The organism is Pseudidiomarina gelatinasegens, from assembly GCF_004025325.1.
Taxonomy (GTDB): Bacteria; Pseudomonadota; Gammaproteobacteria; order Enterobacterales; family Alteromonadaceae; genus Pseudidiomarina; species Pseudidiomarina gelatinasegens.
Genome location: NZ_RSFE01000002.1, coordinates 345774 through 401451, shown reverse-complemented (window position 1 = coordinate 401451; position 55678 = coordinate 345774). Strand labels below are relative to the sequence as shown.

The following is a 55678-nucleotide window of genomic DNA, read 5'->3' as shown; positions in this document are numbered from 1 at the left end:
ACGGTTAGGCCGTAAATCGTATTGCATAACAAAAGCAGGCGTTGAGATCTCCATAAACGTGATATAGGTGATAGCAATAATCAACCAAATGCTTTGAACTTTTTGCCAAGCTCTTGCACCCCAACGATTTAAAAATAATGGCGCGAATAGCAATAGAGGTAATGTTAGATAACCCATTTGAACGATGTCTGCTCTGAGGCCCATCAACATCAGGTAACTGAGGTTTCCTGCCTCAGTTACGCGATCAAACTGCCATATAAATAATAGTAAGCGACTAATACTTAGTATAATTAAGCCCAGCGAAAAGCCCGCTATAAGCGTCCGGTATTGGAATAGCGACGGCTTCAGTTCTCTTAGTAAAGGTGTATTGCTCATTAGTAGCCCAACTCAGTTCTGATAATGAACGCAATACTAAAAAACAAACCTTAAGCTGAACTTAATATTGACTGCTTACTATGCAGTTTTTCATTCCTAATGAGGTGACTATGAAACCGGGGAAAACTGGCGTAGCCCGAATAATCGACGCAACGCAGTATTCCATGAAAGGGCTTAGAGCGGCGTGGCGTTTTGAAGCGGCCTTTCGACAAGAGGTACTTTTATTGTTGGTGTTGCTGCCAGTTTTAGTGATAGCAGAGCTTGAGCTTTCAGAGCGGTTGCTACTGCTTATGTCATTGCTTGGTTTACTTATTACAGAGCTACTGAACTCCGCCATTGAAGCGGTTGTCGACCGCATTGGCCCCGACTTTCACGAGCTCAGCGGTCGAGCAAAAGACATCGCCTCCGCTGCAGTATTCATTGCTATCAGTCTGTTCATCGTCGTTTGGGTAGCTGTGTTATGGCCGCTTTAGAGTCCATGACGGTTTGGAGGCGTTGGACACGTGTTTTGGTGGTTTTTGTGGCTTTATTACTGGTCGTAGAATTTTTAGAGCTTAAGTTTTTGGTCGCCAATACTTTATACCAGCTCGAAGGGGGACAGTGGTCTTTACGGCACCATTTTATCACTGAAACGATTCTTCATGACGGTATACGGAAGCTTAATCTCGCATTTGTAGTGTTTGTCCTATTCCTAACCGTGGCTCAGTTCTTACCAACCAAAAGGGACAGCAAGCGGCGCCGGTATGTATTGTTACTCTTATCGGTTTTGTTGTCTTTTGGTTTAGTGAATTACCTTAAGGCTATGCTTGGTATGGACTGTCCTTGGGATTTGCAATTATACGGAGGAGCCAAACCATATATCAGCTTATGGTCGTTCAACGACACTCATTTTGGGTCGGGTCGGTGCTTCCCTTCGGGACATTCAAGTATTGGCTTTGCCTGGATTGCTCTGTACTTTTTCTGGCGTAAAAGCATACCTTTTCTTGCGAGAGCTTCGCTGACTCTGTCACTTTCTTCCGGCTTTGTACTTGGAGGTGTTCAACAGCTCCGGGGCGCACACTTCTTTATTGATGACATAACAACAGCATTCATCTGTTGGAGCGTTTCTTTATTTATCTTTCATATAGGTGAGCAATATGCAGCGACTGACGCTTAATTTTCCAGCTCTATTAATACTCGTTGCGGCTTGGCTTGCTCTTGGATACTCGGGTCCTCTTATGAGTGCGTTGAGTGAATACGGGGTTCATGGGTTCACGCAAGTCAAACTGGTGGTGTTCATTGCTTTTTTCTATACTGTTGCGCTCGCCATCAGCCGATGCGTTAATGCTTTCAAGCCATTCGCAATATTGTTGTTTGTTCTTGCTGCTCCTGCACTTTTTTACATGTCGGAATATGGCATTATCATTGATGCAGATATGATAATTAATGCAATTGAGACCGATACGGCTGAGGCTCGCGACCAACTCTCTGGGAGTTTTTTTGAAACCTTCATAACACTTGGTGTTATCCCTTCGTTATTGCTGGCGTATATAAAACTCCCCCCTTCCAGTACGGCAACAAAAATAAAACAAGGCATTGCAGCGGCGACTTGCTTTTCAGTATTAGCGGTCGGTATCGCTTACACCAGTTATGACGACTTCGCTTCTTTATTTCGCAACCATCGAGATGTGAAGTACAGAGTCGCTCCTTTCAACGTCATATCAGCAACCGTCTCGGCTTTGAAACGAAAATTAGAGACCCCAACTCAATTTATAAGATTAGGGCAAGATGCCTTTCAGGTAAGTACGTCTGAAAAACCGAGAGTCATGGTAATCGTTTTGGGTGAGACAGCGCGTGCGGACCATTTTTCAATCAATAACTATGCTCGGCTGACAACGCCTTCACTGAATGCGCTCATGACATCAGAGCCAATATTCAGCTATAAAAGCGCTACATCGTGTGGAACGGCAACTGCTATTTCAGTGCCGTGCATGTTCAGTTTTTTAACAGCTGATAATTACTCGGATGTTGCTAGAAACTCGAGTAATGTATTAGATGTTTTAGAAACTGCCGGTATTAATGCAACATGGATAGAAAATAACTCTGGCTGCAAAGATGTCTGTAATCGAATTAAAACCGTCAAAATGAGCGAGTCCCGATGTGGGGAGTTGGAATGCTATGATGTAGATATGCTCGAACAACTCAAATCTTGGTTAAGCAATTTGCATCAGGACTCAATTATTGTGCTTCATCAAATGGGAAGTCATGGGCCTGCCTATTACGAACGGTCGCCTAACGAAATGAAACGGTTTTTACCCGAATGCAAAAGTCAAGAGCTGTCGAATTGTTCTGTGGATGAAATTACTAATGCTTATGACAACAGTTTGCTCGTCACCGACCAACTTGTAAGTCAGGTCATAAAGTTATTGAAAAGCCATACTGAACTGGACAGCAGTATGATGTATGTATCTGACCATGGTGAATCACTAGGGGATAACGGTATCTATCTGCATGGCTTGCCTAACTGGATAGCTCCAGAAGAACAACGTCACATACCCTGGATAGTATGGCCATCCGACACATTTAATGTAAGTAAACACGAAACGGGCGCTACTATCAGTCATGATAATTTTTCGCATACGATCCTGGGCTACTTTAATGTTGAAGCCTCTGTTTACAACGAACACCTTGACTTAACTAAACCTGATGGACGGTAAGCACATGCGTTTGCTACTCCTAGAAGATGATAAGTATTTGGCTGAAGGAATAATCAAGGGTCTAGGCCGAATGGGATACCTGGTTGAGCTAGCGGCAAACTTGTCTCAAGCTGAGACCGCCCTTAGGACAGATCAATTTGACCTTGCAATATTTGATCTCGGACTGCCCGATGGAAATGCCGTACCACTGATTAAAAAGTTAAGGAAAGCAGGCCAAGAAATCCCGATTCTCGTACTTACAGCGTGGGATGATATTGATACTAAAGTACTGGCATTAAACGAAGGCGCCAACGACTATGTGGTTAAGCCTTTTGAATTACGCGAATTAGAAGCGCGTATTCGAGTGCAGGTTCGCAAAGCAAACCAACACTTAAACGATATTATAACCTGTGGGCAACTGAATATTGACCTATCATCGCAGGAATGCCGTTTTCGTGACAAAACAATTAATTTGACTCGGCTTGAGTGGCTGTTGCTGAAACAGTTAGCGCTGCATAAAGGAAAAATAGTGAGTAAAGAGCAATTAGCGAGTGCGTGCTATGGCTGGGGAGGCGAACATGAGAGTAATTCGCTAGAAGTACACATTCACCATTTACGCAAGAAAATCGATGGTAATCTTATCTCAACGATAAGAGGCCTAGGTTATCGCTTACAAGATGAGTCATCATGAGCCTGTGGTCACTTCGTCGCTCATTGGTTGTTGGCATCAACTTAGCCGTGGTGACTGTACTTGCCGTCACGGCTTGGGCGAGTTACAGAGATATTCTGCATGAGCTGGATGAGGTTTTTGATGCGCAACTTGCTCAGACCGCAAAGTCGCTCGCAACGTTTTATGCGCCCGCTAAAAATAAACTGTCTGTCACTCAAATAATTCCGATATCGCAATATGATGATACCGGAGAGGATAGCTACGCTGAAGAAAAAGGTCCCAGCGGCCATAAATACGAGTCTAAGATTGGCTATCAAATTTACAATGTCGACGGTAATTTGCTGGCTTCAACAAACCAGGCTCAATCATTGAACCTTAAGGGTTTAGAAGCGGGTTACCATACATTAAAGAGTGACAAAAACACGTGGTTTATCTTTAGCTACTTCGAGGAATCCAAAGGCATATGGGTTCATACTTTTCAGCGTCAGGATGTTCGAGGTGAGCTGAGTGGCTACTTGGCCTCAGAGCAACTCTATCCACTATTATTAATGTGGGTTCCAATTAGCCTAATAATACTCCTCATCGTTTATATTGTCCTAAAACCCGTAAACCGTTTTGCTGCAGACCTAAGAGCTAGGGAGTTAAATAATTTGTCGCCAGTTGAGTCCGAACTGCCTAATGAGTTGGTTCCGATCCGGCAAGCACTCAATCGGTTGTTGCATCAAATTAAAATGTACTCGGAACGCGAAAAGCGGTTTGTCGCTGATGCTTCTCACGAACTGCGCACACCGTTAAGCGCAATCCAAGTACACGCCGAAAATGTCATTTCAGCTGATTCACTTGACGATGCCAAGCACTCTGGCAGGTCCATTTTTAACTCCGTGAAGCGAATGTCACGCCTTGTTAATCAACTGTTGTTGTTGAACCGGCTTGATAGCCTAAACTTTACCTCAAAGTTTGAGGAAGTTGAAATCAGTAAGTTGGTCTCCTTAGCGCTAAATCACTTACCAATCAATAAAGTGGAAAATCACCAATGGCACATTGATGTTTCCTCTATTCGAATAATTTGTGACGAAACTCTTATCGTTAGTGTTTTAACCAACCTGTTGTCCAATGCAATGAAATTTTCGCCGAAAGGTTCGAAAATACAGGTAGTCGCGCTCGAGACTGCTAACAGAGTCATTATCAAGGTTGCTGATGAAGGCAAGGGTGTCCCTAAAGAAACACTTGAGCGGTTGGGGGAGCGCTTCTATCGACTTCAAGAGCATAGTGCTGTATCAGGCGCTGGTTTAGGCCTGTCGATTACACAAAAGATAGTGCAACTGCACCATGGGAAAATTTCATTCAACAACTCATATCCCACGGGGCTTGAAGTGCACATAGAGTTACCTAAGTGAAACCTTGGGAAGTGATCGTATTTTACTGTTGGTGCCTCTAACAATTAATATCATGAGGTGCTAGCGTCCGCAATTGGCACAAACCAGCCATTACCTGACATCCGACCAAACAGCATACTCATTGCCGCTGGGGCAGGTGAAATGGAAGCGTCGGCCGCCGGGGAAGTCAAAAATGGCTTTGATAATTTTGCCGCCAGTTTCTTCAACGCGTGTTTGGCTCGCCTCTAGGGCTTTGCTATAGAGGACTATTAAAGCACTACCGGTAGTTGTTGAGGCAACTAAGTCTGATCGGTAAAACCCACCGTCTAATCCAGCGTTTTCTATAGCAGCGTAATCCGGTCCGTAATCCACAAAGGTCCACCCGAAGGAGTCGGTAAAAAACGCCTTTGTGGCTTCAATATCGCGAGCAGGTAATTCAATGTAATTGATTTTTTCGTGTGTCATCAATCAGACTCCTTTAGTGGAACCGTTACCGTATTTATTAGGTTACCCTGGCTATCGGTTACTTTAACCAACTGGCTGGATTCCGAGATAAAAATGCCGATTGGCGTGCTCGATTCGGTAATGATAATTCGGTCTGCGGGCACTTCTTCTTCCTCGCCCATGCGATAAACTTCAACCGCGCAGGGGAAATTCAGCTCACACCAATCAAGATTGACGGGTATTAATTCTTGGTCCAGCCGCGCCCAATTGGGTCGGTTTAAACTGTATTCAGTTCGCGGCCAAACCACAGTTACGTCGTATTCTTCGGGAGTGGGAGACCAAAAAGCACCTTCGTTGTCAGTTAGTACAACTGGGGTGTCGAAGTCATGATTTTCAATAAGCCAAGTATAACTTTCAGGCTCGTGTCGCTTGTGACTGCGTTCGGTAAAGTCGGTTTGATTAACGGTTAACGGGTCAAGTTGTAGGGCTTCTTTTAGGTAATGCGCGAGCCATCCGTCTTCGTTGATATGACTATACCCGACATGAATCACCATCTTGGCATCGGGTTCATTATCGAATACTTTTTCACGAAGGTTCTTCACGGCACTGCGTTCACGAGCTTCAGTTCCGGTACCAATGTCAGACCCGTAATCATATGAAACGAGCTGGAATCCAAGTTGACGTGCGTAGAGCACTAAATTGGCAAAAAGAGGTTCGTTAGTAAAGTAACCTGACGTTTCATGGACATAGCTTTTGGAAAGCTTGTCTTCAGCGTCTTGTGCGAGCCCTTCTAAAGCTAAATATCTAAAACCTTTATCCCATAAACGCTTTAACAATCGATAGGTTAGAACGCGGTGCTGAGTTACATGGTGTGCCTCGTTGATCATCACCACTTGATAACTATCCGCCGCTTGAGAAATCGCTTTAACAGCGTCGCGCATTTCCAACTCTTTTACGGCGGTGTTTAGTTCTTCCGAGTTGCGTTGACGCTGATCAAAGGCGTACAAAGCTTGCTGGTGATTACCCATAAATGAAAAGGCAAAACCACGTTCTTGTAGCAGTACATCCAGCACTGCTTGATTATCTTTGTACTCAACAGACAGCTCTTCTAGCGCTTCTATGCGAGCACTCAAAGTTTTTCCATTCGTGGCTTCATAAAACCGACTAAACGCCTTATTTATCTCCTTTAAATAGTCCTCTTTAGATAACTCTTCGGCCGCTAGCGGCGCTGCAAGCATCAGTACAAGCGTGAAATAAAAAGGTTTCATAATTAATCTTCCTTGAAGTTTTCATGGTTAGCGTGAACTGAGCATAGCAGCTGTTGATAACTAATTGCTAACATTCTTGTTGTGAGGGCTATTGTGAGAAGAGGTAAGTCGCTCCGCGAGTGAGTTTGGAAACCATTTATTTTTTGATACGCGCTTGGTGACTAAAGAACGATAGGCGTCAGGTGCTGGTGGAGCCGTATATTGGTGGCGTTTTTGGTTGCAATATCTGCAAGCAGCAACGATATTCTCTTGACGATTATCGCCGCCATCGCATCGTGCGGTGAGATGTTCGGCGGTACACTGCAACCACTTAGCTTGCTTGGGTGTTAGGTTATAGCGTTGAATAAACTGTTGCTTATTTGTCTGATGCCATATTGGGAAATTGCAATAAAAGCATCTGTTTGATTGAATTTCTGCGGATTGTTTACGGTTTTTCTGAATCGTTTTCGAGCACATATGCGGCCCTCCATTGTAAGTTTGGAAAGTCCGCATTAGTCATGAACTAGAGGCGGTGGACGCAGCACTCAGCTAACATCATCACGAGATGCCGCACGGCGTACATCCCAGCTCTTAAAATAGTTCTTTAAATTTAATTTTCAAGGCAATACACAAAAAAGAGAGCAATAAATATAAATCAGGGCTGGCGTCTGTATTTGGAGAACCAAAACAGCACCAGTGCGGCCAAGGCGCCTAGCGTGTCGGCTAGCATGTCTTTTTGAGCGTCCCATTCATCGCCTTGTGAGCCAAGAAATTCAATGCCGGCTTCGCCGCCTTCAATCACAGCAAACTGCCATTCGATAATTTCGTAGGCGGCGGCAATCGCCATGATAAAAAACAGCCCAAACAGCATGGCAGTAAAAGGGCGCGCCCAGTTTTTTCGCACGAGTAATTCTGCGGCGGCGTAGGCATAAAACCCTACGCTAAAGTGCGCAATTCGGTCGTAATGATTCCGTTCGAAATCAAATAGCTCGGTGATCCATTCAAAAGGAACACGTGCAAAGGTGTAATGTGCGCCAATGGTGTGCATGATGAGTAAAACGCTCATCAGCACATAGCTGGTATTACTGAATTGGAAGTTACGATAGGTGGCAACAAGGCCGATAAAGATGGCCAAAATAGGCGTCATTTCAGCCCACCATACGCGCATGTCGTACGGGTTGATAAACGACCACACCATGGTGGCAACAATGATTACAGCAAGTATGTGTGGAATGCGTTGTTGCCAAGCCATGGTGAAATTCCTTTTTTGTTATTATTAAAGGTGAATCTTCACCAATAAATTTAGGTTACGTTCGTCAATTCCGCTAATGCCGAATTTGTTGTTCCAGTGTGCGTATTCAACACCTACGTATAAGCGGTTGTCGTAGCCGACCATTGGGCCAATGTTGTACTTCAGCTGCGAGGTGAAGTTCATTTCTGCAGCGTGACCTTCGCTGGCCGATGACCAGTCTAAGAAACCATCGTAATAAAAGTTTTCAGCAAAAGGAATGCCCCAAACTGCGGTCAGCTGGTAGTTACTTTCGTAGAATTCGTTGCTACGACGATAAGCATTAAGCTGAATGTAATCGAATCCGGTTACATTTAGGTCAGTTCCGACACCAACAAGGTAGTTATCGAAGCCTTGACCAACTTCCCAAGTGGTGGCCACATAGGCGGCTTTAATCAAGCTGTCTTCGGCAAAGTCGTACACTTTAAAACGTGGCGAAATTTCTGCGTAGGTTTCGGTGAAACCATCGTCTGAATCAAGACGGTCAACAAACAAGAACGAATCGCCCCAGCTGTAACCCGCGGCATGTTCAAAGGTGAACACTTGACGGTCGGTGTCACCAACTTCGTAGTTGCTGCCATTTAAGTAGGTTGCGCTAATGTCTTGCCAAAAGATTTCTGCGTTAGCGGTTGCAGAAAATAAAAAGCTGCCAGCAATAGCAGCATTAAGTAATGTCTTGTTCATTGTCATCTCGTAAAGTTCGTTATTGGTTATTCGTGTTTCGTACGCTTCGCTGTTCGTCCGCTACGCTATTCGAACAGCGCAAAGCGCGAACGAACAACGAATAGTGAGCGAAGCGAACGGACGAAAAACGATTACTTCAATGGCCAGCCGCCGAGGGTTTTGTACCGATTCACCATGTAACAAAACAGCTCGGCCGTGCGTTCGGTGTCGTAAATTGCCGAGTGCGCTTGGTTGTTGTCAAACTCAATGCCTGCGGCTTGGCAGGCTTTTATCAACACCGTTTGGCCTAAAAACACCGCGGCGAGTGCTGCGGTGTCGAAGGTAACAAACGGGTGAAAGGGGTTGCGCTTCAGGTTAGCCCGTTCGGCGGCAGCCATAACAAAACCGTGATCAAAGGTGGCGTTGTGGCCCACTAAAATACAGCGTTGGCAGCCGGCGTCTTTTTGCGCCTTACGAATGGGTTTGAACATTTCCTTTAGGGCAGTACCTTCATCAATGGCACCACGTAACGGCGAATGCGGGTCGATGCCATTAAAGTCAATTGCGGCTTGCTCTATGTTGGCGCCTTCAAATGGCTCAACATGGTAGTGCAGAGTTTCATCTGGCACTAAATCGCCGTCTTCGTTAAAACGTAGTGTTACCGCGGCAATTTCAAGCAGGGCGTCAGTTTTTGAGTTGAAACCTGCGGTTTCAACATCAATGACCACCGGCATGTAGCCGCGGAAGCGTTTTTTCATGAGCTCTTGTGCTGTTTCGCTGCTCATAAATCTCCAGGGTTTTTGGCGCTGCGCTCAATCAGCTCAATGGCGTAGCCGTCTGGGTCACGTACAAAAGCGATAACGGTTTTACCGCCTTTTACCGGGCCGGGTTCGCGGTATACGTCAGCACCGGCTTTTTTCAGCACATCACAGGTGGCGTAAATGTCTTCAACGCCAATGGCGATATGACCAAAGGCACCGCCGTGTTCGTATTCGCTCACGTCCCAGTTGTAGGTGAGTTCAAGCACCGTATGGTCCGCTTCGTCGCCATAGCCGACAAACGCCAGTGAGTATTTATATTCTTCGTTATCCGCGGTGCGTAGCAGTTTCATACCTAAGTTTTTGGTATAAAAATCAATTGAACGCTGCATGTCGCCGACGCGCAGCATGGTGTGTAGTAAACGCATTAGACGCTCCTAATCATCGGATGTTTTTTCTTTAAATTCACACAGGTCTTCAATAATACAGCTGCCGCACCGAGGTTTGCGTGCAATGCAGGTGTAGCGGCCGTGTAAAATGAACCAGTGGTGTGCATCAACTTTAAACTCCGCTGGAATGACTTTTTCTAAGCGGTCTTCCACGGCACGTACGGTTTTGCCGGGGGCAAACTTGGTGCGATTGCTGACCCGGAAAATATGGGTATCAACCGCAATGGTTGGCCAACCGAACGCGGTGTTCAGCACCACGTTCGCTGTTTTACGACCTACGCCGGGCAGGGCTTCTAATGCGGGCCTGTCTTCAGGCACTTCACCATTGTAGTCGCGCACCAGTATTTCGCAGGTTTTGATGACGTTTTCGGCTTTCGCATTGAACAGGCCGATGGTTTTAATGTGTTCTTTTACCCCATCAACGCCTAAATCAAGCATGGCTTGTGGGGTAGGTGCTGCTGGGAACAGTTTGCGCGTTGCTTTATTGACGCCGACATCGGTGGCCTGTGCCGATAGCAACACAGCAATTAACAACTCGAAGGTTGAGTTGTATTCCAACTCGGTGGTTGGGTTCGGGTTGTTGGCCCGCAGGCGTTCTAAAATTTCAATGCGTTTTTGTTTGTTCATGGTCTCGTTTTAATTTATTGCGACGTGACGCGCGCACGGGTCACGTGTTTCTCAGGCTTCTCGGCGTGGGCAGCGCGGTAATTGTCGACCCAGTTTTTGCCGGCAATGATAAAGCCCATGACAATAAAGGCACCCGGCGGCAATATGGCCAGCAACAGCGGGTAGTCTACGCGAAACAGTTCAATGCGTAAGCTGGCAGCCCAGTCGCCCAGTAGTAGGTTGGCGCCGTCAAATAAAGTACCGTTACCGAGCACTTCGCGGATGCCGCCTAGCAGCACCAGTACCAAGGTAAAACCAATACCCATCATCAAACCATCAAATGCCGAGTGATGCCACGGATTTTTCGAGGCATAGGCCTCGGCGCGGCCGATAATGGCGCAGTTGGTCACAATCAGCGGAATAAAGATACCCAGCGATTGATACAAGCCGTACACGTAGGCGTTCATCAGCAATTGAATCACGGTAACGAAGGTGGCGATAACCATCACGAACACCGGAATACGGATTTCTTTCGGGACAAAATCACGCACTAAACTTACCGTAATGTTCGAACCAACCAACACCAATAAGGTGGCCAGGCCAAGGCCTAAGGCGTTGGTGACGGTGGCGGTAACGGCCAGCAGCGGGCATAGGCCCAGCAGTTGCACCAGCGCGGGATTGTTATTCCACAGCCCTTGCCATGTGAGCTCTTTATAGGTGTTCACAGGGTTACTCATAATTGCTGCCTCCCGTCTGGTCTGCGTGGCAGTTTTCAGGCGCGTTAAACCATTGCTGCTGATTCTTATCAAACACCAGCGCGGCACGTTTTACTGCTTGCACCACCGCGCGTGGGGTAATGGTGGCGCCGGTAAATTGATCAAACATGCCGCCATCGCGTTTAACCGCCCATCGTTGATCGTCTTCGCCGTTCACACGTTGGCCGTTAAAGCGGGTTATCCAGTCGTTTTTACGAATTTCAATTTTGTCACCAAGCCCAGGGGTTTCTTGGTGCTTCAGTGTGCGTACCCCAGCAATGGACGCATCAGCATTCAGGGCAACCAATAAATGAATGGCGCCGCTGTAGCCGTTCGGTGCGGTTACTTCAACGGCAGCAGCGGTTGGTTGATTGTTCACATAGGCGCGGTATACGCGGCGCGGTTGTGAGCCTAACTCGCTATTGCTTATCAAAGTGCAGCTTTGATACAGGTCATTGTCGTGCAATTCAGGTGGAATAACCTGATTCAGCACGCGCAGCAGCTCTTGTTCCTGTTGGCGGGCAATGGGCTCTTTGGTGAGCATAGAGGTCATGACCACCAGCAAGGTCGCGACGATAGCAAAGGCCGCGAGAATAAGGCCATTGCGCTGCATACTTTTGAACATCATGAGCGACCTCCGTGGCCATAGGCAACCGGTTGGGTGTATTTATCAATTACCGGCACGGTCATGTTGGCCAGCAATACCGCGAAGGCCACCGCATCGGGGTAACCACCCCAGGTGCGTATCACAAACACGAGGAAACCAATGAACAAACCAAATACCCAGCGGCCTTTATTTGAGGTGGCTGCGGTAACGGGGTCGGTGGCGATGAAAAATGCCCCGAGCATGGTTGCGCCACTTAGTGCGTGCAGCATTGGGGTAATGGCTTGATCGGGGTTAAACATCCAGTACACGGCGGCTGGCACCAGCAGGCCAACTAACATGCCGCCAGGAATGTGCCAGCTGATAATTTTCTGTTTGATCAAGACTAAACCGCCCAATAAAAAAGCGATGTTGATCCAGGCCCAGCCAATACCGGCTAACCCACCGAAAATAGGCTTGTTGAGCGCCTCGGTTAGGGTGAGTTGGTGATTTAAGTCATTGCGTAAGCTATCCAGCGGGGTTGCCATGGTCACGCCATCAACGCCCATGCGCAGCTGCTCAAGGTTGTAACCGCTATTGGTAAAGCCGCTAAAAATAAGCTGTGCGGTATCGCTGATGGTTACCTGCAATTGGGCCAGTTCATTTGGTACCGGCCAACTCGTCATTTGCACCGGAAACGACACCAGCAGCAACACGTAGCCGGCCATGGCAGGGTTAAACAGGTTTTGCCCAACGCCGCCGTACACGTGTTTCACCACAATAATGGAAAATGCGGTACCAATAACAATAATCCACCACGGGGCCAGCGCGGGAATACTAATTGCCAGCAATACGGCGGTAACAATGGCTGTGTGGTCTTGCCACGCATGGCCAATTGGGCGACCACGCAGGCGCATGGCGAGGCCTTCGGCTACCCATGCGGTAAGTAGCGCAAGCGCCAGTTGTATGTATACGCCCACGCCGAAAAAGTAGGTTTGTAGCAACACGCCCGGTATCAGGGCTACGTACACCCAGCGCATGACTTGCTGCGTGGTACGGCGTTGATGAGCGTGGGGCGAGGCCGCTATTTTAAAGGTCATGCGTCGTCACCTTCGGTTTTTTTGTCGGCCGCTGCCGCGGCTTGTGCTGCTTTACGCGCTTTGGCTCGGGCAATGGCTGCTTGCACGGCGTCTTGCGGATTGTCACCACCTTTTTCAACGGCTTCGGCTTGCGCTTTTTTGCGGGCTTCAGCAGCTTTACGGTGGCGTTCTAAGCGTTCTTCTTTTTCACGTTCCAAGCGCTCTTGGCGCGCCTCAAAACGTTCCCGAGCCACTTCTGCTTTGGCTTTTTCGCGGGCAATATTACGAATCTCTGCTTTGGCTTTGCGGTAGTAGTGCACCAATGGGATCTCGCTTGGGCACACATAGGCACAGGCTCCGCATTCAATGCAGTCAAACAGGTTTTGCTTTTCTAAGCCATCGTAGTCTTTGGCTTTGGCGAGCCATACCATTTGTTGGGGCAGCAGTTGTGCAGGGCATACATCCGCGCACGCGCCGCAACGAATGCAGGCCATTTCGTCTTGCGCTGGGGCCAGTTCTTGGCTGCTGGGTACTAAAATACAGTTGGTGATTTTCACCACCGGCACACTGAGATCGGCCAGCGTGAAGCCCATCATGGGGCCACCCATAATAACCCGTTGCTCGGGTTCAGGTTTGAAGCCGCATTGTTCTAATAAGTAGTCGACCGGCGTGCCAAGGCGAACCCAATAGTTACCGGGTTGCTCAACGTTCTCGCCGGTTACGGTTACCACGCGCTCAATGAGTGGTTTGCCTTGCACCACGGCTTGCGCCACAGCGTAGGCGGTTCCCACGTTTTGCATGACCAAGCCCACATCAATGGGCAAGCCGCGACTTGGCACTTGGCGACCGGTGAGCAACTGAATCAGCTGCTTTTCGCCCCCAGAAGGGTATTTAACCGGTACCACGCGCAGCGCAAGTTTTGGATGCTCGTGTAGCAAGGCCTCAAACGCGCTAATGGCTTCAGGTTTATTGGCTTCAATCGCTATCAGTGCTTTTTCGCAAGCGGCCAAATGCAGCAGAATTTCGGTGCCGTCAATGATGGTTTGTGCATGTTCACGCATTAGGCGGTCGTCAGCACTAATGTAGGGTTCGCATTCCACGCCATTGATGATCAGGTAATCCAGTGGCCGCTGCAGCGCAAGTTTCTGCGCGGTAGGGAAGCCAGCGCCACCCAAACCAGCGATACCGGCTTGTTTAATGCGCTCCAATAGTTCAGCACGGCTTACCGCAGTGTAATCGGCGATGGGCGCTAAGGTTGTGGCGCTATCGTCACCGTCGGCCGTAATGGTAATGATGGTGTCGGCCAGCCCTGATGGGTGAGCAATAATGCCGGCGCCAATGGCCGTGACTGTGCCTGAGGTAGGGGCGTGTACCGGCAGGCCGTTGTTCACGCCAACCTGAGTAAGCGCTTGGCCTGCTTTTACTTTATCGCCCACTTGCACCAGCAAATCGCCGGGGGCACCAGAGTGCTGTTTAACCGGTACATGATAATGTGGTGCCAAAGGCAACTGACGAATTGCCGATTGGTTGGACAGTTCTTTGCGCTCCGGCGGGTGGATACCGCCAGGGAACGTCCAAATGTGGCCTGCTTCTATCGCTTTGGTTGCTGCTGACATTAGTTTGACGACTCCACCACACGAACTGGAATTTGTTGTAAATCCCACTGCCAATTTTCAGGGCGCACAGGCACTGGCACCATGTCGATGCAGTCAACAGGGCATGGCTCTACGCACAGATCACAACCGGTACATTCATGCGCAATAACGGTATGCATCTGTTTTGCAGCACCGAGAATGGCATCCACTGGGCAGGCTTGAATGCATTTAGTGCAGCCAATGCATTCGTCTTCACGAATCACCGCGACTTTTTTAACGTCTTCTTGGCCATGTGCTGCGTCAAGTGGTTTGGCTTCAACGCCCATCAGCTCAGACAAGTTCTTAATGGTGGTTTCACCGCCGGGCGGGCACTTATTAATGTCATCGCCGTTCGCAATAGCCTCAGCGTATGGCCGACAGCCGGGATAGCCACATTGGCCACATTGCGTTTGCGGCAGCAGGGCGTCTATTTGATCAACGATGGGGTCGCTTTCCACGCGAAAACGTACCGCGGCAAAGCCGAGTATTAAGCCAAATATCAGGGCAAGTACGCCCAATACACTCAGTGCGGTAATTAACGTCATGCTGTTGTCACCAGCCCGCTAAAGCCCATAAAGGCTAATGACATGAGGCCTGCAGTGATCATTGCCACTGCTGCGCCTTTAAAGGGAATGGGTACATCGGCGGCGGCGAGACGCTCACGTAAGGCTGAGAATAAAATCAATACCAGCGAGAAGCCGATGGCAGCGCCGAACCCGTACACAATAGATTCAACGAAATTATGTTGTTCATTAATGTTCAGCAGGGCAACACCGAGAACCGCGCAATTGGTGGTAATTAAGGGCAAGAAAATACCGAGCAAGCGATACAGCGTTGGGCTGGTTTTATGCACCACCATTTCGGTGAATTGCACCACCACGGCGATTACCAGAATAAAGCTCAGCGTTTGCAGCGCCATCAGATCAAGCGGCGCCAAGATATATTGATTAACCAGGTAGCTGGATACGGATGCCAGCGTGAGCACAAAAGTTGTCGCCGCAGACATGCCAATAGCCGTCTCGAGCTTATTCGAAACGCCCATAAACGGGCACAGCCCGAGAAACTTAACCAATACAAAATTGTTGACTAATACCGTTGCCACCAACAGCAGCAAGTAGTCACCCATGGGAATATCCGTCCAATTGCGTTTGATGGGTACTATTATCGAATGTTTAGCGCTTTGAAACAACCGATGAACTGTAGTGTTATTCAAGTTTGTCACTGAATATTCATAAATCTGTCATGTCGCTGTTACGCCTGTTGGCTAAATTTCAACCAAGCCAGCACCGGCAAGCCACGTGAGGCACCGAGTTATGACAGCTTTTATGGCCAAATGGTTGTTTAAAGTAAGTCAATTTGATCAGCGAACATTTAGCTGGCTGAATCGGCGTCTGCAACGGTTATGTAGGCATCAGGTGGTGCGGTGGGTGTCGCGTTCGGGCGATGGCTACAGTTATGCAGTTATTGCATTATTGATTGCAAGCCTGCACGGCGCTGAGAGCATACCGCTAATAACCACCTTAGTGGTTGGTTTCGCGCTGGAAATACCTTTATTTACATTGCTAAAGCGGTTGCTTAAACGGCAACGGCCGTATCAAAAAAACCCGCATTTTAATTCGATTATTCTCGCGCACGATCAATTTAGCTTCCCGTCTGGACACACCACGGCTGCGTTCTTGTTTGCCGGAATTATGAGCGCGTTTTTCCCGAGCTGGGCGTTGCTGTTGTTCGGTTGGGCAAGCGCTGTTGGTGTTTCGCGGGTGTTACTGGGCGTTCATTATCCTGGCGATATTTTCGCGGGTGCCACACTGGGTTTGGGTATTAGTTGGTATGCGTTAGCGGTAACTGGCTAACGGCTGCTGTTTATAAAGAAGGTAGTAATGGAGGAAGTATGCGTATTCTAATTGGCGTACAAGGCACCGGGAATGGTCATTTAAGCCGCTGTTCAGCGTTAGCTGAGGCACTTTCAATGTACCCAGATGTTCACACACAGTTTTTGATTTCTGGCCGTGATCGCAATCAATTGTTTGATATGGATGCGTTCGGTGACTGGCAATGGCGCCAAGGCCTCTCGTTTGTGGTGGAACAAGGCCGCGTGAATGTGCCGGAAACCTTGCGTAGAAATCAGTGGGGGCAGTTTTGGCATGATGTTAAGGCGCTCGACCTGAGTGAATATGACTTAGTGGTAAGCGACTACGAGCCCATTACTGCATGGGCGGGGCGTTTACAGCGCAAGCAGGTGATTGGGTTAGGGCGTCAGTATGCGTTTTACAAACCCACCCCAAGCCTGCCTATTTCGCTGGCGCAACGGCAAATGTTGCGTTGGTTTGCGCCAACTGACAGACCGGTGGGCATGCATTGGTTTGATGATGCGTCGCATATTTTGCCGCCGATTATTCATCAACGAGGTCGCACGCAAACCATGCAGCCAGGGCATTATGTGGTGTACTTGCCGTTCGAGCCGCTGGCAGCGATTCACGAGCTGTTAAAGCCATTTGATGGCGTTACCTTTCATGTGTTTCATCCTCAAGCTGAGCGGCAGCAGGTTGGGCATATTCATTATCATGCGCCATCGCGAATTGGTTTTGCCGAAGCCGTAGCACGCGCAGAAGGTATTATCAGTAATGCTGGGTTTGAAACGTCCAGCGAAGCGCTGGCTGCTGGTAAGAAAATATTGGTTAAGCCGTTAACTGGGCAATTTGAACAAACCGCTAATGCGCAATGCCTGCAACGTTCACGTTTAGCTCAAGTTATGTGGAAGTTAGATCAAGGAGCGGTTGCGGAATTTCTTGAGCACGGCATGGCAAACACCTGTCATTGGCCTAATGTGGCGCAAGCAGTGGCTGAATGGTTGCATAATGGCGCGCAGGAACCTGTGCACGAGCTTAGTGCAAGATTGTGGCAGCGTTCTGAGTTTGAAGACTATATGGAATGCTTAAGAAGTTACTAGGAGCGTTTCTATAGAATGGCTCCCCAGGTTGGATTCGAACCAACGACACATGGATTAACAGTCCACCGCTCTAACCAACTGAGCTACTGGGGAATTCTATGAGGTATAACCGTATATATAAAGGGAACGTTGTTGGATGTCTTGGCTCCCCAGGTTGGATTCGAACCAACGACACATGGATTAACAGTCCACCGCTCTAACCAACTGAGCTACTGGGGAACACATCCGACAACGGGTGCGAATGTTAAAGGCGGTTGCGGCCTCTGTCAATACTAAAAAATGCTGTTTGCTTGTTTTGTGCTCAAACCGTTGAAAAAAATTAAAGTCAAGTATTTGGAATGAATGCAAGTATTGCATTTGATATATAGCTAGTTTGTCCTTGGTTATCCACATGCCCCCCAATCGCACGTGTTTCAATGGCTAGACAATCTTATCCACTAAATCTGTGGATAACCTTGTGGGAAACTGTGTGAGTTATCATTAATGGTGGGCTATTCGGGCTGATTTAGAGATTGCTTAAAAATTGGCTCTAATTTTAAATAGTCAATAAAAACAGTTGGTTATATAGTTAGTTTACAGGGCGTGTAAAGTTTTTCAGGCGCGCATGTCGTTCGTCGCATTTTGCATCGGTAATTGTGCATTTCTTACCTGATTTGTTCACAAAAGCGACGTTCAGAAAGGTCAAGTAACTTCGTGTAAATACGAACATTAATTTTTTGTGACGAACACATTTTAAACGGCTGTTTTAATACTCTTGTCACAGCCGTGTCACAAAACGAATTACGCCCAAAAAACTATGCTTGGGCGAATTCTTTGATACGACGTACAGCTTCTTTCAGGGTGTCGAGGCTGCATGCAAAAGAGAAGCGGCAGTGGCCTGGTGCGCCGAACGCTGAACCTGGAACTAACGCTACTTTTGCTTCGTTCAGAATCATTTCGCACAACTCAACGTCTGAGCTGGCGCCTTTCATAGCCATTAAGGCATCAATATTGGCAAAGGTGTAGAAAGTACCGTCGCCCGCAATGCATTGCATGCCTGGAATTGCGTTCAAGGCTTCAACGAGGTAGTCGTGGCGTTGTTTAAATGCTTTGACCATCTCGGTAATGCAGCTCTGATCGCCTTCAAGTGCAGCAAGGGCAGCCCATTGGCTGATGCTGGCTGGGTTGGAGGTGCTTTGTGATTGAATCTTCTTCATGGCAGCAATCAGCGGTTTAGGACCCGCCGCGTAGCCGATACGCCAACCTGTCATTGCGTATGCCTTAGAAACACCGGAAAGAATAACGATGCGATCTTTCAAGTCAGGCGCAACCATAGCGATGTTGTGGAAGCTTTCTTCGCTCCACAATATATGCTCGTACATGTCGTCAGTTGCGATCAGAATTTGCGGGTGTTGACGTAACACATCGGCCAAACCTTCCAATTCAGCTTTGGTGTAAGCCGTGCCGGTCGGGTTGGACGGGCTATTTAAAAACATTAACCGTGTTTTGGGCGTGATGGCGGCTTGCAATTGCGCTGGCGTTATTTTGTAGCGCTGCTCAATACCGGCTTCAATAAAGATTGGCTCAGCGCCAACCAGTTTGGCCATATCAGGGTAAGACACCCAATAAGGCGCAGGAATCAATACTTCATCACCCGGATTGAGCCAAGCGCTCAATAGGTTAAAGATGCTGTGCTTGCCACCCGCTGAAATTAGAATTTCGCTGGGCTCATAGCTTAAGCCGTTATCACGTTTGAATTTATCAACCACAGCTTGTTTCAGTTGTGGAATGCCGTCAACCGCGGTGTAGCGGGTATGACCAGCATCAATTGCAGCCTTAGCTGCTGCTTTGACAAATTCTGGTGTATCAAAATCAGGTTCACCCACACCTAAACCAATCACGTTGTGGCCAGCGGCTTTCATTTCAGCGGCTTTTTGAGAAACAGCCAAGGTTGGTGATGGTTGTATAGCATTAACGCGGTCGGATAATTGGTATTTCACGGTGCGATCCTAAACATAGAAGGGGTGAAAAAGTTGCAGCTACTATAACGTTTTCGCGTAATTTTGTCTATTCGATAGCGCCTTATAACATAGCGAAAAAGCTTAAAATTCGTTACACTACGGCTTCTTTTTTCAACACCGGTTACGTAACACATGAGCCAAGCTGTAGCGGCAAAATCTCTACTTCACGATCCAATCCAACCCACACTCTGGCGGATGACCTGGCCAGTGATCATTGGCGTGTTGACGTTAATCAGCTTTAACGTGGTTGATACGTTTTTCGTTGGCATGCTCGGCACAGACCCGCTGGCGGCGGTGAGCTTTACCTTTCCGGTTACCTTTACCGTTGTCAGTTTGGCGATTGGCCTAGGCATTGGCACGTCGGCAGTGATAGCCCGTAAGCGTGGCTCCGGTCGCGAGGAACATGCCCGTTTTGATGGCACCACCGCATTAACGGTGTCGGCATTATTGGTGATGGTGCTGGCGTTAATTGGCTACCTGCTCATGGACCCAATTTTCAGCTTACTACGTGCCCAAGAACGCCTGTTGCCCTACATTCATGACTACATGACCATTTGGTTTATTGGCTCAGTGCTATTGGTGACGCCAATGGTGGGCAACGCCGTGTTGCGGGCGTCAGGGGATACCCGTACCCCGTCACTCATTATGGCTTCGGGCGGTTTGCTGAATGCTATTTTTGACCCTATTTTTATCTTTGGCTTGGGCCCAATTCCGGCCATGGGCGTGCAGGGTGCTGCACTGGCAAGCTTAGTGTCATGGATTATCGGAACGTTTCTGGTGCTCTGGTACCTCAAATATAAGAAGCTACTGGCTTTTCGTGCACCGGCTGATGCCAGTTGGTTGCGCTCGGCGCGTCAGATTCTAAGTATTGGCGTACCCGCTGCGGGTGCGAACATGCTGACGCCACTGGCAATGGCTGTGATTACCGCAATTATCGCCGCTTACGGTGCGCCTGCAGTGGCAGCGTTTGGTGTGGGCTCACGATTGGAGTCGCTGGCAAGCGTGATTATTCTGGCGTTATCAATGTCGTTGCCGCCATTGATTAGTCAAAACTTTGGTGCGCAATCATTTGACCGTGTGGGGGCCGCATATCGTGTTGCCATTCGCAGCGTGCTCATCGTACAACTGATTATTTATGGGTTATTGATTGCAACTGCACCTTGGGTTGCGGCAGCCTTTACCGATGACCCTGAAGTGGCGCGCTTAATTCGACTGTTTATTTATATTATGCCGCTGGGTTACGGCTTGCAGGGCGTTATTATTTTAACCAACTCAAGTTTGAACGCATTGCACCGGCCGATGAACGCTTTTGCGCTTAGCGTCGTACGTTTATTTGTGATGTTTGTACCGCTTAGCTGGTTAGGTGCGGTGCTGTACGATATTCCTGGATTATTTATTGGCGGTGTTATCGCTAACGTATTTACGGCAATTATTGCCTGGTTCTGGTTCCAACGGGGCCTAAAAAGCGAAATATCTCGCGAACGCGATGGAGGTCATCATGAGTCGCGCATTTGAGCTCAAGTCTGACTATCAACCGGCTGGTGATCAACCCCAAGCGATTGAGAAGTTGGTTGACAATTTAGAAGCGGGATTAGCGCACCAAACGCTGCTTGGCGTAACGGGTTCAGGTAAAACCTTTACCATGGCCAATGTGATTGAAAAAGTGCAACGGCCAACCTTAATACTGGCGCACAATAAAACCTTGGCGGCGCAATTGTATGGCGAAATGAAAGAATTCTTCCCCAATAACGCGGTGGAGTACTTCGTTTCCTATTACGACTATTATCAACCGGAAGCTTATGTTCCCACCACCGATACGTTCATTGAAAAAGACGCGTCCATAAACGAACATATTGAACAGATGCGTTTGTCGGCAACCAAAGCATTAATGGAACGCCGTGATGTTGTGTTGGTTGCTTCGGTGTCCTGTATTTATGGTTTGGGTGACCCTGAATCCTATATGAAAATGATGCTGCATTTGCGCCGTGGCGACATCATTGATCAACGCGACGTTTTGCGCCGTCTGGCGCAGTTGCAGTACAAACGCAATGACGCAGCATTTGAGCGTGGCACCTACCGTGTTCGTGGTGAAGTGATTGATATTTTCCCGGCAGAATCTGAGCAACTGGCCATTCGGGTGGAGCTGTTTGATGATGAAATTGATCGCATCAGTTTCTTTGAGCCGCTGACAGGGCAGGTGACTGAAGCCGATGTGGCGCGTGCAACTGTGTATCCAAAAACGCACTATGTTACGCCGCGCGAAACCATTTTAGGCGCCATTGAAGAAATTAAAGAAGAGCTGAAAGATCGTAAACACCAGTTGTTGGATATGAACAAGTTAGTTGAAGAGCAGCGCCTGAGTCAGCGAGTTCAATACGACATCGAAATGATGCTGGAGCTTGGCTATTGTTCGGGCATTGAGAACTACTCACGGTATCTGTCTGGACGTTCGCCGGGCGAGCCGCCGCCAACGTTGCTGGACTACTTACCGGACGATGCCTTGCTGATCATTGATGAGTCGCACGTTACTGTGTCGCAAATTGGTGCGATGTATAAAGGCGACCGTTCGCGTAAAGAAAACTTGGTGAATTACGGCTTCCGATTGCCGTCAGCGCTGGATAACCGGCCATTAAAATTTGATGAATTTGAAGCGATTGCGCCACAAACCATTTATGTGTCTGCAACGCCGGGTAAATATGAGATTGAAAAGTGTGACGGCGACGTGGTGGAGCAGGTGGTGCGGCCAACAGGGCTGATTGACCCGACCATTGAAATTCGTCCGGTGGCAACGCAGGTTGATGACTTGATGTCTGAGGTGCGTATGCGCGTGGAGTTAAACGAGCGCGTATTGGCCACCACACTAACTAAGAAAATGGCCGAAGATTTGTCGGATTATTTAGACGAGCATGGCATCCGTGTGCGTTATCTGCACTCTGATATCGACACCGTTGAGCGGATGGAAATTATCCGCGACCTGCGTCTGGGTAAGTTTGATGTTTTGGTGGGTATCAACTTGCTGCGTGAAGGCTTGGACATGCCAGAGGTTTCCTTGGTGGCAATTCTTGATGCTGACAAAGAAGGCTTCTTGCGTTCTGATCGATCGCTGATACAAACAATTGGCCGCGCAGCACGTAACCTTAACGGGCGGGCTATATTGTATGCTGATCGCATTACCGGTTCGATGCAGCGCGCGATTGATGAAACCGATCGTCGTCGTGCGAAGCAAGTAAGCTACAACGAGGAGCATGGCATCACGCCGAAAGGTCTGATTAAGCGTGTGACTGACGTGATGGATCTTGGTGGCGGTGGTATTCGCGCTCCACGTAAAGAGAAACAGCGCACCGCTGAGCCAGAGCCAGTTTACGATGCGGCGATGTTTGATCCGAAAGTGGTGATGCAGAAAATTGTGCAGACCGAAAAAGAAATGTATCAGGCAGCAAAAGATTTAGAGTTCGAAAAGGCTGCGGCGTTGCGCGATGATTTAACCAAGCTGCGGGAGCAACTTAAAAGACTTTAAAAGCCGTTATTCGTTATTCGTTATTCGTTATTCGTTATTCGTCCGCTGAGCTGTTAGTCCGCGCAAGCGCTATTCGAAGAGAGAGCGCAGCGAACGGACGAAGCACGAACAGCGAAGCGCACGAATAACGCTATTACAGCTATCGGTATTTACTGTTAGATATATAATTTGTAATTGCTATTATCTATCCATAGAAAATTAATGGGGGATATCGCAATGGCGAAGACAGTTTCTTTTGGTGTAATGCACGTAAGCGTTGCGTTTACACTGGTGTGGTTAATGACAGGTGACATTGTGCTCGGTGGAGCGGTGGCATTGATTGAGCCAGTGGTGAATACTTTTGCATACTATTTTCATGAGAAATACTGGGCTGCGAGGAAACAGCGGCAGCAAGGTCGACAAACCGAAACTGTCCACGTAGCATAACCGCACGAAATTATCCTCGCTGGGCTATTTTGCCCCAGCTTAAGGCAGAGACACGCAGTGCGGTTAGAACCAGGTGATGAACGCTATGTAACGCTCGACGGTGTGTTGAAAACGCCGTGGAGTTTGCTGTTTATGTTGTTGTTTTTCATGCGTGGCTACGCGGCTTGGATAATCTCGCTCACCTTTATTGAAGACCCCAATCGTTTATTGAAATTCTTCTACACCAGCACCGAGCAATTTGGTTTGGCGTTGCTTGTAGGCGCTCCTGCAATGCTCATTTTTGTGCTGCTAACGCAAATCAAAGCCGAAATGGCTGAATGGGTGCGGCAAGCATTCCGCATCATGCCGTTATTATTGTGGTTCAGTTGGATAGTCGACGGTGCCTTGTTGCTGAGTTTGGTCAGCAATTTATGGCCAGCGTTTTCAATGGTTAAAGCGTTGTTATTGTTTGGTTGGCTGATGGCCGGATGGATGCTGCTGTTCTCAAGGCATCTAAAGCGATTCAACGCTTTGGTCGTTGTTCGTTAGTCGTTAGTCGTTATTCGTGAAATACGTTTGGGGATTTTTTGCTTGCCGTTTTTTGCTTTCCGAATAACGAGTAACCAATAACGATTAACGCTCTTCTTTTGCAAAAGGAATTGGTGGATGGTACTGGGCTCGAACCAGTGACCCCCGCCTTGTAAGGGCGGTGCTCTCCCAGCTGAGCTAACCATCCATCAGGGAGACACAGAGAAAAATGAAGTAGTGGTGGATGGTACTGGGCTCGAACCAGTGACCCCCGCCTTGTAAGGGCGGTGCTCTCCCAGCTGAGCTAACCATCCTTTTCTCTGCGTTGCGGGGCGTATTATAGGGAGCTTGACGATACTGTCAACAGGAAATATCACTCGATTTGTTCGACTGCTTGGTTTTTCACCATTTCGCCGTAAAAATCAACATCCTGCTTAGTAAAAAGACAATATTCTGTCATTTCGCCTAATGCGCCTACCGCTGCTTCTTGGTAGAATGCTTGGGTAATCTAAGTGCAAAATAACCCGAATAATGCGGAGAATGCAAGAATTATGACAGTAGTCACTCGATTTGCCCCTAGCCCAACCGGCTATCTTCATGTTGGCGGTGCGCGCACGGCCTTATATTCTTGGTTGGTTGCTAAGGCAGCTGGCGGGAAATTTGTGTTACGTATTGAAGATACTGACCGTGAACGCTCAACCCAACCAGCAATAGATGCCATTTTAGAAGGCATGGAATGGTTAGGGTTAACGTGGGACGAGGGCCCGTATTATCAAACCAAACGCTTTGATCGTTACGAGCACTTTATTAACAAGCTGCTAGACGAAGATAAAGCGTATAAATGCTATTGCTCGACGGAACGTCTTGAGCAAATGCGTGAAGCGCAAATGGAAAAAGGCGAGAAGCCACGTTATGACGGGCATTGCCGTGATAACCCGAATGTTTCAGGCGATAAGTACGTGGTGCGTTTCCGTAACCCACAAGAAGGCAGCGTGAAATTTGACGACCACATTCGTGGCCATATTGAATTCGCCAACACCGAGTTGGATGATCTGATTATTGCCCGAAGTGACGGTACGCCAACCTATAATTTCTGTGTTGTTATTGATGACTGGGAAATGGATATCACGCACGTGGTACGTGGTGAAGACCATATCAACAATACCCCGCGCCAAATTAATATTTTAAAAGCGCTTGGCGCGCCAGTGCCTGAGTACGCGCATGTATCGATGATTTTGGGCGACGATGGCAAGAAGCTGTCGAAGCGCCATGGTGCTGTGAGCGTTATGCAATATCGCGATGACGGCTACTTGCCAGAAGCGGTGCTGAACTATTTGGTACGTTTAGGTTGGTCGCATGGCGATCAAGAAATCTTCAGTGTTGAAGAAATGACCAAGCTATTTAGTTTGGATGACGTGAACAAGGCAGCGTCAGCATTTAACACCGAAAAGTTAAATTGGCTGAACCAGCATTACATGAAAAGTCTGCCGGTTGAGCACGTGATTCCTTATCTGCAGTGGCATTTCACCGATCAAGCCATTGACGTGAGCAAAGGGCCAGCGCTGGATAAACTGATTCCGTTGATGGCTGACCGTGTTAAAACCTTGAAAGACATGGCCACGCAAAGCCGGTTTTTCTATGAAGAGTATGAAAACTTTGACGAAGCGGCTGCGAAAAAGCATTTACGCCCAGTTGCCCGTGAAGCGCTTGAAGCGGTGCAAGATAGATTAGCATCGCTAACCGAGTGGAACGCACAAACCATTCAGGCCGCTATTCAGCAAACCGCTGATGACTTGGAAGTTGGCATGGGTAAAGTAGGTATGCCGCTGCGCGTTGCGGTTTCTGGCTCAGGTAATTCACCGTCGTTAGACGTGACGCTGGAGTTAATTCCGCAAGAACAAGTGGTAGGACGTATTGCACGCGCAATTTCGTTTATACTTGAGCGCGAACAAGCGCAGTAACTATCTGTTACGTAAAGGCGCCCTATGGCGCCTTTTTTATGCATCGACTAGTTGCCGTGAAACTCTTACAAGAACGAGAGCGTTAAATGCCAAAAATTCGTCAGTTAATTGCTAATAATTCAGCTTGGGCAAAACGTATGCTCGAGCAAGACCCTGATTTCTTTAATAACCTGGTGGCGCAACAAACGCCGGAGTACTTGTGGATTGGCTGCTCAGACAGCCGTGTGCCGGCAAACCAAGTGGTAGGTATGGCGCCGGGTGAACTTTTTGTGCACCGTAATGTTGCCAACCAAGTGATTCAAACCGATTTTAATTGTTTGTCAGTGGTTCAATACGCTGTTGAAACGCTCAAGGTGAAACACATTTTAGTGGTGGGGCATTATGGGTGTGGTGGTGTGCGCGCTGCGACTGAAAGTTGTTGTCATGGTTTAGTTGATCATTGGTTATTCCCAATTAAAGATATTTATCGCGAGCATCACAAAGAACTTGAAGCGATAACTGATGAGAAAGACCGTATTGATCGCCTGTGCGAATTGAACGTGATAGAGCAGGTGGGTAACCTCGCCAAAACAACCATTGTTCAGCAAGCGTGGGACCGTGGCCAAGACTTAGCAATTCACGGTTGGGTGTACAGCATTGAAGACGGTTTAGTGCGTGATATGGAAGTAACTGTGCGCGATAGGGCGTCGTTAGAACGCATTTATCACTTCGACGATTAAAACCCAGAAGTGGTGAGAGTTTAGGCAGAATTGATCGTGATTTGTTCGAACTGTCTTATTTTTCGGCAAACGATTCATTTTACCAAAAAAAAGGTTGACGGTGGTGCGCGAATTACCCTAGAATTCGCCCCGCTGTCAGGGTACTGATGCAGCACACGAATATTTAGTGTTGGTGTGGGGCTATAGCTCAGCTGGGAGAGCGCTTGCATGGCATGCAAGAGGTCAGCGGTTCGATCCCGCTTAGCTCCACCAAAGCTGCAGCTCAGTAGTGAAAATCTGATAGTGTTTTAATTCTGGTGCGTCCCCTTCGTCTAGAGGCCTAGGACACCGCCCTTTCACGGCGGTAACAGGGGTTCGAATCCCCTAGGGGACGCCACTCTTTAAAACCGTTATTCGTTGGTCGTTATTCGTTACTCGCAAGAGCCAAACGAAGAACAATAACGAATAGCTAATAACGAGTAACCAGAATGTTTGTCCGGGGTCCCCTTCGTCTAGAGGCCTAGGACACCGCCCTTTCACGGCGGTAACAGGGGTTCGAATCCCCTAGGGGACGCCACTTCTTTAAAGCAAAAGCGTTATTCGTTATTCGAACGTTCGCTTCGCTCACTCTTCGTCCGTGCTTCGCACTGTTCGATGTAGACTGCAATTTAGATTGATGAGTCCTTGTCCCCTTCGTCTAGAGGCCTAGGACACCGCCCTTTCACGGCGGTAACAGGGGTTCGAATCCCCTAGGGGACGCCACTTCTTTAAGGCCGTTATTCGTTATTCGAACGTTCACTTCGTTCACTCTTCGGCCGTGCTTCGCACTCTTCGATAAAACACAAACCAATAATGAATAACCAAAAACGTTTTTCCGAACAGCGCAGCGTACGAACAGCGAAGCGCACGAAACACGATTAACGCCTTTCGATCAATTCCAGTAAGTGTTCTTCCATGATATCTGCGATAAGCGGTTGTGCTTCGCGATTCGGATGAATACCGTCACCTTGCATCAAATTCTCATTTTCAATAATGCTTTCCATAAAGAACGGAATAAGCGGCACTTTTTGCTGTTCGGCGACCTGTGGGAAAATGTTTGCGAACATTTCACTGTAGCGCTGGCCGTAGTTCGGCGGAATTCTCACCTGACTTAACGCAACTTTAGCGTCCTGCTGTTGCAATTGCATGATAATCTGTACCAAATTGTCTGAGATAGCTGCTGGGGTAAAACCGCGTAGACCATCGTTGCCGCCAAGTTCAACAAATACTGCATCAGGTTGATGGCGTTCGATAACCCCAGCTAAACGATTTAATGCACCTTGGGTAGTGTCGCCACTAATGCTGGCGTTAATGAGCGTAATGTCAGGATATTTTTCGGCCCAACGATCTTGCAGCACGCCTACCCATGACTCGCTTTGCGCCATGCCGTAACCGGCACTGAGGCTGTCTCCTAAAACAACAAGTGAGACATTTGCCGAAACTGGACGTATAACAACCAACAGTGCGACGATAACCAACAATTTAGCTAGGAAGTTTTTCATAAATGCTTATTCAAACCACTCAATTAGAGAAAAAAGTTACAACTCAAGACGGTATTCTACACATTTTACAGCCGATTGACCTCTCCATAAAAGAGGGCGAGACGGTGGCTATTGTCGGTGCATCCGGCTCTGGTAAGTCGACTCTACTCGCGTTGCTTGCGGGATTAGACCTTGCAAGTGGCGGAGATGTTTCTATAGATAACGTAAAGTTGAGCGATTTGGATGAGGAGCAACGCGCAAAAGTGCGCGCCGACAAAATTGGCTTTATTTTTCAGTCGTTTTTATTGATCCCCAGTTTGACTGCGTTAGAAAACGTGATGCTACCGGCTGAGCTGGCAGGGCATAAAAATGCTGAGCAGCAGGCACGTGATCTACTGACCAAAGTAGGTCTTGCCGAGCGTTTGACCCATTATCCAAACCAATTGTCTGGCGGTGAGCAACAACGCGTTGCCATTGCCCGGGCGTTTATTGGTACACCTAAAATTTTATTTGCTGATGAACCAACCGGTAACCTGGACGCTACCACAGGCCATAAAGTTGAAGACTTATTGTTTCAGATGAACGAAGAGTCGGGCACTACACTGGTGATGGTTACCCATGATGCGGAGTTGGCGAATCGATGCCAGCGCGTGTTGCGCATGGATGCAGGCCGACTGGCTGAGGTGACGCGCGATGTGGCATAAGATTTCATGGCGCTTATTGCGCCACGAGCTTAAGCGTGGCGAATTAACTATTATGGCAGCAGCAATTGTGCTGTCGGTTACTGCCGTGCTGTCGTTGTCGTTATTTACCGAGCGCTTGCAAACTGGCTTGTTGGCGCGTAGCGCCGAATTCTTAGCGGCCGACCGGGTGTTGAGTTCACGGAGAACCATCGATCACGAATGGGTCGAGCAAGCGCAGGAATATGACCTACAAACCGCGAATCGTGTGGTATTCAACAGCATGGCGTTCGCAAACGATGAACTGGCCTTGGTGGATATCAAAGCGGTTAGCGATGGCTACCCACTGCGCGGTGAGCTGCGTACAGCTCTGGAGCCTTTTGGCGAAGAAACTACCGCTGAGGGGTTACCTGGTGCTGGCGAGGCCTGGGTTGCTGCAGCTTTGTTTCAAGAACTTAATTTACAAGTTGGCGACCAGATTGAAATTGGTGAAACCCGCTTCAATGTAACCCGCGTACTGACTTATGAACCGGATGTCGGTTTCTCAGTATTTACTGACAGCCCAAATGTGTTGATTAACTATAACGAGCTTGAACAAACAGGCTTGATTCAGCCTGGCTCGCGCGTGCGTTACAACATCTTATATGCGGGTGAAGTGGCACAGTTGGAAAGCTACTACGAGTGGCTATTACCACAACTAAACGATGACACCCACAACTGGCGCAGCATTGAAGATGGAGACAGCCCGTTGGCACGCAGTTTAAAGCGTGCTGAGCGGTTCATGTTGCTAGCGAGCCTACTTGGTGTGGTACTTGCTGCAACAGCGGTGGCGGTGGCCGCACAACGCTACTGTCAGCGCAACTATGACGTGGTGGCCATTTTCAAAACCCTGGGTGCCGACAAAGCACAGATTCAGCGTATTTTTATTCTGCATTTGTTGTTACTGACAGTTATTAGCATCGCGGTTGGCTTGGCGTTGGGCTGGGTACTGCAGGCCCAAGTTATTGAGTTCGTCGCGGCGCAACTTGGTGCTGAATTGCCGGCAGCAGGCATAAAGCCCTACATTTTAGCCTCAGCAACAGGCTTAGTCAGTGCGGTAATGTTTACGTTGTATCCATTGTTGCGCTTGATTTCGATTCCGCCGTTACGGGTTCTGAACCGGCAATTGACCGGTACCGACAAACTGCGCTGGCTGCATTGGGTGGCCTCAGCGGGCACTATCTATGCATTACTACTGATTTATAGCCAGCAATGGTTGCTGTCGACCGCATTGTTCGCGGGTGGCTCGGTGGCCGCGGTACTGTTGTTATTGGTTGGGCGAGTATTTATTCGTGCAAGCCGACAAGCAGGTATGCAGGCGGGTAGTGCATGGCGCTTGGCTATGGCTGGTTTGCAGCGCCGCGCCCAAGAGAATAGTGTGCAAATGCTGAGCTTTTCAACGGCAATTATGTTGTTGCTGCTGGTGTTGGCGCTGCGTAATGAGCTTCTTGATGATTGGCAGCGCCAATTACCCGATGATGCGCCGAACTACTTTATTGTGAATGTGGCACCGGATGATGTGGGTGAGCTGCGTGATCGCTTTGCTGAGCGCGACATTGTGTCAAATGACATGTATCCGGTGGTGCCGGGCCGGATGACGGCCGTTAATGGTGTGCCGGTACGTGATGAAGTGACGAAAGAGGCTGGCGGTGACGAAGCCAATACCCAAACCAATAATGCGGAACAGCGCGAAGGTTTTGGTCGCGAGCTGTCGTTGACGTGGCGCGATGATTTACCACCTAACAATACGATTGTGGCCGGCGACTGGTGGGGCGAAGCGCCACAACCGCAGGTTTCAGTTGAAGCTGAAGTTGCTGAACGGATGAATTTGAGCGTGGGTGACCAGCTTGAATTTAACATTGGCGGTAACACCTTTGAGGTGCCAATAACCAGTATTCGCGAAGTGAACTGGGGTACCTTGCAGCCGAACTTCTTTATGATTTTCAATACGGCGACCTTGGAAGATTTTCCAGCAACATTTATCTCTAGTTTTAATTTGCCGCGCGAGCGTCAAAGCGAGCTGTATGAGTTGTTCAAACCATTCCCACAAGTGTCACTGATTGATCTTGATGCCATAATGGACCAACTGCGCGAAGTGATTGAGCAAGTCAGTATTGCGATTGCGTTTGTGCTGGTGTTGGTGCTGATTGCTGGAATATTGGTGTTGCTTGCCCAAGTTCAAGCTTCCATGGAGGAGCGTCAAAAAGAACTGGTGATTTTGCGAACCTTAGGTGCGCCGGCGAAGTTATTGAGCCGTAGTGTTACCTACGAGTTTGTTATTTTGGGCGCAATTAGCGGGCTTATCGCTACCCTTGCAATGGAGTTGTCGCTGTGGATACTGCAAACCCAAGTGTTTGAAATGGGCGCAACCTTGCATTGGCGGTTCTGGTTAGTGGGCCCGGTAGCGGGTGCGCTTGTAGTGGGCACACTTGGCCGCTTGGCGTGTAACCGATTGGTACGCAGAAACACGGCGCAGTTGATTCGTAAGCTCGCGTAATGCGAGCTTACGCTTTGAAAGCCGCTTGAATGTGCTCAGCAAATAGTGCTGGCCAATGTTGATCATAGCTTTTGCGAAACACCGCAAAATGACCAATACGGCTGGCATTAATATCCGCTGGTGCTATCACATGACGTTGCTGTGGCGCGTTGGCGTAGAAATCATGCATGGCGTTGATATTATGCGCGGTAAGCATTTCATCGTCGGTAAAGCTTAGTGACGTGATGGGTGTGGTGATGTTGGCGTAGCGTTGATAGTGCTGCTCCGCGCCAACCAAATAATCTGGGTGTAAACACCAACTGCGCCATTGTTGCATGGCGGCTGCCGGTACATCACCAACAATCCCAAGTTTGCGGCCCGGGAAATATCCGGCTAATGGAATCAGCCATGGCGTAATAGCACGCCACAAAACCCACGACTTATACTTCAATTGCGGCTTGGTGTCTTTCCAATAGCCCGTTCCCGTAGCGACAGTGATCATGTGCTTTACGTGCTGATTGTTTGGCACCATTCCAAAAAGTTGCCCGCCAATGCTATGGGCGAACCACAGTAAAGGTAACTCAGGATGCTGGCTTACTGCGTAATCAATGACTGCGGCCGCATCATAGGTTGCCCAGTCGGTTACTGTGGTGGAAACCTGAGGGAGTGGCTTATTAATTGATGCACCAATGCCGTAATAGTCGAAGCTAATGACATGGTAGCCTTGTTGACATAACCATTCGCAAAAAGACTGGTAAAAAGCCTGTGGCACAGCCATGGCAGGTGCCAGAATTATTACCCCTTGGGCGTGCTGGGCACGCCACTCATAGGCAACTACGTGGCGTGCTGGAGCCGCCTGAAGCGTAATGCGATGTGGGTTGGTCATATTTTGGTCATATTATGGCAAGGCTTTGATATAAGGTTTTACCGTTACTTGATGGTAGACGCCAGCGGCAATATAAGGGTCGGCATCGGCCCATGCTTGCGCGGCCGCTAAACTATCAAACTCCGCCACGACCATGGAGCCGGTAAAACCCGCTTCACCGGGATCAGAACTAGCGATAGCTGGGCATGGGCCAGCCACCAGCAGGCGGCCATCGGCTTGCAGTTGCTTGAGGCGCTCTAAATGGGCAGGACGGGTTGCGCGGCGCGCAGCTAAACTGTTTGGTGCATCTTCGGCCCAAATGACAAACCACATTATTCAATTTCCTCTGCATCTTTTTCACGATCGGTGTGATGTTTAAACATGTAAGCGCCAGAAAACACGCTAAATACCAGGGTGGCACCCAAAATTCCGAACACTTTAAAATTAACCCATGCGTCAAGGCTCATGGCTTCGGCGATGTAAACATTAATTACGGCAAGGCTGAGGGCGAAAATTACCCATGCATAGGTAAGGCGATGCCACGCAAAAACAGGTAAGTTAATTTCGCTACCAAGCATACTCTGTAATGGACTTTTCTTTTTCCACCACAAACCAACTAGTAAAAATAGCGCGATAGCGACATAAATTACGGTTACTTTGATCTTAACGAACCACTCATCGTGTAAAAAGAGTGTGATGCTGCCAAATATCAGCACGGCCCACATGACAATCCAATGGCGCGGGGTAACGGGTTCGCGCATGAATTTCATGCCAATAATCTGCATTACAGTGGCGATCATCAATACCCCAGTGGCAATAAAGATGTCACCGAGCAGATAAAAAATGAAGAATAAAATTAACGGCAAATATTCGAGCACTAACAGCATGATGAATTCCGGTTTACGATAGTTGAAGCAGTGTGCCAGAAAAGTTTGTGACGTACTAGATTCAATGACTACACTGTAACATGATCAATTATAGAAATTACTCAGCGAGAGGCCAGCATGAAATTATTAATTACGGGCGGAACAGGACTTATTGGGTCGGCGCTGATCCCTCATCTTGTGAATGATTATCAGGTGACGGTAATTAGCCGCAATCCGCAACGGGCGCTAGAGCGCCTTGGTAATAGCGTTCATGTGGTCAAAAGCTTGGATGAAATATCTGAATTAAGTGACTTTTATGGCGTGATTAACCTGCAAGGTGAGGGTATTGCGGATAAGCGCTGGAGTTCGCGTCAAAAGTTACGTATTGAGCAAAGTCGTTGGAACATTACCCGCAAGCTTACCGAACGTATGCAAAATGCGGCGCAGCCACCGCAGGTGTTTATCAGTGGCTCGGCAATTGGCTATTACGGAGCACAGGGTGAGACGCCAGTCACCGAAGCGACTAAGGTAGAAGCGGACGATTTTGCGCATCATTTATGTGCTGAGTGGGAGCGCTTAGCGCTTGCGGCACAGTCTGAAAAAACGCGTGTGTGTGTGTTACGCACCGGCGTGGTTTTAGCGCCTGAAGGGGGTGCATTGAAAAAGATGCTACCGCCTTACCTGTTAGGGTTAGGTGGCCCGCTAGGGCACGGTAAGCAAGGCTTTAGCTGGGTTCATTTAGACGACATGGTCGGCATTATTCTGTTTTTACTGCAGCACGAACAAGCGCAGGGCATATTTAATGCCACCGCACCGCAACCTGTAGCGCAAGAAGAGTTCAGTAAAACGTTAGCGCGCGTGCTGCGCAAGTCGCATTTTATGCGGGTACCCGCGTGGGCATTGAAGTTAATGCTGGGTGAGATGTCACAGATGCTACTAACCGGCCAGTTGGTGTTGCCTGAGCGTTTGCAACAGGCCGGTTATCAGTTTAAGTACCCACAGCTTGAGACGGCACTTAAGGATTGTTTGTTGCCTTCTTCATAGTGCGCACAAAACTTTCCAGGTGCGCAGTGAGTTCGGCTTCATTGTGTTGGTACTGCTCAATAATACGCACAATGGCCGAGCCACAAATTGCCCCTGCGGCACCTGATTCAATTGCAGCGCGCACGTGTTCTGGCGTGGCAATACCGAAACCGAGCAGCGGTGGCGCACTATGGTGTGCCTTCAGCAGCTTGATGATCTCGGTGGCAGGTGCTTGCATTTGTGTGTCAGCACCGGTTACTCCCGCACGACTCAACAAATACACATAGCCTTGGCTATTCGCTGCAACCCGCTCGAGGGTTGTTTCCGAAGCGTCAGGCGGTGCGATATAAATTGGCGCAATGCCATGCTTTTTGGCAGCTTCACCAAAAGGAATGCCTTCGCGAACCGGAACATCGGCAATTAGCACCGAGTCGACGCCAGCCTTTGCACAGCGTTGGTAAAAATCATCCGAGCCCTTGCTGACGACTAGATTTGCATAAACCAATAAACCTATCGGCAGGTCAGGGTGTCGGGCGCGGATGGTTTCGATAATGTCGAACGCATCACTGATACGGGTACCCGCAGCCAATGCGCGAATGTTTGCTTGTTGAATGGTGGGGCCATCCGCAACCGGATCAGAAAATGGTAAACCCAGTTCAAGTGCATCGGCGCCGCCCGCAATTAACGCTTCAATAACTTTTAAGCTCAACTCGGGCGTTGGATCGCCCAGCGTCACGAAGGGCACGAATGCGCCTTGGTTGGCTTGCTGCAAGTTGTTGAAAAGGTTTTCGTAACGGCTCATGCTTGCTCTCCCTGTGCAAAGATACGGCGCACGTGATCAATGTCTTTATCGCCACGCCCAGATAGATTTAACAACAACACTTCTGGCGCATCTGACTCCGCTGCTCGGCGCAACGCATAAGCCAATGCGTGGGCAGACTCAAGCGCGGGAATAATGCCTTCATGTTGAGCCAGCAGTTTAAATGCTTCAAGTGCCTCGGTGTCCGTGACTGATTCGTAACGTGCACGGCCGATTTCACGTAAATGAGCATGTTGCGGGCCCACACCGGGGTAATCCAGCCCCGCTGAAACCGAATAGCTTTCTTCAATTTGACCTTCGTCGGTTTGCATTAAGAACGAACGGCAACCGTGTAATATACCTGGTTTACCGGCGGCTAAGGTGGCGCCATGTTCATGGGTGTGAACGCCTTTACCAGCTGGTTCAACGCCGACCAATTCTACGCCGGTTTCGTCAATAAACTCGGCAAACATACCAATGGCATTGGAGCCCCCACCGACACACGCAATAACTTCGTCGGGTAAGCGACCAATGCGTTCAAGAATTTGTGCCTTGGCTTCGGCTCCGATCATCCGGTGAAACTCACGAACAATGGTTGGGAATGGATGCGGACCCGCTGCGGTACCCAACAAGTAATGGGTGGTGCTGTAGCTCGCGGTCCAGTCGCGCATAGCCTCGTTAACGGCATCTTTCAACGTGCCGCTACCTGAATCAACGGGTACCACTTTGGCGCCCATTAATTCCATACGAAATACATTCGGCTGTTGGCGGGCAACGTCCTTGGCGCCCATATAGATAATGCACTCAAGGCCAAGCAATGCGCAGGCCAATGCAGTTGCGGTGCCATGCTGTCCCGCGCCCGTTTCGGCAATAATGCGATTTTTGCCCATGCGCTTAGCGAGTAGCGCTTGGCCGAGTACTTGGTTGGTTTTGTGTGCACCGCCATGCAGAAGATCTTCGCGTTTAAGGTATATTTTCGTTCCATTCGGCGACGTTAGCGGCAAGTTGCGGCAAAGTGACAACGGCGTTGGACGGCCCAAGTAGTTCTTTAATAAATCAAAAAACTCAGCCTGAAAGGCGGGGTCATTTTGTGCATCAATAAATGCTTGCTCAAGTTGATCAAGCGCGGGGAGCAATATTTCTGGCACAAATTGCCCGCCAAAATCACCAAAGTAAGCTGAAAGTTTTTGTGGTTGGGTACTCATGATACTGCCTCCTGACCTTGGTGCGTGCGGTCATTGGTTTTTCCGTAAGTGCGAATGGATTCAAAAAGTGCAATGATTTTACCGGCGTCTTTACGGCCCTTGGCATACTCCACACCAGAGTTTACATCAAGGCGCGTTACCCCAGTTGCCAGCGCGGCTGGCAAATTCTCTAAGCTTAAGCCGCCGGCCAAAATACACTGGCTACGCTGTGCGGCACTTAGCCCTTCGAGCAATGCCCAATCAAACGGCTGACCACTGCCACCGAAGCGGTTATCCAGTAGGAAGGCGTCGACTTCCAATTGCGGTAGTACCAGCGGCTCATCAACGCCAACTGCCTTCCACACCTTGGTATGTGCGGGCAGGGCTTTGCGTAACTCGCTGATATAGTCAATGTCTTCTTGTCCGTGTAATTGCACCACGGCCAAGTTCAGTTGCTGTGCGGTTTGTGCCACCTGGGTTAGCGGCTGGTCCGCAAATACGCCAACAAAGGCAAGATTAGGCTCAGCGGCGACGATTTGCTGGGCTTGTTCACTGGTGACAAAGCGTGGTGAATGGCCAACAAATATTAGCCCACCGTATGCAGCCCCAGCTGCGCGAACGGCCATGGCATCCGCCGGTTCAGTTAAACCACAAACTTTGTGTTCACCATAGATGAGTTCACGGCAGGCTTGGTCCACGTTTGCTTGTTTCGATAACGCGCTGCCAATTAAAAATCCGTCAACAAAGGGCGCCGTAGCGGCTACTTGGCTATGTGTTTCATAACCAGACTCTGCCACCACCAACACATCGCTTGGAATGCGCTGACTCATTTCAATACTACGTTGTGGGTCGATAGTTAGATCGTGCAAGTTGCGGTTATTAATCCCAATTATTTTTGCCTTCAGGCGCAGCGCTCTATCCAGTTCTTGCTCCGTGGCAACTTCCGTGAGCACGTCTAGTTTCAGTTCTTCGGCTAGGGTAGCAAGTTGCTGATAGGTGTCGTCGGTTAAAATCGACAGCATCAGCAAAATGGCGTCGGCGCCAAAATGACGGGCGAGTACCACTTGCTCGGGCATGACAATGAAGTCTTTGCATAAAACCGGCTGGCTAACCGCAGCACTTACCGCGGCAAGATAGCGAAAGTCACCCTGAAAGTAGTCCGGCTCGGTTAGCACTGAAATCGCATCGGCATAGCGGCTATAGGTTTGCGCCAGGCTGACTGGATTAAAGTCTGGACGAATTAATCCTTTCGAAGGTGATGCTTTTTTGCATTCTAAAATAAAGCTCGCACGTGGCTGTGCTAAGGCTTTGTGTAGGCTGCGACGGCTGGGTGTGAGGTTGGCTTGAATCTGCTTAAGATCCAATTCAGCCAATTGCTCAGCGATACGTTCACGGCGCGCGGCAACAATAGTTTCAAGTACGGATGCGGAATCAGCCACGGTTAAACTCCTGCAATTTATGTAAATGCTCAAGCGCAGTGCCAGCCGCTAAGTGCTCGAGCACAGCGCTGGTTGCTTGGCGTAGGTCACTGAATTGATCGGTAACATACAACATGGCAGCCACTGTCACGGCTATGGCGTTGTGCTGCGCGGCGGTGGCTTTGCCTGCCAGCACCTGTTGCAACAATTGTGCGTTAAAGTCAGCGTCACCTCCGGCAAGTTCGGCCACACTGGCTTCAGTGACACCAAAATCTGCTGGGGTTAGGGTGTACTCGTGCAGCTCACCATCGCGCAATTCAACCACATGGGTTGGGCCATGCAAGGCAATTTCGTCAAGCCCGGAACCGTGCACTACCATGGCCCGTTGGCAACCTAATAGGCGCAGGGTCTCGGCCATGGGGCGGCACCAGCTTGGGTCATATACGCCTAAAACTTGAGCATCAGGGCGGGCTGGGTTCACCAGCGGGCCAAGTAAATTAAAGAGGGTGCGCGTTTTTAACGTTTGGCGGCTTGGCATCGCATACCGAATGCCGGGGTGGTAGTGCGGTGCGAATAAGAAGCAAAAGTTATAATCGTCCAGTTGCTGTTCAGCAATTGCGGGGTCTTGTGTAACAGACAGCCCGAGACTTTCGAGTACGTCGGCCGAACCTGAGCGCGATGACACACTGCGGTTGCCATGTTTGGCAACGGTGAGGCCCATACTTGCCGCAACCAATGCTGCGGTGGTGGAGATGTTCATGGTGTTGCTGCCATCGCCACCGGTGCCACAGCTGTCAATTACCGGCCGTTGCGGGCGTTGAAACGGCTTTGCCGCGCGGCGCAAGGCTTGCGCTGCGCCTGCCATTTCGGGAGGCTGTTCGCCGCGTAGCTTCATGGCAATCAGTGCGGCCGTTATCTGAATATCATTGAGTTCGCCTTTTACTAAGTGATCAAAAAGCTTCTCGGCTTGCTCTAGCGTGAGTGCTTCGCCATTCAGTAAGGCATTAAGTGTTTGCATCATTAACTCCCGTACTGCTTAAACAGGTAGGCCACGGTTTGTGCTAACAGCTGGCTGCCATGGCTGGTTAAAATGGATTCAGGGTGAAACTGAAAGCCTATCGCTTGGTACGCACTGAACTCTGCAGCCATGGGGATAGCACCTGTTGACGCGAGCACTTTGATGGTATCGGGCAAGCGGTAGCCGCACAGCGAATGATAGCGCGCGACCGTAAGTGGGTTGCTGAGCTCTTCAAACATTGGGTGCGGGCGTGTTTCAATCAATGCTTTTTTGCCATGTACAGTTTCGTGACACCGGTCAATATCGCCACCAGCTGCATGAATCAACGCTTGGAAACCAAGACAAATACCTAGCATAGGATACTCGCCTTGCGCTAATTGGATCAGTTCTAATAGGTTACCGGACTGTGCCGGGTGGCCAGGGCCTGGGGATAGACAAAGCAGTTGGCGGCCTGGGTACTCGCGCATGCTGTCGATTAACGTTTGCGCAGCAATGTCATTGCGATAAATAACCAGCGGGTAACCCAGTTGGCGTAACTCATCCACCAAGTTGTAGCTGAACGAGTCAAAATTATCGAGCAGTACGATGCGATCAGGCGTGTTTTTTGCAACGCTAAGTGAGGCAGATGTCATATTAGTTTACCTCCGCAGGCTGATTGGCTGCGCGTATTGCTTCAATGACTGCCCGCGCTTTGTTTTCTGTTTCGGCCACTTCTGCGGCAGGGTCTGAGTCATGCACCACGCCGGCACCGGCTTGAATGGTAGCAATACCGTCACGTACAAAGGCAGAGCGAATGACAATGCAGGTGTCCATATCGCCGGCACTATTCAAGTAACCAACGGCACCGCCATAACTGCCACGGCGTTGTTGTTCGACGTTACGAATAAGCGTTGCGGCACTAATTTTCGGGGCTCCAACCAGAGTGCCCATGTTCATGCAGGCGCGATAGGCGTGTAATGCATCAAGGTCGTCAGCTAATTGGGCAACCACACGTGAAACCAAGTGCATCACGTGCGAATACCGGTCAACCTGCAACAAGTCAGCGACGTAACGGGTGCCCGGTTCGGCAATACGGGCTAAGTCGTTACGGGCTAAATCTACCAGCATCATGTGTTCGGCCAGTTCCTTTTGATCAAGCCGTAATTCCAACTCAAGTCGGCTATCCAGGTCTGGATGAATGCGGCCTTGGCTATCTTTGCCACGCGGCCGGGTACCGGCAATTGGGTACAGCTCAACTTGGTTGGTTGCCGCGGTATACTTTAAGGCGGATTCCGGTGAGGCACCGAACAATTCAAATTTATCGGTACGCAGGAAAAACATGTAGGGTGACGGATTGGCCTTTTTGAGTTCGGCGTAGGCCTGCAAGCTATCGCGGCAGCTTAACTGAAAGCGGCGCGATGGAACCACTTGGAATATATCGCCCGCACTGATGTGTTCTTTCAAATCCAATACCTGACGGGCAAAATCCGCGGCGCTCGGGCTTACTTTGAGTTCGTTGGAACAGGTTTGGCTGGCTACCGGTTTTTGCACTGGTGGCAACTGACACAGCGCTGCAATATGCCCAACCTGCAGGGCTATTTGCGCATAATAGTCTTCGCTTTGTGGACCGCTGATCAAGCTCGCTAACAATTCTGTGGTGCGCTGTTGATGGTCGATAACCAGTAAGGTTTCAGCTAGATAAAATTGATAGTCAGGGCAGTTATTCTCGCCCTCAGCAACATCCGGCAGCTGTTCAAAGCTGGCCACATAATCATAGGCAAACACACCCCCGAGGAAAATCGCCATGGGGTGTGGCTGGCCATGTTGCGTTTTTTGTTGCAGTTGGGTTTGCACTATGCGCAACGGCTCGATGTTACTGGCTGCGCGCAAGCGCGTATCTTCATCGCAGCCAGAAGGTGGGGGCGCAAATTCACAAACTAATTGCTGAGCTTGCTGGGTCAATTCGCACAGCGGACTCAGTTGCTCTGCTAACCATGGCAGCAGCGCCTCACCATTTGGTGTTAGCGCTTGAATGGTCACAGTTTGCTGCTGACAGGTAAATTGCACGGCCGCATTCACCATGACCAAGCTTTTTAAGTTTTGGCGCGACTGAATTTCAGCCGAATCAAGCAATAAACTATGCTGATTAGGGCCGCACAGGCGTTGATACAACGCCAAGGTGTCTGCCTGATAGGGCAGTTTCATGCGCAAGCTGGTTAGATAACCGGGTTTCTCAATAATATCCACGCGTTTCTACTCTCACTGTTGAGTGTTATTTCGATATCATTTGTCTATCAAGTTGTATAACTTTTAAAGACCGCTTGGTATCGATAAGCGCGCATAAAAAAACCCGCTTATCGAAGCGGGTTTTATCAAACGTGTCACACACGCACAGATGCATCGCCCGCTAGCTTGGGAAATGCCACCACCAGTTTTTTACTAGTTGAGTCTGTTGCGTAACTGTTTGCACGTGTGTTTCCTTTAAAGGATGTGAACTTGTATAAACGATGCGAAGAACTTATCGCGATTTAAGCATAATGTCAACGCACATTGTGCTTCATAATGCGGGCTTTTTGGCGCTGCCAGTCACGGTCTTTAATGGTGTCGCGTTTGTCATGCGCTTTTTTACCTTTTGCCAGGTAAATTTCAAGCTTAACTAAATGCTTTTTCCAATACATGGCGGTGGCGACAATGGAGTAGCCTTCGCGCTCACTGGCCCCGATAAGCTTGTCGAGCTCACGCTTTTTCAAAAGCAGTTTGCGGGTACGCTCAGGGTCGCACACAACATGACTTGAAGCGGATAAAAGGGGTTGAATTTGAGCGCCCAACAAATAGGCCTCACCGTCCTTAATGATCACGTAGGTATCGCTAATATTAACCTTGCCGGCCCGAATGCTTTTAACTTCCCAGCCTTGCAGGGCTACACCCGCCTCAAATTTGTCTTCGAGGAAATATTCGTGGCGCGCTTTTTTGTTTAGCGCGATGGTATTTGAATTCTGATTTTTTTTAGTTTTGCTCATGCGGCGTATTATACCGATGACGCGGCAAAATAAAATTTGTTTATGCGCAATTTGTTGCGTTATCCAAACAGGGCATATGGCGTGTTTGAGAGGGTGAATCGGGTTAGGAAATGCGCTATCATGCCGATCATTTTTACGAAACCCGTACGAAACGAGGAAGTCGATGCCAACGATAGAACGCAGTGCTTTGGTGCCATATAGTGACGCGCAGATGTATGCATTGGTGAACGATATCGATTCTTATCCTGAATTTGTACCTGGTTGCCGCACTGCGAGCGTGCTGGAAAGCGACGAAACCAGCAAAGTGGCGCGCTTGGATATCAGTAAAGCAGGTATCAGTAAGTCGTTCACCACGCGCAATACCCTTGAACCCTTTCAGCGCATTGGTATGGAACTGGTTGACGGGCCGTTTCAATATTTACGGGGCGGTTGGAGTTTTCATGCGCTGGATGAGAATGCCTGCAAAATTGTGCTGAAGCTTGAGTTCGAATTCGCGAACCGTTTATTGGGTATGGCGTTTGGAAAAATATTCAATGAATTACAAAGTCGCATGGTTGACGCTTTTGTGCAGCGCGCACAACACGTGTATGGGGCTAAGTAAACTATGGCGCCGCAACAAATTCAAATTGAAGTCGCTTACGCAACGCCCGAAAAGCAACAGATTATTCCTTTGCGCGTGCCGGTTGGTACTGTGGTTGAAGAGGCGATTGAACGCTCGCAAATTAAGCATTACTTTCCGGAAATTAATCTAGCTGAACAAAAAGTTGGTATTTGGAGTAAAGCTGTTAAATTGGATCATGAATTGCGAGAAGGCGACCGGATAGAAATTTATCGGCCGCTCATTGCTGACCCTAAAGCCGTGCGTCGTCGTCGCGCAGACCAAGCTAAGGATGAAGGCCGTGCAGACCCTGTAACGGGTGGCCGTCGTCGAACTCGCGGTAATGATTCGGCTGAGAAAGCCGAGGAGAACAACTAAGTCGTGGCTGTTACGCTCTATATTATGCGCCATGGTGATGCTGAACCGGCGCAAGCACTCAAAGCTGATGCAATTCGACCCTTAAGTGCAATGGGCGAGAGCGAGGTGCTGGCCAGTGCTGAATGGCTCAATGGCTATTTACGCAAGCAGGGCGCAACGGGGTTGGACTGGTTAACCGTCAGCCCATTTATTCGTGCCCAGCAAACGGCCACTATTGTTGAGTCCGCCGTGCAGGTTGGCGCACGCGACATTACCGACGATGCAATTCCTGAAAGTGACCCGCAACAGTTTTGTGACTGGATGTTCGCTATGTTGCAAACGCATTACAACAACGCGCAAAACATTATGTTGGTGTCACACATGCCGTTTGTTAGTTATCTAGTAGCAACCTTAGATCAAGATACGCCACCGTTGTTATTCCCTACTGCGGGTATGGCGGAGATGCGTTTGGATGTGGAAATGCGTCGCGCGCATTTTGTTCGCATGATTGCGCTTGAGTAACCATCACCAACAACTAACGATTTTCACTTCAGTAAAACTAATAACGTAGCGTTACCACCGTATGCCGCTGGTGCCTGATGAAAGGCCCTGACAGCCGGATGTTGAACCAGCCAATGCGGCAAATTTTCTTTTAATATTCCCTTACCATGCCCACTCATGACAGCACAGCACTCAACCTGCTGCCGCACACATGCGCGTAGCAATGCGCCCAATTCACGTTTGGCGACAGCTTGCGTCATGCCATGCAAATCAAGTAGCAGTTCGGGTGGGTAATCGCCACGACGAAGCTGTTTTAAGATGTGTGACGATTCACCATCAGCACAAAACCGTACCGGACCTTCGGGAAAATACGCCCGAAAATTGTCGGAGAAAAAGAATTCGGCCTGTTGCTGCCGCGTTCTTTGTTCGGTATTTTGCTGCGATCGTATGCGGCGTTGCTGCCGCGGCGCTTGGTAGGTTTCGCTGCGAATACGGCGATCGACCTTCACTTGCTCGCGAAATAGCGCAAAATCATCGTCTAAATCATTGCTCATGAGGTGTATTTTTGTGCCTATGGTTGTGCATCAATTGATGCGAAAACACTGCTATTAGGGTATCTTATGGGGCAGTACAGAACAACTTCGGAGAATACCTTGACGCAATTTTTAGCCACAACAGTTCATGACGCATTGCGTTGGGCAGTGAGTGCCATGCAACGCGCTGATATCTATTTTGGTCATGGTACCGATAACGCGTATAGCGAAGCGCAGTTATTATTGGGGCATGTGACCGAGCTTGATTTTGGTCAGTTGGAGCAATTTCAGCACGCGCATTTGCAAGCGCAGGAATGGGACGATTTTGTTGTCTTAGTCACAGCGCGCATTGATGAGCGCAAGCCTGCAGCTTATCTCATCGGTCAGGCCTGGTTTGCAGGTTTACCGTTTATGGTCGATGAGCGCGTGCTGGTCCCGCGGTCACCGATAGCTGAGCTGATTGATAATGGTTTTGCGCCTTGGGTTACTGAAGAGCCCGCACGGATTCTTGATTTGTGTACCGGCAGTGCTTGTATCGCGATTGCTTGTGCTTATGCGTTTCCAGACGCCGAAGTGGATGCTCTCGACTTGTCAGTGGATGCGTTGGCAGTGGCAGAAGAAAACATTGCCATGCACGGGCTTGAAGAGCGCGTGGTGCCGATTCAGTCGAACTTGTACGACAGTGTGCCGAAGCAACGTTACGACCTGATTGTCACGAACCCGCCGTATGTTGATGCCGAAGATATGGCCGACTTACCCGATGAATTTCGTCATGAGCCGGAACTAGGCTTAGCCGCTGGCAATGATGGTTTGGATTTGGTACGCACCATTTTACGCGAAGCTCCTGATCATTTGACGGAAACCGGCGTATTAGTGTGTGAAGTTGGCAACTCTTGGGTGGCACTGGCGGAACAATACCCAGACGTACCGTTTGAGTGGGTCGAATTTGAACATGGTGGTGACGGCGTATTTGTGTTGTCATACGCTGACTTAGTTAACTATCACGAACAATTCTGAGAACATAATCTATGGCGGCGAATACTTGGGGTGAACTATTCCGTGTAACAACCTTTGGCGAAAGTCATGGCGCTGCGCTGGGCGCAGTGATTGATGGTTGCCCGCCAGGGGTTGAGTTATCAGAAGCTGATATTCAGCCGTTTTTAGACCGTCGTAAACCGGGGCAGAACCGTTTTACCACCGCGCGCCGCGAAGCGGATGCTGTGCGCATACTCTCCGGTGTGTTTGAAGGTAAAACCACAGGCGCGCCCATTGGCTTGTTGATCGAAAATACCGATCAACGCAGCAAAGATTACAGCGAAATTAAAGACAAGTTCCGACCGGGCCACGCTGATTATACCTATGCGCATAAATACGGGCATCGTGACTACCGTGGCGGTGGGCGTTCATCGGCTCGCGAAACTGCGATGCGTGTGGCGGCTGGTGCCATTGCACAAAAATATTTGGCTGAACAATTTAGCATGGTGTTTCATGCTGGTGTGGTACAAATTGGGCCTCACGCAACCAGCCCTGAACACAACGATTTTGATTGGCTGCGGGTGGCGGATGATCCGTTATTCTGCCCTGATGCGCAGATGTCATTGGCTGCACAAGATTACTTGAAGCAATTGCTTAAAGAAGGCGATTCAGTGGGCGCCAGAGTGCGCCTGGAAGTTACCGGCGTACCGGTTGGCTTGGGCGAACCTGTGTTTGATCGGTTGGACGCTGATTTGGCCAAAGCCTTGATGAGCATTAATGCCGTGAAAGCGGTGAGTATTGGTGATGGTTTTGCGGTTGCGGCGCAGCGTGGTAGCGAGCATCGCGATGCCTTGACCCCGGATGGCTTTACCAGCAATCATGCGGGCGGCGTATTGGGTGGCATTAGCAGCGGTCAACCCTTGATTGCTGAAGTTGCTTTTAAGCCGACCTCAAGCATTACCATTGCTGGCGACACCATAGATAAGTACGGGCAGCCCTGCTCAATTGTAACCCGCGGGCGGCATGATCCCTGTGTTGGTATTCGTGGCGTGCCGGTTGTTGAGGCAATGGCTGCGTTGGTGGTGATGGATCATCTATTACGTCATCGCGCGCAAAATGGTCAGGTGAAGCATAACTTTCCAGTTCTATGACGCACCAGTATCAACAGCTTATTGAGCTATTTCATCAGTGTTTTTATCACGACTATAAAACCCGCTTAGTGGCGGGTACGGATGAACCTTATTATCAGCCGGCACAGACGCAGCCGGCACAGACGCAGCCTGCACAGACGCAGCCCGCACACACACCTGAGGATGATCATCAAATTGTGTTTGCGCATGGGTTCTTTGCCTCGGCCCTGCATGAAATAGCACACTGGTGCATTGCTGGTGAACAACGGCGGCAACAATTTGACTATGGCTACTGGTATGAACCGGACGGGCGTAGCGCCGCACAACAAGCAGAGTTTGAGCATGTCGAGCGCAAGCCGCAGGCACTTGAGTGGCTGTTTTCACTGTGTGCAGGGGTGCCATTTCAGGTCAGTGTGGATAATCTGGGCGGCATTGAAGTCAGTAGAAATGAATTTACAAAAGCTGTTCAAGAGCAATTGCATCACTATATAATTAATGGCCTGCCAACCCGAGCCGAGGCTTTTGCTCGGGCGCTTGCTGACTATTATCAGCAGCCATGGCCTGCATCAACAATAACTACATGGGACAACATATGAAAAGTCGCTATTACATCATGCTGTTAGTTGCATTAGGTTTAAGTAGCTGTGCCACCATTGACGGTATTGGCAAAGACCTCGAATCCGCAGGCGAAGCCATCCAAAAAGGTGCGCAAGACAACAGTGAGTAGTACACAGCAGTTTCGTTTAGGTCTGGTTATCAATGCATTCGCTGGTTTAGGCGGTTCCGTTGCGCTCAAAGGCAGTGACGGGGCTGAAACGGCGCAACGTGCGTTAGCGCTGGGGGCTGTTCCAAAAGCCCCACAGCGTGTTGAACATGCGCTCGCAGTGATCCAAGAGTTTGCCGGTCAGGTGCATTTTGTCACCGGGGCCGAAGCGCTGGGTGAAGATGTCTTGGCCAAGCTCGGCTTTTCTTATGAGGTAATTTACACACCTCAGCAAACACCCACCACGGCCGAAGACACCCGTCAGTTAGTCAAGCAAATTGCCGCTGCTGGAGATATTGATCTGTTGCTGTTCGCCGGTGGAGACGGTACTGCCCGAGATGTTTGTGCTGTATACCCTGAACACCATCCAGTGCTGGGTATACCCGCTGGTGTGAAAATTCATTCTGGGGTTTATGCCATTTCGCCAACAGCTGCCGGAAAAGTGGTGCGTCAGCTCATTGAAGGGCAACTGGCAAGCGTAACCCAGGCTGATGTTATGGACATTGATGAAGACGCTTTTCGTCAAGGCACTGTGCGGGCGCGGCGCTATGGAGAAATGCTGGTTCCGGCCGAGCTGCGCTATGTTCAAGCTGTTAAGATGGGCGGCAAAGAAAGCGACGACATGGTACTCGCTGATATTGCTGCAGATGTGGTTGAAGCAATGGATGACGATACCCTGTACATCATGGGGTCCGGCTCAACAGTCGCTGCGGTGATGGATGAATTAGGGCTTGCAAACACGCTATTAGGTGTTGATTTGGTTATGGCCGGTGAATTGATTGCCAGCGACGTTACCGCGCGGGAACTTGAGCAGCAGGTAACTGCGCATCAGGGCCCAGTAAAAATGGTTATTACGGTGATTGGCGGACAAGGCCATATTTTTGGGCGTGGGAATCAGCAGTTGAGTCCAGCCGTGATTCGGGCGGTGGGCAAAGACAATATTCAAATTGTTGCAACCAAGGCGAAGTTACAGGCACTGGGGCAGCGCCCGTTGCTGGTTGATACCGGCGAACCTGAGTTGGATGCCGAATTGTCAGGCTTAATGCGCGTGACAACCGGCTACCATGACGAAGTATTTATTCGGGTTGAAAGCGCTTAGAACTGAGATTTAGGCAGGCGCACAACAATGCCGTCAAGTTCTTCGGTCATATCAATCTGACAACTTAGGCGGCTGTTGCTTTCTGGATCAATAACCATATCCAGCATATCTTCTTCCATTTCACTGGCTGGCGGAATCTTGCTAACCCATGCTGGGTCAACGTAGCAATGGCAGGTTGCACAGGACATAACGCCACCGCACTCGCCCAAAATACCGTCAATCATATGATCCACAGCACCTTCCATTAGATTCTGACCGACTGCAACGTCGGCTTCAAACTCGCCACCCTGGGCATCAATATAAATTACGCGAGGCATGCACTTGGGCTCCTTCAGTTGTACTTTGTTACTAGCATGTCAGGCTGCAAGGTTACCATAGATTAGTGGGGCAAAGCGGCTCAATTTATTGTAGAATACGGCAATTTTTTTTTACACAGAAGCAAGAGTGGGGGCTTATGCGGGCGTTAATGGAACGGTTGTTTCAAATCAATGCGCAGGGAAGTACAGTGAAGCGTGAAATCGTTGCTGGTTTCACAACGTTTCTTACTATGGCGTACATTATTTTTGTTAACCCGTCGATGCTTAGTGAAGCGGGCATGGATTATGGTGCGGTGTTTGTCGCCACGTGTTTAGCTGCTGCAATTGGCTGTTTAGTTATGGGATTGTGGGCGAACTACCCGGTGGCTCTAGCGCCTGGCATGGGACTAAACGCGTTTTTCACCTACAGCGTTGTTTTGGGAATGGGGTATACCTGGCAAACTGCGCTCGGAGCTGTATTTTTCTCTGGCATCCTATTTTTCCTGCTTTCAGCATTTCGCATCCGCTCGTGGATTATTAATTCGATTCCCGTCACCTTACGCTTAGCAATCGCAGCCGGTATTGGCGCGTTTTTGGCCCTGATTGGCCTGAAGAATGCGAATATCATTGTCGGCAATAATGCCACTTTAGTATCGCTTGGTGATATGTCGGAACTGTCAGTGTTGTTAGCTGGCGCGGGCTTTTTCTTGATTATTGGTTTGGTTGCGCGGGGTATTCAAGGTGCGGCATTAATCAGTATTCTTTTAGTGACCTTGGCCGGATTTTTACTTGGCGATGTTCAGTATACTGGCATTGTTGCAATGCCGCCGAGTTTGGCGCCAACCTTTATGCAGATGGATATTGCGGCCGCCTTTGATATTGGCATGTTGAGCGTTATTTTTGCGTTCTTGTTCGTTGATTTATTCGATACATCAGGCACCTTAATGGCCGTTGCGCAACGCGCAGGATTGGCCAAGCCTGACGGTTCATTACCGCGCTTAGAGCGTGCGTTGATGGCTGACAGCACGGCCACTGTTGCCGGTGCTGCATTGGGTACGTCAACCACAACCAGCTATGTTGAATCGGCCTCAGGCGTTGCCTCGGGGGGTAAAACAGGTTTAACCGCAGTGGTTGTTGGGCTGCTGTTTGTTGCCGCGATATTTTTTGCACCGCTGGCTGGCATGGTGCCTGCTTATGCGACGGCTGGCGCGATAATTTATGTGTCGGTATTGATGTTATTTACGTTGCGCTCAGTTAACTGGGATGACATTACTGAAGCGGCTCCGGTGGCTGTTGTGCTGCTGATGACGCCACTGACATTTTCAATTGCTGACGGCATTGCACTTGGCTTTATTAGCTACGTGATTGTGAAAGCGATTGGCGGGCGTATGCACGAATTAAATTGGAGTGTTGCTTTGTTAGCGGCGCTATTTATCGCTAAATTTATTTGGTTGGGGTAAGACATTATGGGTTGGCATCAAAATCGCGAATTTTTCGTATCTTGGGAAGAGCTGCACAGAGCGACCAAGGAACTGGCACGCCGCCAATTACCGGCTGAACAATGGCGTGGAATTATCGCGGTAAGCCGTGGCGGTTTAGTTCCTGCGGCAATTGTGGCACGGGAACTGAATGTGCGCGTGGTTGATTCGGTGTGCGTAAGTTCTTACGACCACGACAGCCAACGTGATAGCGTGACCATGCTTAAAGATGTTAATGCTACTGAAGACGGTGAAGGTTTTTTGGTTATTGACGATCTGGTCGATACGGGCAACACCCTCAAGTTTTTGCGCGAGCGTTTTCCAAAAGCCAAATTCATTACGGTTTATGCAAAACCGGCTGGTATGAAGTTGGTGGATGACTATGTTGCTGACTTAGAGCAAGAAACCTGGATTCACTTCCCGTGGGACATGCATTTGCATTATGTTGAGCCGTTAGCTGGTTCAGAAAGCTAATTGCGGTTCAAGGTAATAAAAAGCCCCGGCATGTTCAGCATGCCGGGGCTTTTGTTTTTAACACAGAGGTACGTGATTAAACCTTAGAACGGATGGTTTCAACCACATCAGCGATAGCTAACTTTTGCTTTTCACCACTACGACGGCATTTGTATTCAACCGCTTGCTCGTCTAAATTACGTTCGCCAATAACGATTTGATGTGGAACCCCAATCAGCTCCATGTCTGCAAACATAACGCCAGGGCGTTCTTTGCGATCATCAAACAGCACATCAAAACCAGCGGCCTGTAGCTCTGTATACAACTGTTCAGCAACTTCTTGCACGCGCGCCGATTTGTGCATATTCATCGGTACTAGAGCAACTTGGAACGGCGCTAATGCGGCGGGCCAAATAATACCGTATTGGTCGTGATTTTGTTCAATGGCTGACGCAACAATGCGCGACACACCAATACCATAGCAACCCATGGTTAAGCTTTCGTGTTTACCGCTGTCGTTTAACACGCCAACTTTCATTGCTTCAGAGTATTTTTTACCAAGCTGGAAAATATGACCCACTTCAATGCCACGTTTTATTTGCAAGGTACCTTGGCCACATGGGCTCGGGTCACCAGCAACCACATTGCGTAAGTCAGCAACATCGGGCATTGCCGCATCGCGTTCCCAGTTGATATTGAAATAATGAAAACCGTCTTCATTGGCACCGGCAGCAAAATCAGCCATTACCGCAACACTGCGATCAACAATAATTTGCATCGGCAAGTTGACCGGCCCCAAAGAGCCTGGACCTGCACCAACCGCTGCACGGATTTCTTCATCTGTTGCGAAGGTCAGTGGGCTGGCTACTTGCGCATGTTTGGCGGCTTTAATTTCGTTAAGGGCATGGTCGCCACGAATGATTAAAGCAACCAATTGGCCTTCTTCGGTCCCATGCACAATCAGTGTTTTAACGGTTTGCTCAATCGGCAGATTAAATTGCTCAACAAGCGCAGCAATCGTTTTAGCCGCTGGCGTTGCAACTTTTTCCATTGCAGCGGTTGCTGCAGGGCGCTCAATGCTAGGCGCGACAGCTTCGGCGAGCTCTACGTTGGCGGCATAGTCAGAGCTATCTGAAAATGCGATGTCGTCTTCGCCAGAGCTGGCTAACACATGGAACTCATGCGACGAGCTACCGCCAATCGAGCCGGTATCGGCGATAACAGGACGGTAATCAAGCCCTAAGCGCTCGAAAATACGGCAATACGCACCGTGCATCACATCATAGGTGTGTTGCAGGCTGTCTTGATCTAAATGAAAGGAATAGGCGTCTTTCATGATGAATTCACGTGAACGCATGACCCCGAAGCGCGGGCGAATTTCGTCGCGAAACTTGGTTTGAATTTGGAATAAGTTCAGCGGTAACTGTTTATAGCTGCTGATCTCTTTGCGCGCCAGTTCACAGATAACTTCCTCATGGGTTGGGCCCAAGACAAATTCGCGTTGGTTGCGGTCGTGCAAGCGCAATAACTCCGGACCATAATCTTCCCAGCGACCAGACTCCTGCCATAAATCAGCGGGTTGAACCATGGGCATTAATACTTCCAAAGCACCTGCGCGCTCCATTTCTTCGCGCACAACCTGTTCAACCTTACGCAATACACGCAAGCCAGTTGGCGCCCAGGTGTAAAGCCCGGCAGCAACCTTGCGGATCATACCGGCGCGTAACATAAGCTGATGACTTATTACTTCTGCGTCAGCAGGTGTTTCTTTCAACGTTCCTAACAAATATTGGCTGGTACGCATGTGTTCCCCATATTCCAGCAAAAGTTCAACGGTGCAGTAAGGCGAAATTCTACCAGTCGCGGGCTTGTGTCAAAAGCCTTTACTGATACTTATTACATGATTTTCTTGTTCACGTACTTGCCAGCGAATGTTTACGTCGTACAGCGTCATACCATATTCGCGGTTGTTGCTGCCTTCGCGTTGATAGGCTGGGCGTGGGTCTTGCGCCAAAACTTGCTCGATAAGTAGCGCGAGATTTGGGTAGTCTGGGTTAAGTTCGGTCAGTTGTTGTTGGGCTGAGGCCGAGAAAACCGTACGCAATTGCGCTTCCGGCGAAGTTGGTGCAAAGCCTCCGCGCGCTGCGGGAATAGCATCCACATAGGGCAGGTAAGGTTTTATGTCGATAACGGGTGTTTGATTTACCCAGTCGCCGCCATTTACTTCAATTATGGTTTTGCCGGGCTGATGTTGAATACTCACCAGTTCAACCACGGACATACCAATCGCGTTGGGGCGAAATGTTGAGCGCGTGGCAAATACGCCGCGCTTTTCGTTGCCGCCTAGGCGAGGCGGGCGCACGAGAGGCTTCCAGCCTTGCGCCTGCGTTTCATGAAACAGAAACAGCACCCAAATATGCGAAAACTCCTCAAGGCCTCGCACGCAATCAGCGTCTGCAAACGCATGCTGCAGGATGATTTGTGCACGTGCGGCGGGCACCAAACCGGGTTGCCGCGGCACCGCAAACTTCTGTGCATAGGGCGACTCGATAATACCGATGGGTTGTAAGTTACTATCTGAATGCATGGGCGTGAACTTTTGAGTGAGCAGGGCTAAAGATGCAGTCATTTGAGCATAAATTTGTAATTTTGACCAATTATGGTGAATTTATTTCATTATTGAAATCCGGTAACTTACTGATAAATAGCAATAAGTTAATTTGGCATGATAATTGCTTCATAAACTTTGACGAATTTTAAAACGTCTGAATAAGACGGTAACTACTGACACTGTTATGGAGATGACAACAATGAACCGCCAACGCACAACTTGGAGTATCGCGTTTTGTATGATTGCTGGAGTAACTCTAGCGAGTATCCCATTTACCGCTACTGCGCATGCACAAGAAGAAAAAAATATTGAAGCGGAATATACGGTCACAGCTGCTACTGAAGTTGAGTTCGACTCAGGTGTAGGAACAATCACCTTTGAACGTACCGAAGGTGACGTGATGCACGTTGCGATTCGCGCGTATAAAGACGACGACACTTTTTTCAATAAAGACGGACATGTTGAAGATGCGGAGCTTGAGGCAAAGCAGTCTGGCAACCGTATTACGTTAAGCGTACCGAAACAAGACGGTATTCAAATTGACTGGGTAATCAAATTACCTAAAGTTGCACGGGTTGATACCGATTTAGGTGTGGGTGTTATTGAAGGTGAGCTATGGACAACCAATCTGCAATTTGATCTTGGTGTTGGTGAAGTTAATCTCGATTTATACGGTGATTATTCCAGTGTAAAAGTCGATGTGGGGGTCGGTGATAGCACCATCAAAGGTACAGGAAATATCGAGAACAACCGCTTTTTAATGACGGCAAACAGCCGCGCGTATTCGAATGGTGAAAGCCGCATCAACATTGATAACGGCGTTGGCGAGGTAACCGTTCATATGCATTAAGCGCCCGCCTGTAAGCAATAAAAAACCCGCTCAAGAGGCGGGTTTTTTGTTGGGCTTTTATACATCACATGTTTGGATACGTTGGGCCACCGGTGCCCTCTGGGGTAACCCAGGTAATATTCTGCGATGGGTCTTTAATGTCACAGGTTTTACAGTGAATGCAGTTTTGCGCATTTATTTTAAATACGGCTTCGCCATTTTCCTCAACCACTTCATAAACACCGGCAGGGCAGTAGCGTTGAGCTGGTTCTGCATACTCGGGTAAATTCACGTTGAGTGGAATAGATGCGTCTTTTAATTTCAAATGACACGGTTGATCTTCTTCATGGTTGGTATTGGATAAAAATACCGACGAAAGGCGATCAAATGTGAGTTTATTGTCAGGCTTTGGATAGTCAATCGGTTTGCACTCGCTGGCTTTACGCATTTGGCTATGATCTGTGGTTTCATCTTTGATGGTAAACGGCAGTTTGCCACCAAACCAGTTCTGATCGAGCGTGTTGTATGCACCGCCTAAAATAGTACCGAACTTGTGAACTGCCGGACCAAAGTTACGTGAGCGATACAGTTCGTCGTATAACCACGATTGCTCAAAGCGTTCTGCATAGTCGGGCAATTCAGCTGGAACCTGTTCATTTTGCAGTGCTGCGAAAATGCTTTCCGCAGCTAACATGCCCGATTTCATGGCTGTGTGGTTGCCTTTTATTTTTGCGAAGTTCAATGTGCCAGCGTTACAGCCAACCAGCACACCACCGGCAAAAGTCATTTTCGGTAGGGCATAAAAACCGCCTTTCGTAATGGCCCGCGCGCCATAGGTTACGCGCTTACCACCCTGTAGGGTTTTGGCTATTTCGGGATGGGTTTTGAATTTCTGGAATTCACCAAACGGATTCAAATACGGGTTGCTGTAGTTTAAGTCAACGATGAGACCAACATATACCTGACCGTCTTCGGCGTGATACAAATAACCACCACCACTGGCTTCATCGGTCAGTGGCCAGCCGGTGGTATGAACGACTAAACCAGGTTGATGCTGCTCGGCAGGGACGTCCCAAATTTCTTTGAAACCAATGGCGTAATGCTGAGGCGATTTGCCTTCGGCCAAATTGAACTGCTGCTGCAGGCGCTTACCTAAGTGGCCGCGACAGCCTTCTGCGAATACGGTGTATTTCGCGCGTAATTCCATGCCGGGTTCGAAGCCTGGCTTTTTTTCGCCGTTGCTATCAAGACCCATATCACCGGTAATAATGCCAGCAACGCGGCGTTCTTCCAGGATAATGTCCGCAGCTGGGAAGCCTGGGAATATTTCGATACCAAGTTGTTCAGCTTGTTCAGCCAACCAACGGCAAAGGTTCCCCATGCTGGCTACATAGTTGCCATGGTTATGGAAGGTTTTTGGCACCATAAAACCGGGTAAACGCGTTGCCTTCTCCGCATTCTTGAAGAGCATGATTTGGTCATCGGTAACTGCTGTTTTTAGGGGCGCGCCGCGCTCCTTCCAGTCGGGGATGAGTTCATTTAGGGCGCGCGGCTCAAATACGGCACCTGACAATATGTGGGCACCCACCTCAGAGCCTTTTTCTACCACACATATCATGAGCTCTTGCTCGCGTTCTTGAGCTTGCTGCGCTAACCGAATCGCACAGCTTAAACCAGCAGGGCCGGCACCGACGATAACGACATCAAATTCCATACTTTCGCGTTGCATAGTTTACTCCTGATAGGGCACGTAATTGTTCGGGATTGTTGGGTTTGCCAACATTGTTGGCACTTGGTCTGCGGGCACAGGCCGTGCAAGGTAATAACCTTGTGCAGACAAACAATCACGTTGTAATAAAAAATCGACTTGTTGTTGGGTTTCCACGCCCACAGCGCTGACTTGTATGCTGCGCTCGTGACCGAATTTAATCATGGTTTCCGCAATCAGAGCTTGTATTTTGTTATGCGGAATATCACTCATTAAGGGTTGACTGATTTTTAATAAATAGGGCGGACAATGCTGCATCGCTTTAATGGTTTTGTGATTTAAGCCCATACCGTCAACCGTTAGTTTCACACCAAGCTCTTTCAATTTCGCCAATATACCATCGGGCTGGCAGGCATGGCTGCAATAGAGTTCTTCACGTATTTCAATGTGAAGGTTTTCTGGCGGCACCTGATTTCTGCGTAAGTTATTGGCTAATAATTCTGGCAGTTCTGGCAGCGCGAGCTGCTTGCCGGAAAGGTTGATACCGATGGTTAGTTCGGTATTACCATCTTTAAGCCATGCGCGGTAATCAGTCAGTACGCGTTTTAATAAATTATCCGTTAACGGAACAATGAGCCCCGTGTCTTCAATTAGCGGTAAAAACTGATCGGGCAGGGCGAGTTCGCCATCATCTTGCCGCCAGCGCATGAGTGCTTCAAAACCAGTAATAGTTTGCGTTCGTAAATCAAACACCGGCTGATAATGCACTTCGACCCGATTGGTCTCGACAGCTTTGTGC

Annotated in this window: 60 protein-coding genes and 8 tRNA genes (2 of these 68 only partly in view); 31 read left to right on the top strand and 37 right to left on the bottom strand. The window is 49.0% G+C overall.

All coding sequences use genetic code 11. The features are described from left to right. Positions 1-375: the 5' portion of an LTA synthase family protein gene (locus EGC76_RS04220; protein ID WP_128351760.1), read on the bottom strand. Its footprint begins 1617 nt before the window's first position; the window shows 375 of its 1992 coding nt (coding positions 1-375); its start codon is at positions 373-375; the stop codon falls past the left edge of the window. 110 nt (positions 376-485) lie between these two features. Here EGC76_RS04220 and EGC76_RS04215 point away from each other — a divergent pair, with 110 nt between their 5' ends. The 5 genes from EGC76_RS04215 to EGC76_RS04195 are packed head-to-tail and all read left to right on the top strand — an operon-like array spanning position 486 to position 5117. Then, positions 486-848: a diacylglycerol kinase gene (locus EGC76_RS04215; RefSeq protein ID WP_128351759.1), complete on the top strand. Its 363-nt coding sequence runs from the start codon at positions 486-488 to the stop codon at positions 846-848. Next, positions 836-1531 carry a phosphatase PAP2 family protein gene (locus EGC76_RS04210; protein ID WP_128351758.1) on the top strand — a complete coding sequence of 232 codons (696 nt, stop codon included), beginning with the start codon at positions 836-838 and terminating at the stop codon, positions 1529-1531. The genes EGC76_RS04215 and EGC76_RS04210 overlap by 13 nt, the downstream gene beginning before the upstream one ends. After that, positions 1512-3071: a phosphoethanolamine transferase gene (locus EGC76_RS04205; RefSeq protein ID WP_110076788.1), complete on the top strand. Its 1560-nt coding sequence runs from the start codon at positions 1512-1514 to the stop codon at positions 3069-3071. The genes EGC76_RS04210 and EGC76_RS04205 overlap by 20 nt, the downstream gene beginning before the upstream one ends. Before the next feature lie 4 nt (positions 3072-3075). Then, entirely contained in the window at positions 3076-3741 is a 666-nt protein-coding gene (locus EGC76_RS04200) for a response regulator (protein WP_110076795.1), read from the top strand. A gap of 47 nt (positions 3742-3788) precedes the next feature. After that, entirely contained in the window at positions 3789-5117 is a 1329-nt protein-coding gene (locus EGC76_RS04195) for a sensor histidine kinase (RefSeq protein ID WP_246013892.1), read from the top strand. Positions 5118-5207: 90 nt separating this feature from the next. On the opposite strand, the gene EGC76_RS04190 is transcribed toward EGC76_RS04195, so the two are convergent. From EGC76_RS04190 to rsxA, 14 genes are all read right to left on the bottom strand, one after another. After that, on the bottom strand, positions 5208-5561 hold the full coding sequence (locus EGC76_RS04190; protein WP_128351756.1) for a VOC family protein: 354 nt from the start codon (positions 5559-5561) through the stop codon (positions 5208-5210). Further along, positions 5561-6808, bottom strand: coding sequence for a hypothetical protein (locus EGC76_RS04185; RefSeq protein ID WP_128351755.1), 1248 nt, complete (start codon positions 6806-6808; stop codon positions 5561-5563). The genes EGC76_RS04190 and EGC76_RS04185 overlap by 1 nt, the downstream gene beginning before the upstream one ends. 60 nt (positions 6809-6868) lie before the next feature. Then, positions 6869-7264, bottom strand: coding sequence for an HNH endonuclease (locus tag EGC76_RS12065; RefSeq protein WP_128351754.1), 396 nt, complete (start codon positions 7262-7264; stop codon positions 6869-6871). A 178-nt stretch (positions 7265-7442) separates the two neighbouring features. Next, positions 7443-8039 carry a DUF2238 domain-containing protein gene (locus EGC76_RS04175; protein ID WP_128351753.1) on the bottom strand — a complete coding sequence of 199 codons (597 nt, stop codon included), beginning with the start codon at positions 8037-8039 and terminating at the stop codon, positions 7443-7445. A gap of 24 nt (positions 8040-8063) precedes the next feature. Beyond that, positions 8064-8759: a DUF5020 family protein gene (locus tag EGC76_RS04170; RefSeq protein WP_128351752.1), complete on the bottom strand. Its 696-nt coding sequence runs from the start codon at positions 8757-8759 to the stop codon at positions 8064-8066. Positions 8760-8890: 131 nt separating this feature from the next. Continuing rightward, positions 8891-9523, bottom strand: a complete 633-nt coding sequence (rnt, locus tag EGC76_RS04165) for a ribonuclease T (protein WP_128351751.1) — start codon at positions 9521-9523, stop codon at positions 8891-8893. Then, a complete protein-coding gene (gene gloA / locus EGC76_RS04160; RefSeq protein ID WP_128351750.1) occupies positions 9520-9924 on the bottom strand; it encodes a lactoylglutathione lyase in 405 nt (134 codons plus the stop codon). Before gloA ends, rnt begins: the two co-directional genes overlap by 4 nt. A gap of 9 nt (positions 9925-9933) precedes the next feature. Next, positions 9934-10572, bottom strand: a complete 639-nt coding sequence (nth, locus tag EGC76_RS04155) for an endonuclease III (RefSeq protein ID WP_128351749.1) — start codon at positions 10570-10572, stop codon at positions 9934-9936. Positions 10573-10586: 14 nt separating this feature from the next. Then, positions 10587-11276: an electron transport complex subunit E gene (locus EGC76_RS04150; protein WP_128351779.1), complete on the bottom strand. Its 690-nt coding sequence runs from the start codon at positions 11274-11276 to the stop codon at positions 10587-10589. Positions 11277-11280: 4 nt separating this feature from the next. Beyond that, complete coding sequence (rsxG, locus tag EGC76_RS04145) at positions 11281-11934, bottom strand: electron transport complex subunit RsxG (RefSeq protein ID WP_128351748.1); 654 nt, start codon at positions 11932-11934, stop codon at positions 11281-11283. Then, entirely contained in the window at positions 11931-12989 is a 1059-nt protein-coding gene (gene rsxD, locus EGC76_RS04140) for an electron transport complex subunit RsxD (protein ID WP_128351747.1), read from the bottom strand. Before rsxD ends, rsxG begins: the two co-directional genes overlap by 4 nt. Continuing rightward, positions 12986-14584, bottom strand: coding sequence for an electron transport complex subunit RsxC (rsxC, locus tag EGC76_RS04135; RefSeq protein ID WP_128351746.1), 1599 nt, complete (start codon positions 14582-14584; stop codon positions 12986-12988). The genes rsxD and rsxC overlap by 4 nt, the downstream gene beginning before the upstream one ends. Then, complete coding sequence (gene rsxB, locus EGC76_RS04130) at positions 14584-15147, bottom strand: electron transport complex subunit RsxB (protein WP_128351745.1); 564 nt, start codon at positions 15145-15147, stop codon at positions 14584-14586. The genes rsxC and rsxB overlap by 1 nt, the downstream gene beginning before the upstream one ends. Continuing rightward, positions 15144-15728, bottom strand: coding sequence for an electron transport complex subunit RsxA (gene rsxA / locus EGC76_RS04125; RefSeq protein WP_128351744.1), 585 nt, complete (start codon positions 15726-15728; stop codon positions 15144-15146). Before rsxA ends, rsxB begins: the two co-directional genes overlap by 4 nt. Positions 15729-15915: 187 nt before the next feature. Between rsxA and EGC76_RS04120 the strand changes: the two genes are divergently transcribed. Together EGC76_RS04120 and EGC76_RS04115 are read left to right on the top strand one after the other, a co-directional pair. Continuing rightward, positions 15916-16455, top strand: coding sequence for a phosphatase PAP2 family protein (locus tag EGC76_RS04120; RefSeq protein ID WP_128351743.1), 540 nt, complete (start codon positions 15916-15918; stop codon positions 16453-16455). A 38-nt stretch (positions 16456-16493) separates the two neighbouring features. Further along, positions 16494-17552, top strand: coding sequence for a glycosyltransferase family protein (locus tag EGC76_RS04115; RefSeq protein ID WP_128351742.1), 1059 nt, complete (start codon positions 16494-16496; stop codon positions 17550-17552). A gap of 16 nt (positions 17553-17568) precedes the next feature. On the opposite strand, the gene EGC76_RS04110 is transcribed toward EGC76_RS04115, so the two are convergent. From EGC76_RS04110 to EGC76_RS04100, 3 genes are all read right to left on the bottom strand, one after another. Next, positions 17569-17645, bottom strand: a tRNA-Asn gene (locus EGC76_RS04110). A 49-nt stretch (positions 17646-17694) separates the two neighbouring features. Then, positions 17695-17771, bottom strand: a tRNA-Asn gene (locus EGC76_RS04105). 575 nt (positions 17772-18346) lie between these two features. Continuing rightward, a complete protein-coding gene (locus tag EGC76_RS04100) occupies positions 18347-19531 on the bottom strand; it encodes a pyridoxal phosphate-dependent aminotransferase (protein WP_128351741.1) in 1185 nt (394 codons plus the stop codon). Between the two features lie 153 nt (positions 19532-19684). Between EGC76_RS04100 and EGC76_RS04095 the strand changes: the two genes are divergently transcribed. From EGC76_RS04095 to EGC76_RS04080, 4 genes are all read left to right on the top strand, one after another. Beyond that, positions 19685-21067 carry an MATE family efflux transporter gene (locus EGC76_RS04095; RefSeq protein ID WP_128351740.1) on the top strand — a complete coding sequence of 461 codons (1383 nt, stop codon included), beginning with the start codon at positions 19685-19687 and terminating at the stop codon, positions 21065-21067. After that, positions 21051-23069 (top strand): excinuclease ABC subunit UvrB, encoded by a 2019-nt coding sequence (uvrB, locus tag EGC76_RS04090; RefSeq protein WP_128351739.1) that lies wholly within the window; start codon positions 21051-21053, stop codon positions 23067-23069. Before EGC76_RS04095 ends, uvrB begins: the two co-directional genes overlap by 17 nt. Positions 23070-23285: 216 nt before the next feature. After that, positions 23286-23495: a DUF2061 domain-containing protein gene (locus EGC76_RS04085; RefSeq protein ID WP_128351738.1), complete on the top strand. Its 210-nt coding sequence runs from the start codon at positions 23286-23288 to the stop codon at positions 23493-23495. A gap of 57 nt (positions 23496-23552) precedes the next feature. Continuing rightward, on the top strand, positions 23553-24023 hold the full coding sequence (locus EGC76_RS04080; protein WP_128351737.1) for a DUF2919 family protein: 471 nt from the start codon (positions 23553-23555) through the stop codon (positions 24021-24023). Positions 24024-24134: 111 nt separating this feature from the next. On the opposite strand, the gene EGC76_RS04075 is transcribed toward EGC76_RS04080, so the two are convergent. Together EGC76_RS04075 and EGC76_RS04070 are read right to left on the bottom strand one after the other, a co-directional pair. Beyond that, positions 24135-24210, bottom strand: a tRNA-Val gene (locus tag EGC76_RS04075). Positions 24211-24240: 30 nt separating this feature from the next. Further along, positions 24241-24316, bottom strand: a tRNA-Val gene (locus tag EGC76_RS04070). A 237-nt stretch (positions 24317-24553) separates the two neighbouring features. On the opposite strand from EGC76_RS04070, the gene gltX reads away from it, so the two are divergent. The 6 genes from gltX to EGC76_RS04040 all read left to right on the top strand — a co-directional run bounded on the left by gltX (position 24554) and on the right by EGC76_RS04040 (position 27423). Next, positions 24554-25963 (top strand): glutamate--tRNA ligase, encoded by a 1410-nt coding sequence (gltX, locus tag EGC76_RS04065; protein WP_128351736.1) that lies wholly within the window; start codon positions 24554-24556, stop codon positions 25961-25963. An 86-nt stretch (positions 25964-26049) separates the two neighbouring features. Further along, positions 26050-26682 (top strand): carbonate dehydratase, encoded by a 633-nt coding sequence (gene can / locus EGC76_RS04060; protein ID WP_128351735.1) that lies wholly within the window; start codon positions 26050-26052, stop codon positions 26680-26682. 176 nt (positions 26683-26858) lie between these two features. Further along, positions 26859-26934: transfer RNA gene (locus EGC76_RS04055), tRNA-Ala, on the top strand. Positions 26935-26982: 48 nt separating this feature from the next. After that, a tRNA-Glu gene (locus tag EGC76_RS04050) sits at positions 26983-27058 on the top strand. 104 nt (positions 27059-27162) lie between these two features. After that, positions 27163-27238: transfer RNA gene (locus EGC76_RS04045), tRNA-Glu, on the top strand. 109 nt (positions 27239-27347) lie between these two features. Next, positions 27348-27423, top strand: a tRNA-Glu gene (locus EGC76_RS04040). Between the two features lie 155 nt (positions 27424-27578). Here the strand turns inward: EGC76_RS04040 and EGC76_RS04035 are convergent. Beyond that, positions 27579-28202, bottom strand: a complete 624-nt coding sequence (locus EGC76_RS04035; protein ID WP_128351734.1) for an arylesterase — start codon at positions 28200-28202, stop codon at positions 27579-27581. A gap of 2 nt (positions 28203-28204) precedes the next feature. Between EGC76_RS04035 and EGC76_RS04030 the strand changes: the two genes are divergently transcribed. Then, entirely contained in the window at positions 28205-28885 is a 681-nt protein-coding gene (locus tag EGC76_RS04030; protein ID WP_128351733.1) for an ABC transporter ATP-binding protein, read from the top strand. Then, the gene (locus tag EGC76_RS04025) at positions 28875-31397 is read left to right on the top strand and encodes an ABC transporter permease (protein ID WP_128351732.1); all 2523 of its coding nucleotides are present in this window, start codon (positions 28875-28877) and stop codon (positions 31395-31397) included. The genes EGC76_RS04030 and EGC76_RS04025 overlap by 11 nt, the downstream gene beginning before the upstream one ends. Before the next feature lie 7 nt (positions 31398-31404). On the opposite strand, the gene EGC76_RS04020 is transcribed toward EGC76_RS04025, so the two are convergent. From EGC76_RS04020 to EGC76_RS04010, 3 genes are read right to left on the bottom strand one after another with little or no spacing between them, the layout of a single operon-like run. Then, the gene (locus EGC76_RS04020) at positions 31405-32262 is read right to left on the bottom strand and encodes an alpha/beta hydrolase family protein (protein ID WP_128351731.1); all 858 of its coding nucleotides are present in this window, start codon (positions 32260-32262) and stop codon (positions 31405-31407) included. A 12-nt stretch (positions 32263-32274) separates the two neighbouring features. Next, on the bottom strand, positions 32275-32574 hold the full coding sequence (locus EGC76_RS04015) for a YciI family protein (protein WP_128351730.1): 300 nt from the start codon (positions 32572-32574) through the stop codon (positions 32275-32277). Further along, positions 32574-33128 (bottom strand): inner membrane-spanning protein YciB, encoded by a 555-nt coding sequence (locus tag EGC76_RS04010; RefSeq protein WP_128351729.1) that lies wholly within the window; start codon positions 33126-33128, stop codon positions 32574-32576. Before EGC76_RS04010 ends, EGC76_RS04015 begins: the two co-directional genes overlap by 1 nt. A gap of 117 nt (positions 33129-33245) precedes the next feature. On the opposite strand from EGC76_RS04010, the gene EGC76_RS04005 reads away from it, so the two are divergent. Then, positions 33246-34151, top strand: a complete 906-nt coding sequence (locus EGC76_RS04005; protein ID WP_128351728.1) for a TIGR01777 family oxidoreductase — start codon at positions 33246-33248, stop codon at positions 34149-34151. Here EGC76_RS04005 and trpA read toward each other — a convergent pair. From trpA to smpB, 7 genes are all read right to left on the bottom strand, one after another. Then, positions 34123-34932 (bottom strand): tryptophan synthase subunit alpha, encoded by an 810-nt coding sequence (gene trpA, locus EGC76_RS04000; protein WP_128351727.1) that lies wholly within the window; start codon positions 34930-34932, stop codon positions 34123-34125. The two genes, EGC76_RS04005 and trpA, sit on opposite strands and share 29 nt — an antisense overlap. Beyond that, the gene (gene trpB, locus EGC76_RS03995) at positions 34929-36134 is read right to left on the bottom strand and encodes a tryptophan synthase subunit beta (RefSeq protein ID WP_128351726.1); all 1206 of its coding nucleotides are present in this window, start codon (positions 36132-36134) and stop codon (positions 34929-34931) included. Before trpB ends, trpA begins: the two co-directional genes overlap by 4 nt. After that, the gene (gene trpCF, locus EGC76_RS03990; protein WP_128351725.1) at positions 36131-37552 is read right to left on the bottom strand and encodes a bifunctional indole-3-glycerol-phosphate synthase TrpC/phosphoribosylanthranilate isomerase TrpF; all 1422 of its coding nucleotides are present in this window, start codon (positions 37550-37552) and stop codon (positions 36131-36133) included. Before trpCF ends, trpB begins: the two co-directional genes overlap by 4 nt. Beyond that, positions 37545-38549 (bottom strand): anthranilate phosphoribosyltransferase, encoded by a 1005-nt coding sequence (gene trpD / locus EGC76_RS03985; RefSeq protein WP_128351778.1) that lies wholly within the window; start codon positions 38547-38549, stop codon positions 37545-37547. Before trpD ends, trpCF begins: the two co-directional genes overlap by 8 nt. Positions 38550-38551: 2 nt before the next feature. Further along, positions 38552-39181: an aminodeoxychorismate/anthranilate synthase component II gene (locus tag EGC76_RS03980; RefSeq protein WP_128351724.1), complete on the bottom strand. Its 630-nt coding sequence runs from the start codon at positions 39179-39181 to the stop codon at positions 38552-38554. A 1-nt stretch (position 39182) separates the two neighbouring features. Then, on the bottom strand, positions 39183-40775 hold the full coding sequence (locus EGC76_RS03975; RefSeq protein WP_281277718.1) for an anthranilate synthase component 1: 1593 nt from the start codon (positions 40773-40775) through the stop codon (positions 39183-39185). Positions 40776-41068: 293 nt separating this feature from the next. Continuing rightward, positions 41069-41548, bottom strand: a complete 480-nt coding sequence (gene smpB / locus EGC76_RS03970; protein WP_128351723.1) for an SsrA-binding protein SmpB — start codon at positions 41546-41548, stop codon at positions 41069-41071. A 163-nt stretch (positions 41549-41711) separates the two neighbouring features. Here smpB and EGC76_RS03965 point away from each other — a divergent pair, with 163 nt between their 5' ends. From EGC76_RS03965 to sixA, 3 genes are read left to right on the top strand one after another with little or no spacing between them, the layout of a single operon-like run. After that, the gene (locus EGC76_RS03965) at positions 41712-42149 is read left to right on the top strand and encodes a type II toxin-antitoxin system RatA family toxin (RefSeq protein ID WP_128351722.1); all 438 of its coding nucleotides are present in this window, start codon (positions 41712-41714) and stop codon (positions 42147-42149) included. Positions 42150-42152: 3 nt separating this feature from the next. Continuing rightward, positions 42153-42524 carry an RnfH family protein gene (locus EGC76_RS03960; RefSeq protein ID WP_128351721.1) on the top strand — a complete coding sequence of 124 codons (372 nt, stop codon included), beginning with the start codon at positions 42153-42155 and terminating at the stop codon, positions 42522-42524. Positions 42525-42527: 3 nt separating this feature from the next. After that, the gene (gene sixA / locus EGC76_RS03955) at positions 42528-43025 is read left to right on the top strand and encodes a phosphohistidine phosphatase SixA (RefSeq protein ID WP_128351720.1); all 498 of its coding nucleotides are present in this window, start codon (positions 42528-42530) and stop codon (positions 43023-43025) included. 23 nt (positions 43026-43048) lie between these two features. Here sixA and smrB read toward each other — a convergent pair whose 3' ends face one another. Further along, positions 43049-43558, bottom strand: coding sequence for an endonuclease SmrB (gene smrB / locus EGC76_RS03950; protein ID WP_128351719.1), 510 nt, complete (start codon positions 43556-43558; stop codon positions 43049-43051). Positions 43559-43624: 66 nt separating this feature from the next. Here smrB and prmB point away from each other — a divergent pair, with 66 nt between their 5' ends. The 5 genes from prmB to EGC76_RS03925 are packed head-to-tail and all read left to right on the top strand — an operon-like array spanning position 43625 to position 47504. Continuing rightward, positions 43625-44554: a 50S ribosomal protein L3 N(5)-glutamine methyltransferase gene (prmB, locus tag EGC76_RS03945; RefSeq protein WP_128351718.1), complete on the top strand. Its 930-nt coding sequence runs from the start codon at positions 43625-43627 to the stop codon at positions 44552-44554. Between the two features lie 11 nt (positions 44555-44565). Beyond that, entirely contained in the window at positions 44566-45663 is a 1098-nt protein-coding gene (gene aroC / locus EGC76_RS03940; protein WP_128351717.1) for a chorismate synthase, read from the top strand. Next, positions 45660-46238 (top strand): elongation factor P hydroxylase, encoded by a 579-nt coding sequence (locus tag EGC76_RS03935; protein ID WP_128351716.1) that lies wholly within the window; start codon positions 45660-45662, stop codon positions 46236-46238. The genes aroC and EGC76_RS03935 overlap by 4 nt, the downstream gene beginning before the upstream one ends. Further along, entirely contained in the window at positions 46235-46369 is a 135-nt protein-coding gene (locus tag EGC76_RS03930; protein WP_246013891.1) for an entericidin A/B family lipoprotein, read from the top strand. Before EGC76_RS03935 ends, EGC76_RS03930 begins: the two co-directional genes overlap by 4 nt. Then, positions 46362-47504, top strand: a complete 1143-nt coding sequence (locus EGC76_RS03925) for an ATP-NAD kinase family protein (RefSeq protein WP_128351714.1) — start codon at positions 46362-46364, stop codon at positions 47502-47504. The genes EGC76_RS03930 and EGC76_RS03925 overlap by 8 nt, the downstream gene beginning before the upstream one ends. Here the strand turns inward: EGC76_RS03925 and EGC76_RS03920 are convergent. Continuing rightward, complete coding sequence (locus EGC76_RS03920; protein ID WP_128351713.1) at positions 47501-47821, bottom strand: 2Fe-2S iron-sulfur cluster-binding protein; 321 nt, start codon at positions 47819-47821, stop codon at positions 47501-47503. The genes EGC76_RS03925 and EGC76_RS03920 overlap by 4 nt on opposite strands. Before the next feature lie 137 nt (positions 47822-47958). Here EGC76_RS03920 and EGC76_RS03915 point away from each other — a divergent pair, with 137 nt between their 5' ends. Then, positions 47959-49260 (top strand): NCS2 family permease, encoded by a 1302-nt coding sequence (locus EGC76_RS03915; RefSeq protein WP_128351712.1) that lies wholly within the window; start codon positions 47959-47961, stop codon positions 49258-49260. A gap of 6 nt (positions 49261-49266) precedes the next feature. Continuing rightward, complete coding sequence (gpt, locus tag EGC76_RS03910) at positions 49267-49752, top strand: xanthine phosphoribosyltransferase (RefSeq protein WP_128351711.1); 486 nt, start codon at positions 49267-49269, stop codon at positions 49750-49752. A gap of 76 nt (positions 49753-49828) precedes the next feature. On the opposite strand, the gene EGC76_RS03905 is transcribed toward gpt, so the two are convergent. Both EGC76_RS03905 and tsaA read right to left on the bottom strand, forming a co-directional pair. Next, complete coding sequence (locus EGC76_RS03905) at positions 49829-51535, bottom strand: proline--tRNA ligase (protein WP_128351710.1); 1707 nt, start codon at positions 51533-51535, stop codon at positions 49829-49831. Positions 51536-51604: 69 nt separating this feature from the next. Further along, positions 51605-52318 carry a tRNA (N6-threonylcarbamoyladenosine(37)-N6)-methyltransferase TrmO gene (gene tsaA, locus EGC76_RS03900; RefSeq protein ID WP_128351709.1) on the bottom strand — a complete coding sequence of 238 codons (714 nt, stop codon included), beginning with the start codon at positions 52316-52318 and terminating at the stop codon, positions 51605-51607. Positions 52319-52541: 223 nt separating this feature from the next. Here tsaA and EGC76_RS03895 point away from each other — a divergent pair, with 223 nt between their 5' ends. Continuing rightward, entirely contained in the window at positions 52542-53192 is a 651-nt protein-coding gene (locus tag EGC76_RS03895; protein ID WP_128351708.1) for a hypothetical protein, read from the top strand. A 64-nt stretch (positions 53193-53256) separates the two neighbouring features. On the opposite strand, the gene EGC76_RS03890 is transcribed toward EGC76_RS03895, so the two are convergent. Together EGC76_RS03890 and EGC76_RS03885 are read right to left on the bottom strand one after the other, a co-directional pair. Continuing rightward, positions 53257-54900 carry an electron transfer flavoprotein-ubiquinone oxidoreductase gene (locus EGC76_RS03890; protein WP_128351707.1) on the bottom strand — a complete coding sequence of 548 codons (1644 nt, stop codon included), beginning with the start codon at positions 54898-54900 and terminating at the stop codon, positions 53257-53259. Between the two features lie 3 nt (positions 54901-54903). Continuing rightward, on the bottom strand, positions 54904-55678 hold the 3' portion of the coding sequence (locus EGC76_RS03885) for a putative bifunctional diguanylate cyclase/phosphodiesterase (RefSeq protein ID WP_128351706.1). The gene runs 1439 nt beyond the window's last position; the window shows 775 of its 2214 coding nt (coding positions 1440-2214); the start codon falls outside the window, past its right edge; it ends in the stop codon at positions 54904-54906.

What these genes read in the sequence shown, in the direction of transcription:
- EGC76_RS04215 (WP_128351759.1), top strand. Translation starts at nt 486, where the DNA reads ATGAAACCGGGGAAAACTGGCGTAGCCCGAATAATCGACGCAACGCAG.
- EGC76_RS04210 (WP_128351758.1), top strand. Translation starts at nt 836, where the DNA reads ATGGCCGCTTTAGAGTCCATGACGGTTTGGAGGCGTTGGACACGTGTT.
- EGC76_RS04205 (WP_110076788.1), top strand. Translation starts at nt 1,512, where the DNA reads ATGCAGCGACTGACGCTTAATTTTCCAGCTCTATTAATACTCGTTGCG.
- EGC76_RS04200 (WP_110076795.1), top strand. Translation starts at nt 3,076, where the DNA reads ATGCGTTTGCTACTCCTAGAAGATGATAAGTATTTGGCTGAAGGAATA.
- EGC76_RS04190 (WP_128351756.1), bottom strand. Translation starts at nt 5,561, where the DNA reads ATGACACACGAAAAAATCAATTACATTGAATTACCTGCTCGCGATATT.
- EGC76_RS04185 (WP_128351755.1), bottom strand. Translation starts at nt 6,808, where the DNA reads ATGAAACCTTTTTATTTCACGCTTGTACTGATGCTTGCAGCGCCGCTA.
- EGC76_RS12065 (WP_128351754.1), bottom strand. Translation starts at nt 7,264, where the DNA reads ATGTGCTCGAAAACGATTCAGAAAAACCGTAAACAATCCGCAGAAATT.
- EGC76_RS04175 (WP_128351753.1), bottom strand. Translation starts at nt 8,039, where the DNA reads ATGGCTTGGCAACAACGCATTCCACACATACTTGCTGTAATCATTGTT.
- EGC76_RS04170 (WP_128351752.1), bottom strand. Translation starts at nt 8,759, where the DNA reads ATGAACAAGACATTACTTAATGCTGCTATTGCTGGCAGCTTTTTATTT.
- rnt (WP_128351751.1), bottom strand. Translation starts at nt 9,523, where the DNA reads ATGAGCAGCGAAACAGCACAAGAGCTCATGAAAAAACGCTTCCGCGGC.
- gloA (WP_128351750.1), bottom strand. Translation starts at nt 9,924, where the DNA reads ATGCGTTTACTACACACCATGCTGCGCGTCGGCGACATGCAGCGTTCA.
- nth (WP_128351749.1), bottom strand. Translation starts at nt 10,572, where the DNA reads ATGAACAAACAAAAACGCATTGAAATTTTAGAACGCCTGCGGGCCAAC.
- rsxG (WP_128351748.1), bottom strand. Translation starts at nt 11,934, where the DNA reads ATGATGTTCAAAAGTATGCAGCGCAATGGCCTTATTCTCGCGGCCTTT.
- rsxD (WP_128351747.1), bottom strand. Translation starts at nt 12,989, where the DNA reads ATGACCTTTAAAATAGCGGCCTCGCCCCACGCTCATCAACGCCGTACC.
- rsxC (WP_128351746.1), bottom strand. Translation starts at nt 14,584, where the DNA reads ATGTCAGCAGCAACCAAAGCGATAGAAGCAGGCCACATTTGGACGTTC.
- rsxB (WP_128351745.1), bottom strand. Translation starts at nt 15,147, where the DNA reads ATGACGTTAATTACCGCACTGAGTGTATTGGGCGTACTTGCCCTGATA.
- rsxA (WP_128351744.1), bottom strand. Translation starts at nt 15,728, where the DNA reads ATGGGTGACTACTTGCTGCTGTTGGTGGCAACGGTATTAGTCAACAAT.
- EGC76_RS04120 (WP_128351743.1), top strand. Translation starts at nt 15,916, where the DNA reads ATGACAGCTTTTATGGCCAAATGGTTGTTTAAAGTAAGTCAATTTGAT.
- EGC76_RS04115 (WP_128351742.1), top strand. Translation starts at nt 16,494, where the DNA reads ATGCGTATTCTAATTGGCGTACAAGGCACCGGGAATGGTCATTTAAGC.
- EGC76_RS04095 (WP_128351740.1), top strand. Translation starts at nt 19,685, where the DNA reads ATGAGCCAAGCTGTAGCGGCAAAATCTCTACTTCACGATCCAATCCAA.
- uvrB (WP_128351739.1), top strand. Translation starts at nt 21,051, where the DNA reads ATGAGTCGCGCATTTGAGCTCAAGTCTGACTATCAACCGGCTGGTGAT.
- EGC76_RS04085 (WP_128351738.1), top strand. Translation starts at nt 23,286, where the DNA reads ATGGCGAAGACAGTTTCTTTTGGTGTAATGCACGTAAGCGTTGCGTTT.
- gltX (WP_128351736.1), top strand. Translation starts at nt 24,554, where the DNA reads ATGACAGTAGTCACTCGATTTGCCCCTAGCCCAACCGGCTATCTTCAT.
- can (WP_128351735.1), top strand. Translation starts at nt 26,050, where the DNA reads ATGCCAAAAATTCGTCAGTTAATTGCTAATAATTCAGCTTGGGCAAAA.
- EGC76_RS04035 (WP_128351734.1), bottom strand. Translation starts at nt 28,202, where the DNA reads ATGAAAAACTTCCTAGCTAAATTGTTGGTTATCGTCGCACTGTTGGTT.
- EGC76_RS04030 (WP_128351733.1), top strand. Translation starts at nt 28,205, where the DNA reads ATGCTTATTCAAACCACTCAATTAGAGAAAAAAGTTACAACTCAAGAC.
- EGC76_RS04025 (WP_128351732.1), top strand. Translation starts at nt 28,875, where the DNA reads ATGTGGCATAAGATTTCATGGCGCTTATTGCGCCACGAGCTTAAGCGT.
- EGC76_RS04020 (WP_128351731.1), bottom strand. Translation starts at nt 32,262, where the DNA reads ATGACCAACCCACATCGCATTACGCTTCAGGCGGCTCCAGCACGCCAC.
- EGC76_RS04015 (WP_128351730.1), bottom strand. Translation starts at nt 32,574, where the DNA reads ATGTGGTTTGTCATTTGGGCCGAAGATGCACCAAACAGTTTAGCTGCG.
- EGC76_RS04010 (WP_128351729.1), bottom strand. Translation starts at nt 33,128, where the DNA reads ATGCTGTTAGTGCTCGAATATTTGCCGTTAATTTTATTCTTCATTTTT.
- EGC76_RS04005 (WP_128351728.1), top strand. Translation starts at nt 33,246, where the DNA reads ATGAAATTATTAATTACGGGCGGAACAGGACTTATTGGGTCGGCGCTG.
- trpA (WP_128351727.1), bottom strand. Translation starts at nt 34,932, where the DNA reads ATGAGCCGTTACGAAAACCTTTTCAACAACTTGCAGCAAGCCAACCAA.
- trpB (WP_128351726.1), bottom strand. Translation starts at nt 36,134, where the DNA reads ATGAGTACCCAACCACAAAAACTTTCAGCTTACTTTGGTGATTTTGGC.
- trpD (WP_128351778.1), bottom strand. Translation starts at nt 38,549, where the DNA reads ATGCAAACACTTAATGCCTTACTGAATGGCGAAGCACTCACGCTAGAG.
- EGC76_RS03980 (WP_128351724.1), bottom strand. Translation starts at nt 39,181, where the DNA reads ATGACATCTGCCTCACTTAGCGTTGCAAAAAACACGCCTGATCGCATC.
- smpB (WP_128351723.1), bottom strand. Translation starts at nt 41,548, where the DNA reads ATGAGCAAAACTAAAAAAAATCAGAATTCAAATACCATCGCGCTAAAC.
- EGC76_RS03965 (WP_128351722.1), top strand. Translation starts at nt 41,712, where the DNA reads ATGCCAACGATAGAACGCAGTGCTTTGGTGCCATATAGTGACGCGCAG.
- EGC76_RS03960 (WP_128351721.1), top strand. Translation starts at nt 42,153, where the DNA reads ATGGCGCCGCAACAAATTCAAATTGAAGTCGCTTACGCAACGCCCGAA.
- smrB (WP_128351719.1), bottom strand. Translation starts at nt 43,558, where the DNA reads ATGAGCAATGATTTAGACGATGATTTTGCGCTATTTCGCGAGCAAGTG.
- prmB (WP_128351718.1), top strand. Translation starts at nt 43,625, where the DNA reads ATGGGGCAGTACAGAACAACTTCGGAGAATACCTTGACGCAATTTTTA.
- aroC (WP_128351717.1), top strand. Translation starts at nt 44,566, where the DNA reads ATGGCGGCGAATACTTGGGGTGAACTATTCCGTGTAACAACCTTTGGC.
- EGC76_RS03935 (WP_128351716.1), top strand. Translation starts at nt 45,660, where the DNA reads ATGACGCACCAGTATCAACAGCTTATTGAGCTATTTCATCAGTGTTTT.
- EGC76_RS03930 (WP_246013891.1), top strand. Translation starts at nt 46,235, where the DNA reads ATGAAAAGTCGCTATTACATCATGCTGTTAGTTGCATTAGGTTTAAGT.
- EGC76_RS03920 (WP_128351713.1), bottom strand. Translation starts at nt 47,821, where the DNA reads ATGCCTCGCGTAATTTATATTGATGCCCAGGGTGGCGAGTTTGAAGCC.
- EGC76_RS03915 (WP_128351712.1), top strand. Translation starts at nt 47,959, where the DNA reads ATGCGGGCGTTAATGGAACGGTTGTTTCAAATCAATGCGCAGGGAAGT.
- gpt (WP_128351711.1), top strand. Translation starts at nt 49,267, where the DNA reads ATGGGTTGGCATCAAAATCGCGAATTTTTCGTATCTTGGGAAGAGCTG.
- EGC76_RS03905 (WP_128351710.1), bottom strand. Translation starts at nt 51,535, where the DNA reads ATGCGTACCAGCCAATATTTGTTAGGAACGTTGAAAGAAACACCTGCT.
- tsaA (WP_128351709.1), bottom strand. Translation starts at nt 52,318, where the DNA reads ATGCATTCAGATAGTAACTTACAACCCATCGGTATTATCGAGTCGCCC.
- EGC76_RS03895 (WP_128351708.1), top strand. Translation starts at nt 52,542, where the DNA reads ATGAACCGCCAACGCACAACTTGGAGTATCGCGTTTTGTATGATTGCT.
- EGC76_RS03890 (WP_128351707.1), bottom strand. Translation starts at nt 54,900, where the DNA reads ATGCAACGCGAAAGTATGGAATTTGATGTCGTTATCGTCGGTGCCGGC.